Below are 57,671 nucleotides of genomic sequence, written 5' to 3'. Positions count from 1 at the left end.
CGATATCTTTTTTCAATTGTGCATTTTCTGTAATTGGCAGCATATTATCGATAGATACCCGGGTTGATTGAATCATTTCAGAAAACGCTTCTTGTTCTCTGTGATTTTCCTTTAAAATACTAATCATATGATCACGTAATAACTTATCGAAAAAGTCGACATCATCTGATTTTTCCACCATCTGCTGTAATAATCGATTAAAGACGGGAAAATCTTTTGTGAGAATTCCCATTAAATCATCATATTTCTCATTTCCCAATTTTTCCTTTAGTCGTTTTAATCCGTTAACTGCACGGTCTAATAAGACTTCTTGGGTTTTTGAATCTGAATGGTAGACATCGTGAATCAAATAGGAAATGACGGTCCAATACATTTCAAAAGGATTAAGTAAGTCCTTTCTCGTTTGATAATAAGTCAGATAATACGTATAAGGCGTTACAGCCCCATCCCTTTTATCCTCAAACATATCGGCTAAATCATCGGCCAGCTGATTATAAATTCCATAATAAAATGTTCTTTGATTATACCCTTCATCCTCTGGTGCATTCATCAACGAGCGAACAATCTGTCGCGAAGCAGAAGATTTAAGGATTACTGGGATATATATTTCTTCATTAGAGTATGTGCTAACAGTTAATTTCTTTTTTCTGTCGACCTCTTGTGAATGAAAAAAGATATAGGATTGATTTAAAAATAGCTCCCATGTTTGATTATCATGCTGTTTTTTCATATATTCAAATGCTTCTTTTAACTCCTTATGAATGAAGGAAATAAGCTCTTTATTTTCTCCATGCCACACACCAAAATGTGGGACTATCCCTGTTTCTAAGGCGCTTCGGATTAGAGCAGAATAACGTTCTTCCTCTTCCGGTGATAAAATATGGGCATCAAGTAAATCATCAATTAAAGGATAGGTCAATCCATAATAGAAGCCTAGTTTAATAGCTTTTTCTAGTCTCAGCTGGCGCTCTTCGTCTGAAAGGTCCATGGTTCTTCTTTCTTCTAATTCGTGCATCAAGACCCCTGCAAAAATCTTCAAGATTTTTCGCTGGGCATGCTCTACGCTCATCCCAGCAGGAATATGTGAAGTCACTCGTTTCAGTTTTTCCATAACCCAAATCATTGTATGTTCAACAGCATCTTTTTTAGCTAATTTGTATATACGGGAGACACTAATATTATCTTCCTTTGTTTCTTTCTTTAATAAATAATTTTTCACCTTTCCAACTACTTCATTAACTCTTTCTTGTGTGAAAGGAGAAGAAAGCGTCTTTCCTAAGTCGCGCATATATAGATAGGAAACACTTCTATGCAAATAGTTATCTAGTTTGCCTGCATAGTTTAACCACTCTATATAAGGGCGATATCCTTTTACTCGTGGTTTTCTTTTTTTTCGGGAAAAATAGCTAAGGATGGATGGAGAATGAATATGGTTTATTTTCCATGTTTGAAAGTCGTTCGTTAAGCGCGACACATAAGCCTTATCCACTAACTGCTTTTGAAGGGATTCGAAGTAACGAGCAGCTTTATCCTCTGCCGATCGATATTCCTCCTTTTTTTTATCTTTTACCTTTTTATCCATAAGAACATTACCTCTGCTTTTACTTAAAGTTCATTTAACTAATCTAATATAATCAGCTTTCCTCTTTATTATAACTAGAATATTCGTTATCTCCTATTAATCTTATATTTATCAATAGAAAAAACTCTCCTATTACGGAAGGAGAGTTTTAGAATAAAGATTTTGATTTTTAGATGCAGCTTTTTTATCTGCTCCGGAAAACCATGGTTCATCCCAGATATTTTGAGTACGGAAACTGTAGAAATTTGCTTCATTATTATACAGAAGTTGCTCTATGTTTGGTTACCGGAACTGTATCCCCTGATTCTGCTGCCTTTTCCATCACAGATGGCCTTGCAAGGATGAATACTGATATAATCAATAAGGCACCAGCTATTAAGAGAATCCATTGCGCAGGAACATAATCATATAACACACCAAAGATAAGTGTTCCTACCGGCATCATTCCCATTGCAAATGTCTCTAATATAGTAAAAACCCTTCCTTTATATTCATTCGCAATCTTCTTTTGCATTAATACCATCATTGGGATATTAACCAGTATATTAACAGATCCAAACAAAAACATTAGCATTAAGTAAAAGATAAATATAGAGGCTGCCGACATCGGAATGAAGATTGGAATAGCTGCAGCTGCCATTAATATTCCTAGCGCTATAATTCCCAATTTACTTACTTGGAAGGGTTGTTTAAATTCCTTTCCTAATGAAAGATAAATAGAAAGCAATAAAGTACCAACCGCAAAAGCACCTTCCACCATTCCAAATTGGACAGATGGCATATGGAGTTTTGTATTCACTACATAAGGAAAACCAATATTAAAAGCAGTAAAAATAAAATTGACGATAAGACTAATACTAATCATAGCTACTAATAGCGGTTGATTCTTAACATAAACTAATCCTGCCTTCAAACTCCTCCAAACCGTTTCCTGTTGTTCTGCCTTTTCTTTTTCCTTTTCAAACAATGTAAAATTCATTGTGGAATCAAGTACAACAGCAATCAACGAGGCAATCAGAAAAATAGTTAAAAAAACAGACATGGAGACAAGACCGAATAATATTCCACCGATAGCAGGACTGGCAATTTGCGCAATAGAAACAGCAATTTGATTCATGGAAGACGCTTTTTGAATGCGGCTTTCATCCACTAATCCTGTTAAAGAAGAAGTAAAAGCATTGCTCGCAAACATCGAGGTTATAGATAAAATACAAGATGTTGTATAAATAGCAGGTAGAGATAATCCCATCGTTACACTATAAAGCAGCAATCCACCAATAGATACGGTAGAGGCTGTCTGCGCTGTAATCGCAATATGTTTACGAGGATACCTATCAATAATAGACCCAGCAAAAGGTGCTACAACTGTCCGCGGCAAAATATTGCATAACATATTTACGGCAAAACTCATCGACGAGCCAGTTAAATGCAAAATATATAAACTAATTGCAAATGTATAAATTTGTGACCCAGCTGTGGCAATTAATTTACTACTGACGAATGTCCATAAATGGTAGGTGGCCCTCTTTTCTAACGAATATTCTTTCACCAAAACATCGTCCTTCCTTTAAAAGTTTAATTAAATTAAACAAATCATATCACACCAAAACTTTCCTTTCAAGGAAAAGTTTAATATAATTAAACTATCGAAAGAAGGAGTTGTACGATTATGTTAGGCGAACGCATTCGCACATTACGAAAACAAAAAAAAATGACCCTTGAGGCATTAGCTGGCGATAGATTAACCAAAGGCATGCTTAGTCAAATTGAGAATAATAAAGCGCGCCCTTCTATGGAGAGTTTGGAATATATTGCGGGAAGACTAGGCGTTGATATATCAGAGTTATTAGAAAAGGTAAGTATTGTTGAATTAAGAAAAGTATTAGAGGAAGCAGAAAAGATACATGAAGAATTTCGTATTTATTTTAAACACTCTGAGGAAACCATAGAACAATGCTCCAAACTGACCGCCTTAATTGAGCCCTATATCTCTAATTTGAATGAAAGCTATGAATCAGCTCGCTTATTGGAAATTTATAGCCGCAGTCTATTTTGTCTGAATAAAAAGGAATGGGCATTATATTGTGATAAAGCAGCATTAATTTATGATTCGCTTAATCTTACTGCTAATCGGGCAAACATTGCATTCTTCAGAGGAATAAACTTTTATTTGGAACACCGCTATCAAGACGCTTTACAATGTTATTTGGAAGAACGACATCATATTGAAACAACTCATATAAAGATAGATCCTATGACTAAAGTCACTATGGATTATCATATCGCTGCCTTATATTCAGCAATCGGAGACATAAAAGCAACTTCAGAAGCAGTGGAAAGCGCATTGGAATACTCGAGAAAAGAAAAACTCTACTACAAAATAGACGATATCTATAAGCTTGCTACAGTGGTTGCCTTGCTAGTGGGAGATGAAGAAAAATTTCATTACTACTTAAAAAAACTAAAGCAATATGGTGAATTTGTAGAAGATAAAATTTTTGAAGAACTCTGTGATGTAATTTATGTGGAATACTTACTGCATGTAAAGGGAGAATACCATCAAGCAATGCCTATCATTGATCAATATTTAACTTTTGACGAAAACACTCAAAAAGGAAGCGGTGATAATTGGAATATGCTTCAAAAGGGAAAAGCGATGTACTATGTAAAAGTATATAAAGAAGCACTCGACATTTTAAGAACAATTTATATACCTAAACATATTAACCATCCTGTTGACCAAGCTATTTATTATACCAAAGATATATTTATTGCTCTTTGTTATAAGGAACTTAATAATATCGATAAAGCACGAGAACATGCAAAAATTGCTTATGACTGCTATTTACCGCTGCCTGACTCTATATTTAAAACTCTGTGTAACGAAACATATAAAAACATTTGTTTAAGCTAACTATGCAATATAAACAGGGAAAATGGACGTGAATTAATTCTTCACCCCCATTTTTCCCTGTTTATATTGCTAAAATCTCTTTCGTAAAATGAATAAAGTCGGTGAAATAGCCATCCACTCCAAATTCGTGAACTCGTTCTTGTTCCACTTTTTGCGTTTTCTTATTCGTAAAATAGACATGTACCTCTTTTTCCTTTTTATGTAATTCGTCTACCACCTCTTTTGTAATATCTGTAGACTCTATGCCGATGATAGGAAAATCAACCGTACTAGCTTTTTCTAGGGAAAAAGAGCCTTTGCGAAAAAGAAGCGCTAATTCAGTATCTGGTGCCATTTCTTTGATTTTCAATAAACTCTCCTCTGAAAAGGATTGAATCGTCACCAAATTTTTGTCTAAAAGCCCATACTCCTTTAATAGGTTAATTAGCTTTTCCTCCATTGCTAGTTTTCCATCAACCAGCCTTGTCTCAATATAGTACTTTTGTGTATCTTGAAAAGTTTCGATTATTTCCTTTAATGTGGGAATTTTTTCCTTTATTTCTTTCCTATTATCCGATTCGATTGTTTGAAACGCTCTTAGTTCTTCTAATGTGTAATCAGAAACCTTCCCTTTGCCATTTGTAGTCCGATCGATTGTGTCATCATGCATGGCAACTAACTCGCCATCCTTTGTCATTCTTAAATCCATTTCTAATGAATCCACACCAGATTGAGCTGCTATTTGATAGGCAGTAATGGTGCTCTCGTTGTACCATTCATTTGCCCCTCTATGTGCGATCACCCTTGGAGTTTCTTCGTGTTCTGTCACAGATGGACTGACCATCGTTTGAACTGACTGATTATTTCCGCAGGCAGAAAGGAAGACAATTAAAATCAGCAAAAGGATGCTTCTATTTAAAAATTTACTCAACAGAAACAGCCCTTTCTTGTCTAATCGCTATGGCCACTTCTGGATAATCAGTAATAATAGATTCTACTTCGGCTTCGATAAGATTAGTTAACTCTTCCTTTTTATTTACAGTCCATACTCTTACATGCTTTCTTAATTCCTGCCAATCTTTTAAGTTATCCATCACCATTTCTTTATGGAGATGCAAAGCCTCTAATTCCAAGCTTTTTATATAATCGAGAGGGTTGGAAATGACTTGATTTAATAACCACGCAATCGAAGCAGATGGATCCAGTCCTTTTATTCTTAATAAAGTCGGCAAATGAAAAGAAGAATAAACAACCTTCCGCCCATTTCCAAATTCGTTCACAAGTGCTAGAGTCTTTTCTTCAATTCCTTCATATGCAAATGTATAAGTTTTAAGTTCAATATTTAATTCGATATCGTATGGAGCAAGCAACTGTAATACCTCTTTTAATGTAGGCACTTTTTCTGCGATCCAGCTTTCTTCATAATCAGGAAGGGAGGAAAATTTACTTCCCGCACTAAATTGTTTAAGCTCTTCTAGTGTATAGGATTTTACAACCCCAGTTCCGTCAGTTGTGCGATTTAAAAATTCATCATGAATAACAACTACTTCCCCATCCTTTGTCAGGTGGATATCTAATTCAATTCCATCTACTCCTTGTAGTATCGCTTGTTGAAAACTAAGAAGCGTATTTTCAGGAAATCGGCCTTTTGCGCCTCTATGTCCGTATACTTTGGTTTGATTCATGCTTTCTCTCTCCTTTGTTAATGGCAAAGAAACAGACTAACTAGTATAAAATTAATCTGTTTCCTAAACGATCTATTATTTTCTAGCCCGATTCGCCTTTTCAATTGCTTCATTAAATTGTTTTACCATATTGCTATACGTCTCCTCGATATCGCCACCGTTATAAACTGTCTCAAGTGCTGTTTCGCTAATGCGACGTCCTTCTGGAATCATATCCATTAAAGCACCTTGTGTAGCATAAGAAGACTTAGTAGATTGCAATTGCTCCACTGTAACTTTCAATTGTGGCATTTTCTCATATGCTTCTGTTACAACTTGTTCACTATAAGCATCTGGATTAATTGCAAAATATCCTGTGCCAACATGCCATTTTGCCTGAACTTCTTTTGTTTGTAAGTACTTCATAAATTCCCAGGCTGCTTTTTTCTCCTCCTCACTCTTATCTTTCATCATCCACAGACTTGCTCCACCTATAACTACACCTTGTCTTTCTACAGCTTCTGGATGGGGAATAAAAGCCACACCTACATCAAAAGACGCATTATCAATGACGTCTCTTGCGCTAGCAGACGATTGCATAAACATTGCTACATCTCCTGCAAGGAATCCAGCTACCATGTTGTCACCATTCGTGCCATAGTTAGCAAAGGTTTTGTCATCAATCATTCGTTTAACCCATTGAAAAACCGACTTTCCTTGTTCATCCGTAAAGCCAATTTCTGTTGGTGTGTCTGTTCGTCCATTCTCATTATTCATTAATAATGCTCCTTGGTTAGCTAATAATTGCTCATATAACCAACCATACGCTTGGAGGGCAAATCCTTTCATTTTTGGATTTGCTTTTGCTATCGCTTTTCCAGCTTCTTCTACTTCCTCAAATGTTGCGGGAGCTTTCTCGGGATCTAAACCTGCTGCTTTAAAAGCATCCTTGTTGTAATACATAACTGGTGTAGAAGAGTTAAATGGCATCGAATAAAAAGTATCATTAATTTTATAGTAGTTTGTGATATTTTCTTCTAAACCGCTCATATCATAACCATCTTCATCAATGAGTGTCTGAATCGGTTCCACAAAACCACTATTGATCATCGATTTTGTGCCGATTTCAAAAACCTGCATCATCGTTGGCGCACTTTCTGTCCCTGCAACTGTATGGAATTTTGTTAATGCTTCATCATATGTACCTTGATATTCTGCCTTGATTTTCACCTTATCCTGTGAACTGTTATATTCCTCTACAATACTATTCAATGCTTCTTGAGCTGCTCCGCCCATAGAATGCCAGAATGTAACGGTAGTTGGCCCCACCTGTTTTTCACCACTAGTAGATGATTCTGCATTATTGCTGCAGCCTACCATAAATAAAACGATTGATAGCATGAATATACTGAATAACTGCTTTGTTTTCTTCATTTTCCTTTCACTCCCCAAATATCAGTTAGTTAAATACCGTAAAAAAATTATTTTAAAGCTCCTTCCGTTAATCCCTTCTGAAGCTTTTTCTGCCCTAAAAATAATAGGATTAATGTTGGCAGAACAACAATTATTGCTCCTGCCATAATAACGCCCCATTCATTTAACTGTTCCTGTGATTGAAGCTGCCTTAACCCTATTTGAACAGTACGTACACTATCATTTGTTGTCGCCAGTAGTGGCCAGAGATACATATTCCAAGATGTAACAAACCCATACACGCCTAGTGTAATCAAACTTGTTTTCGCCATTGGCAGAACAACCGTTAAATAAAATTTAAGATCCCCAATTCCCGCAATTTCACTTGCTTCCTTAAGTTCTTTGGGAATTTGTTTAAAATTTTGCCGTAAGAGAAACGTACCAAAGGCTGTTGCAAAAAACGGAATGGTTAAACCATTATAATGATCCAGCCAGTTTAGATTTCTTATCGTTTGAAAGTTTGGGATGATAGATGCTTCAAATGGCACCATCATGGTTGCAATAAAGATAAAGAAGATTAAATCTCTCCCTTTAAACTCTAAAAAAACAAATGCATAAGCAGCTAAACTAGCAAGTATTAATTGTCCGAGCATGATAACAAGGGAAACGATGAAACTGTTTAATAAATATTGCATTAAAGGAAAGCGTTCAAACACTTTTATGTAATTGTCCAATGTTAATCCGGTTGGAATTATTTTTCCCGTCATAATATCCTGTGAAGACATAAAGCTCATTAGAAAAGCGATTATAGCTGGCGAAAAAATGAGCAGTGCCGAAACGATTAAGAGAATGTAAAAGATAGTTTTTTTATGAATTGGCAATGTCACTGATAATGGACCTTCCTTTCCCCAAGCTTAAATTGAATAATGGTAAGAACCAAAATGATGACAAAAAGAATAATTGCTTGTGCACTTGCTGTTCCATACTGGTAATTCATAAATGCCTCTTGGTAGATAGAATAAACGATTAAATTCGTTTCGTTTTGCGGTCCACCTCTTGTTAACATATCTACTTGACCGAATGTTTGAAAGGCATTTATTAATGTTACAGTCAGGACAAAAAATAAAGTGGGAGAAAGCATCGGAATCGTAATCCGTCTTAATTTATAAAAGTAGCCGGCTCCGTCTATATCAGCACTTTCATAGAGATAAGAATCAATCGATTGAAGTCCTCCTAATAAAATTAAGAAGGTAAATCCGACATTCATCCAAATGGTAGAAACAGATACAGAAAAAAGTGCCCAATTAGGATCGGTCAGCCAGCCAATTGGCTCTATTCCAAATGTTGTTATAATACGGTTCAGCCACCCAATTGTCGGATGAAATAAGAACATCCAAAATACAGATGCTGCCGCAACTGAAATCCCCATGGAAGAGGAAAACACGGTTCGGAAAACACCAATTCCACGTAACTTTTCATTGGCAAGAATCGCTAGAAATAAGCTGACGATAATCGTTCCTGGAACTGTGTATAAAGCAAAAAACAAGGTTGACTTTAAACTTTGCAGGAAAATAGCAGATTTGAAAATTTCCAAGTAATTTTCCAGCCCTACAAAGACTGTTGGGTCACCTCGATTATCCGTTAAGAAAAAACTTAAAAAGATAGTTCTTCCTAATGGATAAAATAAGAAAACACTAAATAAGAGAATAGAAGGTAATAGAAATAGCATTCCTTTCAGCCAATACTGTAAATGTTGCTTCTTTTTTTCTTTTATAAAATCAATGGAAGGTTCCACTTCCTGCCGATATACAACCTCACTCATAGTCCAACAACCTCTTGTTCTTTGACTGCAATTGCTGGTCTAATCAATGCTCCTGATTCAGAATCAAAAAAGCAAATATTTTTAGAGGACAACTGAACTGGTACATGATCTCCTGCCTGAATCCGCCATTGCCCTAACCATTTAGCCGTCCAAAGCTCATTACCCACTTCAAAGGTTAACAGTGTTTCATTTCCTAGCTGCTCTACATTGAGTACCTCTAAAGTGTGCGTCTTCTCTTCTGGAGCTGCTGGCAAAATATGTTCCGCTCTTATCCCCATCGTTAAATTTGGATAGGATAATAGTGGTAGAATTTCTTCTTTATCCATGCTAATTTGCAAACCACTCTCCAACACTAATTTATAATCAATTAAATTCCCTTTACTTAAATTAATCTTCGGAGAACCAATAAAAGACGCAACAAACAAATTGGCTGGTTGATTATATAAAGTAATCGGTTCGCCTACCTGTTGGATTTTCCCATCATTTAAAACCATGATTCGATCCCCCATTGTCATTGCTTCTACTTGATCATGGGTTACATAAATCATCGTTAAGCCGAGCTTCTTTTGTAAACGGCGGATTTCTATTCTCATGTGGGCGCGGAGCTTTGCATCTAAATTTGAAAGTGGCTCATCCATTAAACAAATTGGCGCTTCACTGACAACAGATCTAGCAAGAGCTACCCGCTGCCTTTGACCGCCAGATAATTCCTTCGGCTTACGTTTTAATAGATCCGTTAATCCCATCATCTCAGCTGTTTCCTGTAGTCTTTTTTGCTGTTCTAACTTGTCTATTTTTTTGGCACGTAAACCAAAAAGAATATTTTGTTCAACCGTTAAGTGTGGGTATAAGGCATAATTTTGAAAGACCATAGATAAATTACGTTCCTTTGGAGGCAGGTGATTGACAATCTTATTATTCATCTTCAATACGCCCCCAGAAATTTCTTCAAGACCCGCAATCATTCGTAATAATGTACTTTTCCCGGATCCTGATGGACCAACTAGCACAAAAAATTCCCCTTCTTCTATGGAAAGACTTATCTGATCAATTACCGATTTTTGTCTATCGTATGATTTTGAAATGTCCTTCAATTCTACTGCAATCACTAACAAACCCCTCCCCAATTGAATTACATCCCTATTTAACCATATAAATTTAACGAAATAGCCAAATTTACCAATCATTAACAAACACCTAATAGTCCTTTGACAAACTTCAAGTTCGCTTTACACTCTTCATATTTTTTTAATTTTCTCTCCTAATTAACTCTTTGGAAATACTCTTGATTTCTATTTACCTCTCATCAGAACAGGCCCCTAATTTTCTCCACATAAAAAAAGCTCAGAAGTTCTCTGAGCTTTTTGAATTCTTATAATTCAATTGTTTCGTTAATGTCTGTGTTTTCCGCTTCTTTGCCTGCTAGTCTTTTATAAAAATAGACAATGTTTTTTGTAAAGCTAGTATCCCAATATTCTGCTGCTTCTGCCTTTATTTTAATCAAAACAACATTCGGATCGTCGTAAGACGTTTTCATGATTTTTTCGTAGGCCTTACTCCATAATTCTTTTTTCTTGGCGATGTCCTCTACAATTTCCGCTCTACCTCTTATCGAGACATAGGATTTACCTGCATAAGAGATATTCACTTCATTTTCATGTAAAATTTCTTCATACTTATCGGTGTCTTTCTTTGTTATAAACCATAAATCACCATCAAACTCTACTTCTTGCGTTTTCATTGGACGGGAGACTAGCCCTTCTTCTGAAATAGTTGTCAACATGGCTGTATCGACATCTTTAATCAGATCTCTTAACGTTTCAAGTTCTTCTTGTTTCATTGTATTATCCATCGTAATCACCTCTTTAACTGTTTTAAAAGTATATTACCCTTATTAAAAACTTTTAATCAAAAGTGATTAGACATAAGTTCCTTGTTTAAAAGAGCTTTAGAATTATAAACCAAATTGCTGGTATGAACAGAGCCGGCAATAGATTTAATGTCTTGAAATTTTTAACTCCTAGTATGCTAAGTCCTGAACTTAGGATAAGAATTCCACCAATAATCGATATTTCTGCTAATAAATCTGGCGTTAAAAAGTTTGCCAGCAAGCCTGCTGTTACGTAAAAAAAGCCTTGCCACACAAATAAAACGAGAGCTGAAACAGCAATTCCTAATCCAAAGGTCGATGCTAGAACAATCGATGTTACTCCATCTAAAATAGCATTTGTAAATAGATAGGTATGATTCCCCCTTAATGCACTCTCAATTGGTCCTAAAATGGATAAAGTCCCTGCACAAAAAAGTAAAATCGCAGTCGATAATCCCTCTGCCAAATTTCCCTTTGAGAATTTGCCTACAACTCGTTTAAAAGCATTTTCAATATCTAACCTTTCGCCAATCAAACCACCAATAGCTAGACTGACTATAAACAGAACAGGATATTTACTGTCTGGCATGTATTGAACAATGGAATGGATTCCCAGTGCAGTTGCAGCAAGTCCCATTGCCTGCATTAAAATATCCTGATACTCCTCTTTAATTCCCTTTTTCAAAAAACTGCCTATCATGCACCCTGCTAAAATCATAAAACAGTTAAATAATGTTCCAATCAATTTCTTTTTCTCCTTGGCTTAAATTTAATGAATAGCATACGGTCACTCACTATATAAGCCATTTTATCTTATCTTGCCTACATTTTGGTCATTTTTTTATCGTACATCACTCTTTTCTTGCCGGTTAGTTCTCTCTTGTGCCATCCGCTAAATAATCCAGTTAAAACAAGGATAATGACTAATGCAATAATGGATGACCGTAAAAGCAATATGGCAAACAAGATACTTAACATTATAGCCATTCCTTTTAACAATGGTTTTTTCAATAACTTAATTGCTGCACAAAGACCAATTAGAGCATTAGCAATGAAAAAGGCATTTGCAAGGCTAACAAGTTGTTCTACTGTCACTAATTTTAATAAGACTAAAAAGGCAAACAGAAGATGGATAAATACAAGCAAACCAATTGCTTTATATGGTGCTCCATTAGAGAACTTTTTAGTTAGAAAATGGAGAGAGGAAATAGGTTTTGATAACGATGCTATTAGTCTTGCTACTCCACCAACAACCATTAAATGTGTTGTTATACAAAGTCCTGTTGCGACGATTGCCAATAAGCCAATAGACAGCTGTCCAAACAATGGATACATAATCCCCGTTAAACGAATAGTAAACGTGCCTGTATATGTTGTCCACTGAACAGCAGCAGAAAGGACTAAATTAACAACCAAAATGACAGCCGCACTAAAAAAGATCGCTCTCCGAATGGTTGTTTTTGGATTTTTCACCTCACTAGAATAATTCCCAACAATCTCCCAGCCGACTATTGTCCAAAAAAGCAATAAGAGACTATAACCAAAGGAAGAAAAATGAAATACAGGAAAATCCCAAGTATCAGAAGGATGGTTTATTAAAGAAAATACACTTCCACTGACTAATATCAATACGGCAAATGTGGAGATGATAAAAGACAATTTCCCAAGAAAATTAAGACGAAATAACAGTATCAACCCGTTCATGATGAGTAAAATAAACGCAATCCATTCTACTTTGATCTTGCCTGGAAATAGCCAAGTTTGAATATATTCAGCTGCTGTCATCATCACTGCAACTGGTCCCATCAAAGCAGCAATCATAAGAAAAACAGATGAAAGATTTTTTATTCTTGCTCCAAATGCCTTTTCCATGGCATTACCAAGCCCTTCTTCCCCTGGAAACTGTATCATTAACTCTCCGCAGACATAAGCAAAACATATGCCAATGATGGACATAATGAACCATGCAAAGATCGCATAGTTTCCGATATTTTCATAAATAATAGTTGGCAATAAAATAATTCCTGATCCTAGGAGTGGTCCAATAATTAACCCACTTAAAGTCAAGGAACCAATTTTTCTTTGATTCATTCTTTTTTCCCCATTCCTGATGTTTTTTAATTATTTCTCCTTTCCTATTGTATTTGCCTTTTATCATTCAGTAAAATAGATATATACGATAAATAATATCGATTATACCGATAACAGGAGGATACTATATGGAAATACGCCATTTACAAACGTTTAAAGCCATTGTGGAAGCTGGTGGTTTTGCTAAGGCGGCTACTCAGCTTGGCTATGCACAATCCTCGATTACTTCCCATATACAAGCATTAGAGATGGAACTAGAAGGCCCACTTTTTGATCGTCTCGGCAAATCCATTGCGTTAACAGAGCTGGGCAAATCATTTCTTCCTTATGCAAATGAAATGCTGCGCCTGCATAAGGGAGCAAAAGAACTACATCAATCTTCAAGTATGAAAAAAGGAAAAATAACGATTGGGGCTTCAGAATCATTAACTGTTTACCGTCTTCCTACTATCATTCAGGCATATAAAGAGAAATTTCCAGATGTTCATTTATCTGTTCGAATGGGGACATGTGAGGAACTGCAGCATTTAGTAGAGATTGGCGATTTAGATATCGCCTTACTTCTTAATCTAGAATTCAAGAAGAATCCGTCCTTAGAAACCATTAAAATGTTAGACGAAAATATGAGTATCATTTCTTCCCCTAGTCATATGCAGCCTAATTCTATTCTTTATTCGGAAAGCAACTGCCCCTATCGGACCATTTTTGATAAATTTATAGCGGAAGAAAATATTACACCAACTTCTTTTCATGAGTTTTGGAGCATTGAGGCAATTAAGCAATGTGTACAATGTGGGTTGGGACTTGCGCTTGTGCCGGAAATTACCATTCAAAATGAATTAAAGGATGGACGATTATCTGCACGGCGTTTAGATAAGAAACATGGGCAAGTCGCTTCCTTTCTTTTTTACCATAAAAGCAGATGGGTTTCTCCAATCGTCCATTATTTTATCGAAGAAGCAAAAGCTTATTTTAAACAAGAAGAAGAAAAAAGAACTGCATATGTAAAAGAAGCCAGCTACTAATTGTAACTGGCTTCCCTTTTTTAAACTTCTTAAGCAACGGCTGCTTCTTTTTTATGTTTATTTTTTCTATTATTTATTTGATTTTTGATATATGGCATTGCATAGCGGTCAAGACCAAATTTACCAGCGTTAGCCCCTGCCACGATTACGAAAATGGCTAGTAAGATCATTTGTCCGTTTGTGCTTACTGTTCCACTAAACAAGAATGCGAAGTTCATGACCATTCCCATTAAAGTTGCAAAGCTTGTGAATAAACCGAGAATTAATGCAATTCCTACTAATAATTCTCCCCATTGAACTAAGAAAGTGAATATATCTGCATTCGGCAGTGCTACATGTTCTAGAAATGTTGCCCACCATCCTTGTACCGCTGGGTGTTCACCTGTGCTGCTTGCGATCGCCCCTTGTAAAAATCCACTTGCGTCAAAGGCACCACTTGTTAATTTTTCATATCCTGCATGGATAAATTGATAACCAAGATAAATTCGGATGAAAGCCAATATTCCTGCGACTACTTTATTATTTCTTAATAAATCTAACATTTTCTCCATCTCCTTAAAATGATTAATTATTAGTTTGTTCATTGATTCACATTTACTTCTACAAGATCTTGTTTGTTTCTTACTACACTTATATAATAACACTATTTCCACTATCGAAAAGTATATTGTGATGTATTTCACATTTAGTTCACAAAGTTATGGCAAAGTTGTGAACTAAGTTCATAAATATCACTATCTATGGGGAAAAATAATTAATTATACCTTTTCCTATCACATCAAGATGAGGGTGGGACAAAAGAATTTTACATAAAGAAAAAGCCAAACTATAATACAATAAAACATCGTAATAGTTTGGGTTTTTCTTTTCGCTGATTTATCCTTTTTATAGCTAAAAAACAAGTTCGTTCCATTGCGCTCCAGTTACTCGCTTTCCGCGGGGAGGAAGCTGAGCCTCCTCACTGCGCTGCGGGGTCTCAGCCTTTCCTCTATTTCCCGCAGGAGTCGAGTGTCTTCCGCTCCATTTCACTAATCTTATAAAATGGGGCAAGAAACAAAAATAGATTCTTTTTATCATTCGTCTAATTCAACAAATGATTATTCAGCTTTAAGCATAGCCTTTTTAGTTTTGTCTCAGCCCCATCTTGTGATATTCAGTTTTACAACTCATCATACTTAAAGTATGAAAAATAACTTGGTTTCTTTTGCCCGCTTAAATCTTGTGTACATATCCCAACAAAGGTCCCAGTGAAGCGTATATAATCTGCATCATCGTCTGATAAATGACTAATATCGATTTTACTGCCAATATTCTTCCATTCATCTTCTTCTGCATAAGCAAATTGTAGCCATTGCTGATCAACTTGTGCTTTTACCTTAACCTCCCCTTTAGATTTTAAAGGTATATCTTGATCGAGTAATTCATCATAAACTCCATGCTTGGATTCAATGATTCCGATACATTTTCCTAACGTTTCATGTGTTGTAATTCGGAGGTACACATAATCATCTGTATCATAATAAAAAATTAATCCCGCCATTTGTTGAAAGTTTTCGGGTGTATATTCAACTGCTGTTTCTACTTCCACCGTGAAACTTTCTAGTCTGCGTGCTAACAGGCTTTGATGATGGAGGGAGCTCATCGATTCTCCACCCTTTAATGTCAAATAACCTGGTCGTTCTGTTAGTGAAATCCAATCCTCCGTGAATATTCCTCTTAATGAGTTCCAGTATTTTTTTAAGGAATGACCTTGGAAATCATCAAAGTTGCTCTCTTGTTCAAATGGATGTAATTGTAAGTCCGGTCCCTCTACAATAGTTGATGGATTTGGTCCTCCTTCAACACGCAGCCAATCATCTTCTGTCCAATAGCATTTTTGGATAGCAGTTTCTCTCCCTAATATACATTTTTTATCGACAACCGGTCTTCCACATAAATGTGCCATATACCACTCACCATTTTGAGTTTCCACCAAGCTTCCATGCCCCGCCTTTTGCAGCTGGTCTTTTTTGCTCTCATCTGATGTCAAGATTGGATTGGTTGGATCTATTTCATATGGACCAAATAAAGAAGTTGACCTTGCTACTGTAACCGCATGGGTATACCAAGTTCCTCCTTCTGCTGTTACTAAATAATAATAGCCATTCCGCTTATATATATGAGGTGCCTCTGTTAACCCTATCTCTGAGCCCTTAAAAATATTTTGTACCGGTCCCACTAGCCTTTTTTCTTCTACAGAATATTCTTGCAGGGCGATTCCTGCAAAAGAATTAGTTCCTTTACGAAAATCCCAAATCATATTGACTAACCATTTTCTCCCATCCTCATCATGAAACAAGGAAGGATCAAATCCACTACTATTAAGATAAATCGGCTCAGACCAAGGCCCTTCAATATTTTCAGCTGTCACTAAATAGTTATGTGTATCCTTAAAAGCTCCCATTCTACTTTTTACATCTGTATAGATTAAAAAAAACATCCCTTCTGAATAACTTAAACAGGGCGCCCAAACCCCTCCTGAATTGACATTTCCAATCATATTTAATTGAGATTCTCTTGTTAATGGATATGTTAGCAATCTCCAATTAATCATGTCTTTAGAATGATATATTTGTACGCCTGGAAACCATTCAAAAGTAGAGACCGCTATATAATAGTCATCTCCAACTCGTAAAATAGAAGGATCAGGATGATAGCCTGGCAAGACTGGATTGATTATTTTACTCATTTCATAACCCCTTTTCTTAACATTGGTAAATTCTAAGGTAATTTAGGAAAGGAACCTACAAAACTAGTACATTCCCACTAGCTTCAACTATTGCTATAACATAAATTGTTAGAAATTAGTTTGCGCTTCTAGCTTTTAGATCACTAATAATACGAGGATAGATTTTATCTAAACGATAGAATAGCATGAGGATAATTAAGAAAACAGTAATTGCCATTGGAATGTAAATAAACAAGGATTGAATAGAAAGCAATGCTGCACTCGATTGCGTGCCTCCGCCGCCAACATATCCACCAATGAATAATACCCATCCTATAATAGCAGTGCCTAATCCACTACCGATTTTGATACCCATGCTTCCGCCGCTATATACCATACCTTCATTTCGAATACCTGTTTTCCACTCCCCATACTCGATCGTGTCACCTAGCATCGCAAACATACTTCCATTGATCGGCGCCTTACCGATTCCTCGAATTATCGTACCGGCTACAATTAATGCTATATTAGTGATGTCAATTAACATAATTAGATAACCGATTAACGTAATTACTTCCCCAACAATAATGGCATTTCTTTTACCAAACCTTTTCGTAATTGGTGCTACAATTACCATTCCTAAAAGGATAAATACTGTATAAGCTGTTGTTACAAGTCCAACTAGAAGGGTGTCATCTAAAATATACTGAGCAAAATAAATGACTGCTCCAGAATTTAAGGCATTAAAAATATAGGTCATAAAGATAAATGTCGTCACAAGTGCCCAATACTTATTTTTCCCAAGCGTTCTTATACTATCTTTTAGCTTTACGGGATTTTGCTGTTGTTCCTTGCTAGCAGGCTTAACTCTTTCAGTGGTTGATTTGAAACAAAAGTAGAAAAGACTACTACCAATCGATCCAAAAATAAGGAAAGTTATAATCCATCCAAATTGGCCTCCTCCAAAGATATTTGCAAGTGGAAGGGTCAAATTACTGACTATAAGTGATCCTATTAACGCAAAACTCATACGAAATACATTTAAAATAGATCTTTGGTATTGATTTTGTGTAATTAAGGAGTTTAAGGTTCCATATGGTACATTTAAGCCAGTATAGACCAAACAAACTAAATTATAGGTAATTGTAATATAAACAACTTGCCAAACAGTGCTTACATCCGGAACGGTAAACAGTAATACAGCTGAGATTGCAAAAGGAATCGCAAGCCATAATAGCCAAGGTCTTGCCTTACCATGCTTTGATTTCGTCTTATCTATGACGTAACCCATCAATATATCTGTTATCCCATCAAAAATCCGGGAAAACAACATGATGGATCCTATAATCCCTGCTGCAATGCCAATGATATCTGTAAAATAATACACAATAAAAATGCTCATTGCTTGCCAGATAAAATTACTAGCTAAGTCACCCGAACCATACCCTAATCTTTCCATTAAACTTATCTTTTCACCAGCTGGTGCACTTTGTGCCGGAGTAACCTCTTCCCTTTGTAAATTGGTCGACATCTTAATCCTCCATCCATAACTTTGTTTACGCTTACAATTAATTCAAACTTACAACGACAATCAGAGCTATCTTCTACTAAGATACTGTGTCACTATCTTATGAAAGAACCTTCTTCTTTCGCTAACGCCTTCTTCCCTGCTTCCAATACTTCAATAATTCGGTCAACATCATACACACTGCCTCTCCATGTCCCGCCACTAACCGCTTGCAGTGCCGCCCAAAGCCTTGTATCATCTGGCAAATTAGGATCTGGTTTAAGGTCTGGATGCGCTTCTCTTGCTTTTAAAACGGATGTTGCCTCTTCTTTTGACAATCGCTGATCTTCTGTGCCAATAAAATCAACTGTTCCTATCAAGTTTTCACAATCAACCATAATATCGATTAAATCTCCATTTCGCAGCCTTCCAATCGGTCCATCGCTCAATGCTTCCGGACCGATATGACCGATGCAGGCTCCAGTTGAGACACCTGAAAAACGTGCGTCCGTAATTAAGGATACATATTTGCCAAAAGGTAAATATTTCAAAGCAGACGTTAATTGATAGGTTTCTTCCATTCCGGTTCCAGATGGACCTCCTCCCATTACAACCATTACATCTCCTGCTTTTATTCCCCCAGTTTTTATTGCAGTAATAGCCGCTTTCTCCGATGTAAATACCTTCGCTGTTCCTGTATGTCTATAGATTCCATCTTCTCCTACTACAGTGCGATCAATTGAAGTTGATTTAATAACAGATCCTTCTGGTGCAATATTCCCTTTTGGAAAGGTGATCGTGGAAGTAAGCCCTCTTGCTTTTGCTGTAGCAGGATCCATAATTACTTGCTCAGGGTTGACACCATCTGCTTCTAATAAACGTTTCCTTAATTGCGTTCTTCTTTCGGATTTTTCCCACCAATCTAAGTTCTCTCCTAAAGTATGACCAGTAACAGTTAGGACATCTTCATGTAAAAGCCCTAATTTTCGTAAATGAAGCATTACTTCTGGTACACCACCAGCAAGAAAAACACGAACTGTTGGATGATGATCTGGTCCGTTAGGTAAAACACTTACTAGACGTGGAGTTTTGCGATTTATTCTTGCCCAATCATCTACTGTGGGTATTTTACATTTGGCAGCATGTGCAAGAGCTGGAATATGTAATAAAAGATTGGTTGAACCACCAAAAGCCGCATGAAGAACCATTGCATTCTCGATAGCTTTATCTGTAATAATGTCCTTTGTTTTAATTTGATTCTTTTCCATTTCTAAAACAGCTCTTGCTGACTGCCTTGCCATTTCTGCCCAAATCTTTTGTCCAGAAGGAGCAAGTGCTGAATGAGTGACTGCTATGCCTAGTGCTTCCGCAATTACTTGCGATGTTGCAGCAGTACCAAGGAATTGACAGCCTCCTCCTGGTGTAGCACATGCCACACAGCCAAGCTCTGCCGCTTCCTTCAAACTAATCTCTTTATTGGCAAATCGTGCGCCAATTGTTTGGATTTTCCCTGCATCCTCCCCAATTGCTGGAGGCAGCGTAACACCACCAGGCACAATAATAGTTGGCAAATCATGCATAGAACTAAGCGCAATCATCATGGCAGGTAATCCTTTATCACATGTTGCAACGCCTATTACTGCTTCTCTAGTAGGCAATGAACGAATTAAACGCCGATAAACAATTGCAGCATCATTTCGATAAGGAAAAGAATCAAACATTCCTAATGTTCCTTGCGAACGACCGTCACAAGGATCACTAACAAAACCCGCAAAGGGAACACCTTTATGGTTTCGAATTTCTTCTGCTGCCTCTGCCATGAGGATATCAACTTCCCAATGTCCTGTGTGGTACCCTAGCGCGATTGGCTCACCATTATGATCTCTTATACCACCTTTTGTACCTAGAATCAGGACTTCTGTTCCTAATAAATCTTTCGGTTTCCATCCCATCCCTACATTTTGGCTAAGTCCGAATAAATCCCCGCTCGGCGAATCCTCCAGCATTTGTGCAGTAAGTGGTAGCGTTCCAGTTGGCCCCTTTGCATTCGTTTTTATTTCATAAAGAGATTTATTCTCGTTTTCAAATATAAATGGTAATGTCATCCTATCACCCTCCAATATCTGTTTGTTTAGTAAACAAATAATCATTTCAAAAAAAGGAATATATCTTCTTCTCTTATAATAAATTTGCCTGTTTTAAAATTTCCTTAACTTGCTGCTTCTTCTCTTCATTAAGGGCTTTAGCAGGAGGCAACACCTCTGTTGTAATATTCAAACCACATAATTTCGTTGCTTCCTTCACTACATTTACAAACGGACTATCTATTTTATATAGTTGTGGCAATATAGCTAATTGTTTCTGCAAAGAAACTGCTTTTTCTATATCTCCTGCTAAGAAGAAGTTATACAGACCAACTGATAGTTGTGGTGCAAAATTTGCACTAGCTGATATTGCGCCATCTCCTCCAAGCAGTAGCGTATTAAATAAATGGTCATCAAACCCACAAAAAACAGAAAAATCAGGGTTAATCATTTTTACCTTATCATTCATTTCACGAATATGTCCGATCGAATCAATCGTTTCTTTAATACCAACTATATTTTGATGATTTAGAACAAGCTCTATCACGAAATCAGGTGTTAAATCCTGCCCTGTAAGAGTTGGAAAATTATAGAGTAAAACTGGCAGCTTAACAGACTTTGCTATGTTACTAAAGTAAGTATATAAATTCTCTTTGGTTAAATTCCAATAATAGGGATTAATAGCAACAATTCCATCTGCGCCTATTTGTTCCGCATGCTGACCAAGCAGAATTGCCTCCCTTGTATTCGTGCTGCCAATTCCAATTAAGACAGGAACTCTTTTTGCAACATACTTAACAGCAAATTCAGCAATCCTCTTTCTCTCCTTTACAAACATTTGCGAAAATTCTCCACCAGTACCTAAAAAGAATAAGCCATTTACTTTTTCCTCAATTAGTTTATCAATTAATAACGCCATTTCGCCTTCTTTCAGATTACCATCTTTATCAAGAATGCTTGACACTGGCGGAATAATACCTCTAAAGCGATTCAGCTCGGTCATTTCTTCTTATCTCTCCTTTTAGTTTTACATTATAAAACTCAATGCTATTATTTAGTCTGTGTGAATTGATTATAACATACAACCTCTAAAAGTAAACACTTACATTTTGTTAATTTTGAATATTTTCTAATTTGCAAATATAGATTGCTATTTTGAAATGGCTGTATTAATGTAAAAGTACACTATAATGTTTGTTATCCTAGGAAATAGTTAAATATTATAAAACAAAAATGGAGAAGATATTATGCCAATCATTCAATCTGTGGAACGTGCACTTCAAATATTAGATTTATTTAACGATCACACCGTAGAATTAAAGATTACGGAAATCAGCGAACAAATGGGGCTTCATAAAAGTACAGTACATTCTTTATTAAAGACTTTGCAGCAATCTCGCTATATTGATCAAAATTCAGAAAATGGAAAATATCGATTAGGCTTAAAGCTCGTTGAAAGAGGGAATTTAGTTATCAATACTTTAAACATCAGGCAAATAGCTAATAAATATCTCGTTGAGTTAGCACTAAAGACGGGCCAAACATGCCATCTAGGTATTCTTGATGGGAATGCAGGTGTATACATTGACAAGGAAGAAGGGGCTAATTCTGTTATACGGTACTCTCGGATTGGGAGAAGAATTCCCCTCCATTGTACAGCAATCGGAAAATTATTGTTATCGTATCAACCTCCAGATATAATTCATTCACTACTAGATAACTATCTGTTTACACAAGCAACAAACCGGACTATCACCAAGAAAGAAGATTTCCTTATGGAATTAGAAAAAGTGCGTTATAACGAGTATGCTGTGGATAATCAAGAAAATGAACTAGGTGTCCGCTGTATCGCGGTACCAATTTTAAATCAACATGGACAAATACTAGCAGCGCTTAGTATCTCAACATTAGTTTCTTCCGTAAGTGATGATCTCCTTAATGACTATTTACAGCTATTGAAAACAACAGGAAAAGAATTATCGGAAAAAATGCGATATGGAATTACAATGAAATAAGAGACAGGCATTTTTGCCTGTCTCTTCAGACTGTAGACAAACTCCCGTTTTTTGAAATAGAAGTTTTAAGTAAAGTATATTTATTAATCACTTTGAATCGGGTGTTACTTTCCGTGGAGCTTCGGCATTCTGAACTGCACCCGAATAATTACATCTCTTTTTCAAACGCTATCTTTATCCACTTCTTCGTTAACATAGCAGATTTTACTTTCTCTTATCAATTGATCCCCATAAATCATTTACACGGATAAACATTCTTTCAATTTTATAATCAGCATTTACATTCGCTTGCCCAGTTACTTGTTTTACTTTTGGCTCATCCATGCCCTTTTTATGATATGCTAATGATATAGAAAAGTTATAAATCTTTCCTTTCGAATCAGTTCTTTCGAATTCAATATTTTTAACCTTAAGACTATAATCCTTTTTATACGACTCCATCATTAAGATCGTCCCATATCTTGTAATGAAATCATTATAGGATTTTTGATTAGAAAAATAATCTTTAAAGACTGCTTCTTCATATTCTCCTAGAGCAGCCTGCTTTTCTTCTCCATTTGCTTTGCTTTCCTTTTGCTTGTTCCATATTTCTATTAATTCATCCTTGGGTCCATTTAAGGCATTTTGTAAAACAGCTTCTACTGGTTGTATGTATGGATCTGTATCTTTAACTGTTTTCTCGGTACATCCAGCTAATAATATAAGAAGAAAAGGAAATAATGCGATTATGATTATACGATGATTACTTTTCTTCAACACATCGCCTCCTCAATAAAAACTATACGAACAGTACATTGAAAAAGTTTCAAATATTTTCCTTTTCCCGTATTAGCAATAAATAATAAAGAATAAAAAAATGGAGAAATTCTATTCGAAAATCTCCTCAACTACTACTAATATATGAAATAAGGGCAAAATAATTAACTAATTAATGCTTCTTAAATAGAAAATGCATGATTTCCTATATGCTTAATCACTTGTCTTGTAAAAATCCAATCACTTGTTGCTGTATCTGGATTATAGAAATAAAGAAGCTCTTTATTCTCTTTTCCATTATTTAATGCTTCTTCTACTGCTTCCATGGACTCTTTATCCGGTGCTTTATCGATGGAACCGTTCTGAACAGGCTGAAAAGCATTTTTCTCATAGATGACAGACTCTACTGTATCAGGAAACTGCTTATCATCTAGACGATTTAGTACTACATCAGCTACTGCTACTTTACCGGCAAACGGCTCACCCTTCGCTTCTGCATGAACAAGACGGGCCAGTAATTTTTTTTCATTATTCGTTATGTCTGCTGATTCATCAGAAGCTTTTACATTTTCCTTTTTATCAACAGCAAATTTTCTTGTTGCTACAGTTGTTGTTTCTTCCTTACTAATTGTTTCTGCTTTTGCAATAGATGGTATATATATATAAGAACCACTAATAAAAGTGAATATAATTGCAATAAATAATAACTGTTTCATTTTTTGTATACCTCCTGTTTTAACAGGCCCATATACAAGGCTAACAGGTTTGCAAGCAAAACTCATTGCATAATTGTTGGAAGAACTGTAAGATTCGCCGGGATATTTGGGAGAAATAACTAGATATTTACAATTCCTCTTTCTCCAATTGCTCATATTTTCCCTACATAGGGGATAATTTTTTTTAAAATGGAGATTCTACAATACTAATACAACTCCATTTTCTATCTATAACAATAAAAAAGCTGATAGCAGAAAAAATCTGAAATCAGCTTATCAAATATTAATTATTTCTTACTAATAATGCACAGCATTCAACGTGAACGGTATGCGGGAATAAGTCGACTGGCTGAACCACTTTCAATGTATATCCAAATGGCTCCAGTTGCTTAATATCAGTAGCAAAGGTATCTGGATTACATGATACATATACAATTCTTTCTGGTTGAGAACGTCCGATACGTCTCATTACCTTTCCACCTGCACCAGAGCGAGGAGGATCTAGCAGCAATAACTCAGGGCTGCCAAATGTTTCTAATACTTGTGCTAATCCAGTTCGGGCATCTTGTGCTAGGAAAGTAGTATTATCAATACCATTATCTCCTGCATTTCGTTTTGCTGATTCAATCGAACTTTCGACAATTTCAATCCCGACAAGCTTGCCAACCCTGCTCGCGAATGGAAGAGAAAATGTACCGACACCACAGAATAGATCAATCATATTCTCTGATTTCTTTGGTTCCGCCATTTCTACAGCTAAATCGACTAATTTTTGTGCTTGCGTCGGATTCGTTTGGAAGAAAGTATCAAACCAGACGCGGAATCGATATCCATCCATTTCATCGTAAATGAAATCTCTCCCAGCTAATGTATGACTTTTTTCTGATTGCGTACGATCTGCCCAATCGGTATTCTCTAACCACATAAAGCTTTTAACTTGTGGGAACTTTTCGGTAATACGAGCAACTATTGTATCCACTGCATCTTTCAAAGAACCGTCTGGAGCTTCTGTCGCAAATAGCGCCAACATCATTTCCCCTGTAGCAAAAGACTGTCTCACCATTAAATGACGAAGAAGTCCTTCATGTGTATCTTTATTATAACCTTTTAATGCATGTTCCTTTACCCAATTGGCTATTTCAAGTGCCGCTTCCACCATTTCTTTTCCAGCGATCAGGCAAGTTTCTAAGGAAATAATTTTTCTAAAATTCCCTTGCTCATGTAGACCAAGAGAACCATCCGCAGCAAAGGTAAATTCCATTTTATTGCGGTATCTCCAAGGCTCATCCATGCCGATTGTATCTTTTACTAAGCTAGGATCAAATCCTTGTTCTTCAATCACCCGTTTTACATGATTGGTTTTTTGTTGTAATTGCCCATTATAATCCCAATGCTGCCATACACATCCGCCGCATTTTTCAAAATGTGGACAAGCTGGTCCAATTCTTTCCGCATGTGCATCTATGATTTCTTCTGGCATCGCTTTTCGATGTCTTCTATGCGGCTGATCAACTGTTACCTTTACCTTTTCACCTGGTAAAGTTTGCGGGATTGTTAGTTTTAGCTTCTTTTTGTTGCCTAATTCATTTTCGCGCCAAACAACTGCTTGTCCAGCACCTTTTTCATCAACATTCTTAATATCAACAATCATTGTTTCTTTTTCAATAGTGGTCAAACGACATTTCCTCCTTACAAAAATTCACTAGCTAATTTATTTGAAAAGAATCATTTCTTTGAGGGATCTAGCTACTCTATTTTTAACATACTTCCCTAGTATAAAGGACAATCATACAATATGAAAATAATAATTTTTATTTTGCAGATATTAGTAAATTTAAAAGGACGTTGCTTTATTTACAACGTCCTTCCTTAAGCCTCTTTATCCCTCTGATATTCTACTCTAACACAAGTACATCATAACCCTTCAATTGTATCTTCTGATGTACCTTCTCTCCTGTTAAAATATTGGTCATTCCCTCCTTGACTTCCAGTTCCTGCGTCTCATGGGAATAATTTAATAAGAAAACAAATTCCTTCCCTTCTTTCTTGCGTATGGACAACTCTACACTTTCAGGTAAATCAAATTTGTTATTATTATTTATTTGTATTTCTTCAAGTAAATTTTCAACAAGCTCGATAGTAAACACGCCTCCAAAATAATAACAAGCTCCCTCTCCATATTGGTGCTTAACCAGGCCGGGCTTTCCTTCAAAATAGCAGTCAGAAAACCTCCCTATTACTTTCGTATCTTTTGATTCGATTTTTAAAGTCTCATAAAATCCTCTAGTCTTAATCTCTGTTTTTTCTTTGTAGATTACGATTGGAGTAGTTTCAAACGGTGCTTCCCTTGTAAAATCCTCTACCGTTATTCCCGTAAGGTCTGCTAGATAACCTGGGAATGCCTTCATATAGACTTGACCTGTTTCATCCTTATATCCAGTGCGACAGCCTAGTATCAATTTACCACCTTGCTTTACATACTTTTTCAGCAAATTCGCTGTTTGTTCTGATACAATCGCTGCATGAGGATACACCAGTACTTTATATTTTTTCAACTCATCTAGATTAGAGTTACTATTTAGATTATAGGCATCTACAGGTATATGATTGTACTGCAGCACCTTAAACCATGCCTCTTTGCTAAGGGAAGCAAAAGGTCCTGACCACTTATCAAATTCCGCATCCCACTCATTATCATAATTAGTGACGATTGCTATCTCTGCCTGGTAAGTCGCTCCTGCTATCTTCTCTCCGATTAGTTGAATCTCCTTGCTTACTTGCTCTACTTCTTTTATACGGCGGTTAGGCAGATTATGATAGTCATTAATGCCATGCCAGTAAATTTCTGTTCCTTTCGTTGCTGTTCGCCAGCGGAAATACATAACTAAATCTGCACCATGTGCAATCGATTGATAGGTCCATAGGCGAAGCTGTCCTGGATTAGGCGACGGCTGTTCTAGTCGTGTCACCCATCCGCCGGGACCGGACTGCTGTTCAAAAATAGCAAAATTAGGGGAAATGCTGCGGACTACACTTAAGTTCCAGCTCCATTTCCGGTCTCGCAAAGGCTTATCGCTCTTATCTTCTAATACTCTGCCGAAATTAGGATAAGAATCATAAGCATAGAAGTCTAGCACTTCATTTGTCAGCTTATGATTATCGAGATGCTTAAACATCCCATTTGTGGTAACCCACTGATTGCTTGTATATTTCCGAATAATGTCTGCTTGCATTTTTGCATAAGAAATAGCACTATCAGAAATGAACCGCTTTTCATCTAACATATGATGAGGGTTGGGAGAATTGGGAACCGTTGTGCGAGTTAAATAAACTTGATCCCAGCAGGTATATGTCTGATTCCAAAAAACAGTTCCCCATGCCTCATTTAATTGATCTAACGTTTGATATTTTTCCATTGCCCATCTTCTAAAAGCTAGATGATCGGCGTCCGAATAAAAAACATCTATTTCACAATTTAATTCATTATCAATCTGCCAGCCGACAACGCCTGGATTATGGCTATAATGTTTTGCCATTTCTGTCACGATAGCGGAACTTAGTCTTCGATAGTTTTCCGAATTATAGTTATAATGTCTTCGAGCGCCATGCTGGAACGGTATGCCTGTTTGGGATACATTCAATACATCAGGATATTTATGGGTCAGCCATGCTGGCGGTGTAGCTGTTGGGGTTCCGAGCACTATCTTCAGGCCGAATTTATGGGCTTTTTCAATCGCTCGATCAAATAAAGCAAAAGAATATACCCCTTCTTCTGGCTCCAATATCGTCCAGGAAAATTCCCCCATGCGAACATAGGTAAATCCTAGCTCCTTCATTCTTTGAAAATCATCTTCCCACAGCTCCTCTGACCAGTGTTCTGGATAATAGCAAACACCTAGTGTTAATTTTTCCTCCGTCCATTTTTTCGTCATTATTTGCACTCCTATCTATATTCTTTATTCTTTTATCGAACCACCTAAAATACCGGAAATAAAGTGCTTTTGCAGGATAAGAAAGACGGCCATTACTGGGATTACCGAAATAGCTGTCCCTAACATCAATTGTCCATAATCAATAGAATTAAGACCAGCTAAAGTGGACAAAGCCACTGGCAAAGTATAATTTTCCTGTGTTGTCATCACTATTAATGGCCACATAAAATTATTCCATTGATGAGTAAAAAGGAAAATCCCAACAGCCGCTAAAGCAGGCTTCATTGTTGGCAAAGCAATTTTGAAAAAGATAAAGAACTCTCCAGCCCCATCTATTCTTGCTGCTTCTATTAAGGAATCTGGTATTCCCTGCATATTTTGCCTAATCAAAAAGATAGCAAAGGGATAGCATATTTGCGGCAATATAATCGCTTGATACGTATTGATCCAGTCTAACGATCCAAAGATTTGAAATAGTGGAATAATCGTAGCCTGATATGGGATCATCATCGCCAATAAAAAGGATGCAAAAATCAGATTGCTGCCCTTAAATTTAAACTTCGCAAAAGCATAGCCTGCTGCGGAACAAATGAATAAACTTACTATGACAAAAACAATCGCAATGATTGATGAATTAGTTACCGCTTTGACAATATCGATAGAATTGCTTAAATTTCGTAGGTTCTCCAGCAAATAATCACCAGGAATCAATTTTGGAGGAAAGGCCAGCACATTGCCTGAAGGATTTGTTGCCCCTACAAGCATCCAATAAAATGGACCAATCGAAATGACCACACCAATAAGTAAAAATAGGTGCATAAATATTTTTTGAATGCGTTTCTGTTTTGTCATCAGTCATTTCTCACCACCTTAAATTGAATCCATGATAGAACCGCGATAAAGAGCACAATTACATAAGCAATGGCCGATGCATAACCAAAATTAAAGAAACTGAAGCCCTGATTATAAAGATAGTAAGTAATCGTTATGGTCGCATTATTTGGACCGCCATTTGTTAAGTTGTACGGCTCATCAAATAATTGAAAGGAGCCAATTGTTGACATTACAAAAGTAAATAACAGAACGGGCTTAAGCTGTGGAATCGTGATATAAAAGAATTTCTTGATTGTACTGGCACCATCTATACTAGCTGCTTCATACAAACTATTCGGGATATTTTGCAAGCCAGCTAATAAGATAACCATGTTATAGCCAGTCCATCTCCAAGTTGTTACAAGAATAAGGGAGACCTTCGCCCAGAAAGGATCTGTCAGCCAATGAACCTTCTCAAGACCGATTGAAGTGAATAAATAATTGATTAAACCGTAGTCTGTATTTAACAGCAATACAAAAATGATGGAAGCTGCGACTAATGAAGTAACAGCAGGAGTAAAAAAAGCGACCCGGTAAAAACCTTTCATTCTTAATAAACTAGAATTCAATACACTCGCTAATAAGACGGCTAGGAATAACATAATCGGAACCTGCACTAGCAAAATAATAAATGTATTGCCAAGCGCTTTGTAAAAGAGTGGATCACTGAAAAGCCGTGTATAGTTCGCAAGCCCAGAAAAAGTATACACACCTGCCACCTTTGTTTGAAAACTTAATAGAAAAGAAGCAATTATAGGATAAACCGTAAAAGCAATAAACAATAGCAAGGCTGGACCAACAAATAGATAAGGAACGGTCTTAGGCGTGATAAATTGTTTTTTCTTTTTTATAGTTAATGAATTTGTTCCTGTTTCTAGCATTTTATTATCCGACATCCTTCTCCCCCTCCTTTTTTAGAGGCTGCATTCAAAAATAGGTTCAAATGCTATTCTCAAAGTCAGCCTCTAATCCTTTAGCAAAAATGGTTTTTAATTGCTCGATTCCAATCCAGTTTGCTGCTCAGCTTGTTTCTTTCCATCCTCCAATATTTGTGCTGCTGGTTTATTCTCAAGTAAAAACGCTTCCATTTGACTTGTCATAATGGATCTGAGTTCTAGCTCTGCACTACTGTGATTAACAGAGGGAATATCTGTTACTGTATCAGCAAAATCTTTAAAGAATGTTTGATTATTAAAATATTCTTGTTCTTCACTGAAAACCGGCTCTTCATATGCTGCTAATAACGCTGGGAATAATCCTCTATTCGTAAGTGCCTTAATTTGTGATTCTACATCTGTTGATGCAAATTCAGCAAACACATATGCTGCTACTTTATTATCCGATTTACTTGGAATCGCTAAGGCAGATCCTCCATCATTAGAAGCTCTCCCTCCCCCTTCTTCAAAAGCAGGCAGTTGGAACATGCCCCATTTACCTGACAACTCAGGCATTTGTTCAATCATCGTTCCACTCCACCAGACAGCACCAGGCTGTGTTGCGACCTCTCCATTTTTCATTGCTGCTACTTGCCCATCCCAGTTATTTGTGTAGATAATTAATTCTACATCCTTCATTTTTTGCAAAATATCAATGGCCTTTTTGGCTGCGTCTGAAGTAAGATCTAATTTATTATCCTCTGTAAAATAATAGCTTCCTTGCTGCTGCAGCATAATTCTAAGCAATCCATCTCCATCTGTTCCTAGAAATGCCTTCCCCGTATGTTCAACAACCTTTTTCCCCGCTTTGATATAGTCATCCCATGTTTTGATAGTCGCTGGGTCAACTCCTGCCTCCTCAAAAATATCTGTCCGATAGATAACACCCACTGGTCCTAAATCTCTTGGTGCTGCAATGATATTTCCATCCTTATCCTTTAACCCATCTATTTTCGACTTAGAAAATTCATTTTCATGTTTGTCAAAGCCAAGTGAACTTAAATTTGTAAATGCATCAGGAAAATCATCTGTAAATGAATGAATACGATTATTTTCTACCTGTACTACATCTGGTAATCCGCTTCCCCCTGATGAAAGACCCGCACTAACCTTTTGATATACTTGATCAACACCAATATGCTCAACCTTCACGTTTACATTAGGATATTTCTTATTAAAAGCAGGAAGTACATCCTTTTCTAAATAATTTGCTTCCAATGCCCAGGCCCAGACGGTGACATCCCCTTTTATATCCTCTGGATTATCTGGAATGGTTAGATCTTCTGTACTCGTTGAGGAGCTATTGCTACATGCCCCTAACACAATCATAAATAGAAATAATAAAACAAAACCATAGATTTTCCTCATAAAGTTCCACTCCTTTTAAAAGAGATTTTTTCTGCTTTCTATAAATCTAAAAAGAAAACAAAATGAATAGAAAACGCTTACCTGAGTAGTCCAAGTATATACTGTTATCAAAGATGGTTATGGTATAATTTCTATTATTTTGGTATTTCAACTACCTTATCACTCTCTAAATTTTGACAACATTCAATTTAATGGAGGAGAATCTAGTGGGAAATCGTCTAAATATGAAGAATTTGGAGTATATATGTAATTTAATGACAGATATATTAAATATCTCTATTACTTTACTTAATAATGAAGGAACTATAATGGCAGAAAAAACAGCGAACGAACTAATTAATCCTCTTTATCCTTCTAAACAATCCTTTTATAGACAGGTCATTCCTAGAAATGGAAAGAATTCTCTGTCTCCCGCCATAATAGGTACACCTTTTTTTGAAAACGTATCCATCATTCCGATTGCCAACTTAGGTACCATTATTTTAGGCCCCGTTTTATCTAAACGACCAAGTAGACTGCTGATAGATAACTTGATTACTGCCTATCGGAAAAAAGGTTTGGAAGAAGCCTTAAGCGACTATTATTATTCTCTTCCCGTCATAAGCAATGCGAAATTAGGACAAATCTGCAAACTTATCTATTTTTTATACAATAACAAGATTTATGACAAAGACATTATCATTCCAAAAATGCAATCGCCCAATCATTTAACCGATGACAAGACTGCAAATAAATACATATTAGAAACACACCAAAATTCCTCCTTTCACCATGATCCTATCGCTGAGAAAAAACTCTATCAATTTATTATAGATGGACAAAAAGAACATCTGCTTGCATATTGGAAAGCCTTTAAAGAAAATACTTCCTTTCATTTTGGAAAACTTTCTAAAAAAAATGAAGTAAGAAATCAAAAAAATTTAACTATTGCAACCATTACCCTTGCAACCCGTGCGGCCATTACAGGCGGTCTTCATCCTGAAATCGCCTATTCTTTAGGAGACCGCTACATTCAAGACTTAGAGGAATTACAAGATATAAAGGACATTCATTTCTTCACAGAAAATATCTTGTATGAATTTGCAGATAAAGTAGCTAAAACAAATAGGGAAAATTATTCGCGACCGATTTTTCAGTGCAGAAACTATATTTACAAGCATATCTATGAACCATTAACCTTACAGTCCATTGCAGAGCATTTATCTATCAGCCCCAAATACCTATCCAACTTATTTAAAAAAGAAGTGGGAATTCCTATTAGTGAATACATACAGCAAATGAAAATTGAGGAAGCAAAAAAACTGATGACTTTTGCAGAACATTCCTTATCTGATATTCATGCCCTTTTACATTTTACCGATCAAAGCTATTTCACGAAAGTATTTAAAAAGTATACCGGAATTACTCCTAAACAATTTAGAAAGAATACGGTTAATTTTTTATAGAGAATAGAATTAGGGCTTATCCAATAGTTATTTACTTGTGTTAGGATAACCCCTGTCCGTATTAAATATTTCTTATAAATACATATTTGGTAACAAATAGCTAGTCAGATAATTCGTTCTAGGATTCTCCAAAATATAATTACATTATTATTCTCCTTTATCTTTTCATTGAAAATTCTAATTATAATTCCCTTAAATATTCCTTTTTGGTCTTATTTTTCTAAAAATAATGATATAATAGTAAATGTCTTTCATAAATAGTTTAAAAAAGGCGGTTAGTTAGTTAGCAAAAACGGGTAATTAGTTTTAAAGAAAGGTCTGGAGGTGTTCGTAGAAATTGATTCATTTTAAAGAAGTAACCAAAACGTTTCAAGATGGATTTAAAGCGCTGAAGAATATTACATTCGAGGTAAAGGAAGGAGAATTACTTGTTCTAATTGGTCCAAGTGGTTCTGGCAAGACAACTACGATGAGAATGATCAATCGACTTATAGAACCATCTAGTGGTTCCATTACAATCGAAGGAAAGGATATTTCCACAGAGGATCCTGTAAAACTCCGCAGAACTATTGGCTACGTCATTCAGCAAATAGGTTTATTACCCCATATGACGATTAAAGAAAACGTATCGCTCGTTCCTAGACTCCAAAAATGGAAAAAAGAACAATATGTAGACAAAATTAATGATTTAATGAAAATGGTCGGGTTAGATCCTGATACATTTGGTGATCGTTACCCTTCTGAATTAAGCGGTGGACAGCAGCAAAGAATCGGGGTTATTAGAGCACTTGCGGCAGATCCGAAAATAATTTTGATGGATGAACCGTTTAGTGCCTTGGATCCTCTCAGCCGCGAACAATTGCAAGATGAATTAGTCCGCTTGCAGCAGGATATCAAAAAAACAATTGTCTTTGTTACACATGATATGGATGAAGCTCTTAAAATAGCGGATCGAATTTGTATTATGCAAGACGGAGAAATTGTGCAATTAGATCGGCCAGAAAATATATTACGTCACCCAGCAAATGAATTTGTCCGCAATTTTATTGGAGAAGATCGTTTGCAAGAAAATATTTCTTTACCTAAATTAGCAAAATTAATGGTCCCTCCTGTAACAGCCGGTGAGTCTCGCGGTCTTGCAGAATCATTGAAATTAATGAGAAGAAAGCGTGTGGATAGTCTAGTGGTCGTCGACAAATCTAATACCTTTCTCGGAATAGCGAATGTGTGGGAGGTACAAAAACGATATAGAGAAGAAGAATTAACCTTGAAAGATATAATGGATACGAATATAAAAACGCTTCATCTTGAAGAAACAACGGAAAAAGCTTTTCAACTTGTTAGTGAATCCCAATATGGCTTTATTCCAGTAATTGACCAGCATTCTAAAATTATTGGTATTGTCAACCGTGCAGGTCTTGTGGAATATATTGCTGACCAAATTGGAGAATAAAAAGGAGGGATGAGCCATTCCTAATATAATCACAGACACAATAGATGTCTTCATCAACCGTTGGCCGACAATATGGAATTTAATTTTAGAGCATATGTATCTTTCTCTTATCTCTATTGCCATTGCAATCGTGATTTCCGTTCCACTAGGAATCTATTTAACTCGCCACAGAAAAATTGCAGACTCCATCATTGGAGTAGCCGGCGTATTTCAAACCATACCAAGTTTGGCATTACTAGTATTTCTAGTACCATTCATCGGTACTGGGAAACTTCCAGCCATTATTGCTTTAACCGTTTATGGTCTATTACCTATTTTGCGCAATACATATCTAGGAATTGTCGGAGTAGAAAAATCTGCAATCGAAGCTGGCGTAGGTATGGGTATGACCAATCGCCAAGTGTTATGGATGGTTGAATTGCCACTATCTTTAAGCGTTATTATGGGAGGAATTCGGACTGCAACAGTATTAATAATCGGGGTGGCAACAATCGCTGGATTAATCGGCGCAGGCGGACTGGGAGATTTAATCTTCCGTGGTTTACAAACCTATAATACTGGCCTTATCCTTGCTGGAGCCATCCCATCTGCCCTTTTGGCTATTATATTTGATTACTTATTAAAACTATTAGAAACAGATGTGACCCCTCAAGGTCTTCAAAATAAAAAAGTGAAAAAAAGCAAAATACGAATCTGGATTGTTGCAGGTTTAATTGTAATCCTTCCACTTTCGACTGTCATTGCCAATTTCAGCAGTGGAAAAAGCGGAAAGGATAGCATCACTATTACTGGAAAAAATTTCACAGAACAAGAAATTATGGTGTACATCATGGGGCATCTCATTGAAGAGCACACAGACTTAAAAGTAAATTATGAATCTTTTCTTGGCGGAACCGCCCCAGCCTTTGAGGGGGTTAATACCGGAAATTATGATATGTATATGGAATATACAGGTACTGGATTATTAAGTATCTTAAAGGAAGATATGGTTAGTGATCCTGACGAAGCCTATGAAATAGTGAAAAAAAGATTTAAAGAAGACTATAATTTAGTTTGGCTAGAGCCATTTGGATTTAACAACACATACACATTAACCATGCGCAAAGAAGATGCGGAAAAGTACCAAATAAAGACTATTTCAGACTTTAAAAAGATCGCACCGGACCTAACCTTAGGATCTGAACCGGAATTCTTAGAAAGAGAAGATGGCTATCCAGGTCTTATCGATACCTATGGAATACAATTTAAAAATACGCAAGCAATGGACTCTGGTATTATGTACAGTGCGATTAAAAACGGTGATGTCGATGTTATTGACGCCTTTTCAACAGACGGCCGTATCCCAGCATTTGATTTACAAGTTCTAGAAGATGATCAGAACTTCTTCCCACCATACTATGCAACACCAGTAATTAGAGCGGAAACATTAGAGAAATATCCAGAATTAGAAGAAGTATTAAGCATGCTTGTCGGAAAAATTGATAATGAAAAAATGCAAGAATTAAATGCAAAAGTAGATATTGATAAAGAGCAATATGAAGATGTTGCGGTCGAATTTTTGAAAGAAGAAGGGCTTATTGATTAGTTTATAAGGCTGATATGTTGGGGTTATAGATTTTCTATAACCCCTTTGTGGTCTTTCAATTCAAACTATCTATCATTCTGCCAATTTAAGAATTTCTTCTAAATCATGCTGCTCCACAAATGCTTTCGTATCGTTTAGCAAATCAATAACTCATCACTTGTAAGCAGACTCATTTTAAAAAGCAACGATTTATATTACATTCATGTATTTTTTTTGTAAATTTTCGTTTTACTTTCACGCTATTTGCTAAAATTAATATCTAGTGGAATCTCCAAAGGGGTGAGAAAATGTTTAGAAAAATTATGAAGAAGATACAGCAATTTTCAGGAAGCTATAGTAATAGTCGTCGTCATAAGAACTATAAAAGATATAGCAGCAGTGATAGAAGAGGTTATCGAAAATCCAAAAGCTATAGTAGTTCGGACCATCGGAAACGGAATCCATACGGCGGTAGTCATTATTATAAACGCCGAAAGCATAGTAGCTAATACAAAAAAACTCTTGTAGCAAGTTACAAGAGTTTTTCTAGTTTGCTTCTTTTAAAATAGCTAGGGCATTATCTAAATCCTTTTCTATTTCTACTCCGCTGCTATAATGTATGGAAATTCCTAATAATCTTTTGAGCAGCTGGACTGTTGCCGGATGCAAGGTTAATTCTTCTAACCATGTGCGCTTCTTGCCTTTCTTCCCTTTAAAATTTGAATATAGTAAAAACAAAAGCATCTGTCCAAAATCATAATAATCATCTTGGCGAGAATTACTTACTTCTTTTAAATTGTCTATATCGACTCGTTTCGCTAATCCAAAGTCAATCAAATACACCTTTTTTTGTTTAAGAATTACATTAGGTGGTCTAATATCCGTGTGATAGATATGATGGTCATGTAGATAATTTATAATAGAAAGAAGCTGTTTCATCATGCGTAAGGATTCAAATTCTGTAAACTTTTGCTTTTGAAAAAACAATAAATCCTCTATATTTTCCCCATTTATATATTCCATGACATAATAATGGTGTTTTTCTATTGTAAATACATCAAGAAGAGACGGGATTGCATGACAATCTATTTTTCTCAACAATTCCCCTTCATCCTTAAATCGCATACGTTCACGCTGTTTTTTTCCTTTGCTTGGCCGTAATTGTTTAACTACATATTTCTTCCCCATTCTATCTTTACACAAGTAAATAATTCCATATGCTCCCAATCCAAGGCATTTTTCAACTTCATATGTATACAGAGTGGTGCCCTTCTTATGCGGCCTATCAAAAATCCAACGTGTTAAATAACTCCATTTCAAAATGCTTTACTCCTTCTATTTGATGTTCTATGGTTCATTGTAACAAAAAGAGTCTACACTTTAAAAATCTGAAGGCACCAATCTTAAGACCGGTGCCCCTTTACTATTTATCTAGCAAAACGATGGTTTCCAATAGTAACCGTTGCTTCTCGTGAGAAAACCCAGTCACTTGTAGCTGTTTTTGGATTAAAGAAATACAGAGAACCATTTCCTTTTCCATCTAATGCAATTGCTTCATTAACGGCTCTTTTTGACTCCGCATCAGCTGCCTTATTAATTTCCCCATTTTGAACAGGGGTAAAAGCATAATATCCATTCGATTTTTCATAGATGACATCACGAATAGTATTCGGAAATTGATTACTTTTTACTCTATTCAAAACAACCACTGCTACTGCAACTTTTCCTGCATATGGTTCACCAACAGCCTCAGCGCGAACTAATCTCGCCATTAAATCTTTATCGGCTGGTGAAACAGTGGCATTTGGTAGAATAATATTTTGACCTGTAATTAAGGCTTTGCTATTATTTGCCTTCATTAAATCACCGATTGGAATCCCAAAGCCCTTGGCCACTTTCCAATAAGTATCCCCAGATTGAATCGTTCGATTCGTTGCTGCATCTGCTTTATCGATTAACATAAATGCTGAAATAGATAGCACTAATCCAGCGGCTACTATTAATTTTTTCAAATCTCTTACCTCCTAGTAGTCGTTGTTTCTGATGTCTTCTATTAGGCTAGCAGATGTAATATTTCGATTCATTGTCCAAAAAGTGGTAAACGAAAGATTGCTAGGTTGATAGCTTACTAAAAAAGGGATTTACAACATGGTGGAAGTATTAACCAATCGAGTTAGTTAGCAAATAACATCTAATTTTAGGAAATTTTAGGCAGGATTGTTACAAACCATTTTTATCTGTAACCAAAAATAAAAAGGTACTAAAAAAATTTAAAGACTCATTTAATGATAAGAAAACTGCTTTTTAAGAAATCAAGTGCTGGTCCAATTTCTTCTGCAAAATTCCTCCAATTACATTCAATGGAGATTCTGCCATCATAGTTTGCTTTATGAATGTTTCGCACAAACTCAGGATAGGGATACATTCCTGTACCAGGAGCCAGCCTATTCGTATCAGCAACATGGATATGTTGGATAAAATTTTTATATTCATAGAGATTCGTAAGTGGTTCCTTTTCTTCTTCCATATGATAGAAATCAGCCAATGTTTTTAACGATTTTTGATTAAATTCCTTTGACCATGCAACAGCTTCTGAAATACTATTAATAATATTCGATTCTTTTTTGTTGAGCGGTTCTATTACAATCGTTAAGCTTAATTGGTCCGCCATATCCGATACTGTTGATAAAAAGGCTGCCATTTGTTCTCTGCCCTTTTCTTTCGACAGTCCTTTCGGAAAACTTCTTGCACCACCACAACCGAATACAATTGTATCCGCACCTATTCGGCAAACACGTTCTAATGCAGATTTTAAATAATCTTTCACTCGCTGATTATCTACCTTATCGCCCACTATTTTTAAGTCACTTGGCAAAAGAATATTAAAAGCTTCAATAGGTAAAGGCGAAGCTTGATATTTTTCTAATATTGGTTTAAATACCTCTGCCTTTTCTTCTGGCATTAAGGAAATAACCGTACATTCGATAAAATCATACCCCGCTTTATCCAATGCCTCTGCCTGATCAATAGCAGCGCAGCATCCGAACCTCATAGGATTTCCCCCCTACACAAGAATATTTTTCATATACTTACTAAACTGCTTAAAGGCTATTTCCGGCTCCTCCAATTCAGGACACCACTTTTTTTCCCATTCTAATGTATAGTAGCCATCATACCCGTTCCTTTTTAATAAAGTGTATATGTCTTGTAATGGTATATCCCCATCTCCTAAAAAACAAAGCTGATAGCCTCTTTCTGCTTCCTTTTTTAGATAAGAATCCTTCCAATGGGTGTAGGCAACCCATTCCCCAAGATTCTCCCAAGTAACATCAGGCTTTTCACCAATTGTTCGAAAGGGATGATGGATATCCCATAATACTTGCAAATAATCAGAGGAAACTCGCTGAACCAGCTCTTTCACATATCTGCTATCTGTCCAATCATCATGTGTTTCTAGGAGAAGTTTGACATTGATATCCTCTACAATCGCCAAATAATCATGGATATTTTTCTCAGCGATTTCCATTGCTTCTTCTCTCTTCCACTTTCCGATTGCCCCACCAAATACACGAATATATGGAGTGTTGAATTCCTTACAGAGCAATGCGTACTCTCTTAATTCCTCTACATACTTCTCATATTCTTCTTGCGATTGAGTTACCAATTTGACTGAACTGGAAAAACACGGAATTTCTAAAGAAGCTTCCTTAAAGAGACGTACCGTTTCTTTTACATTTGCTGAAAATTCACGAAGCTTATATAGATCAAGTTCTCCTAGCAGCCCACGAAAATCAACGCCTGAATAGCCATTTTCCACTGCATGTTGGATAATTGTTTCTAAATTCCAATGAGGACATCCAAGAGTAGTAAAAGCTAATTTCATCTTCTGTACCTCCCACATTTTTCTTATTCTTGAAAAAAAGGACAGACTAATCTGCCCCTGTCTTTAATGAGAACCTTTCACATCTAATGTAATCGATGCATGCTTGTTCTTTTTAAAAGTAGATGTCTTTATTCTTTCTTGTAATTTAGCATAAAAAAGATCTTCGTTAATAGGGAGTTCAACCCAATCATCGATCCATGCCGATAAATGCATGGCATTCGAGATTTCCAATCCCTTTATGCCTTCTACACCAGGTCCAAGCAGCTCTGTCCCATTGCGGATAGCATTTACCCAATTTGCTGTGATCCCCTTATGCTGTGTAGCTTCTCCTTTAATAGGAATATCAATTTTCCAGCATTCCGGTTCGCCGAACCCCCCTTTATATTCTTTATTGAATTCCCTTTCCGATTGTCTTAGTCGCCAGAAGGTTAACTTTCCATCCTCTATCACTACTTTTCCGCGATCACCCGATATTTCATAGCGATTCGTGCCAGGAGAATCACCTGTAGATGTTACAAAGACGCCTGTTGCTCCATTCTCATATTCCACATATGCGGTCACATCATCTTCTACTTCAATATCATGAAACTTCCCAAATCCACAAAATGCGCGGACTCGTTTAGGCATTAATCCACTTGTCCATTGCCATAAATCCAGCTGATGCGGATCTTGATTTAGAAGAACTCCGCCTCCTTCCCCCGCCCATGTCGCTCTCCAGCCACCTGAATCATAATAACTTTGTGAACGATACCAATCGGTGATAATCCAGTTTGTTCGTTTAATTTCTCCCACTTCGCCACTTTGCACAAGCTCTCTCAGCTTTTGATATAAGGGATTGGTTCGCTGATTAAACATAATCCCAAATACCTTATCGCTTTTGCTTGCAGCCTCGTTTAATTCCCTTACTTTTTTTGTATATACACCTACAGGCTTTTCAACTAAAACATGAAACCCTTGTTCTAGTGATTGAATTGCCAATGGCGGATGATCATAATGAGGCGTTGCAATAATAACTCCATCCATATCCGCATATTCAAAAAAGCGGTCAACATGATCGAATTGCTGAATATGCTCTCCTAATGTTTCCTTTGCCCATTTCAATCTTTCTGGATTGCTGTCACATACAGCAACTAATTCCGCTCCCGCAATTTCACCATTATTTAAATACATGGCGTGCGAACTTCCCATATTACCAATACCGATAATGCCTATTTTGACTTTAGCCAATCTTCTCCGTCTCCTTCCTAACCTCGCTTTTTCATTTCTAAAGCTTTACTGCAAAAGTCTTGTTAAACGTTTAAGATTTTCTAAACTTATTCGGAGACTATCCAGCGGATCTCCTGGACAAATATCTTGTTCGACTGCATACCACTCGACTCCAGCTTTTTTACACCAATTTAAAATAGGGGGAAAGTCGATCAGCCCTGTACCAACCTCTGCAAAAGTTTGTCTTTCATCATTTGTCATATCTTTTAAATGAATGATTGGCATTCTATTTGCATAGGGTTTAAGAAATTGCAGCGGATCTTTTCCAGCCTTTTTCACCCAAAAAACATCAATTTCTGCAAAGATCTTATTATCGGAAGTAGGCTCCAATAAATATTCCAGCGCTGATTTCCCATCCATGTCTGTATCAAATTCAAAGGCATGATTATGATAGCTGATGCGAAATTCTGGTGCCTTTTCCGCCACTTCATTCAAAAGCGCCTTTACCCGCTCATACCCGTCTTGATTTCTTACATCCTCTGGTAAAAATGGGCAGACAATGTCTTTTGTGTTATATAGCTTTACTTCCTCCACTACTTGGTCTAAATCGTTTTCTAACCGATCAAGCGGGATATGTATTCCAGCTGTGCCTAGATTATTTTCCTGTAAGGCCTTTGCTACTTCATGCGGATCATAGCCAGCAGGTAATGCAGATAGCTGAACCCCGTCCCACCCCATCTCTTTCAACTCTTTAAATACAGGGGTAATTCCTCTCTTTAATTCTTCTCTTACTGTAAACAATTGGGCAGCAAACTGATTATGCATCGAACTCGCTCCTTTTTTTGTAAAATAAAAAGTCGATACCTCTATCTTAATCGCTAAAATGAGAAACGCATCAGCTAATCTTGTTCATTATTGGCAATTATTTTACCCCTATTGCTTTTTCAATGTCTTAACGCAGACGATTTGCTCAATCGTGCACAAAAATAAAGAAGGTATCATTCTTAAATAAATATAATCTCCTAAAGACTACATATCTCCTAAACATCGATTGGAAACAAGGACTTCATCGATTCTGATTTCCCTCCTCAGCTTGGATGATTGGATGATCGCATCAATCATTTGTAAGGAAGGCAAGGCATCTTTGACATGTATATAGTCCTGTCTATTCTCTAAAATAGAAGCATAAAAGCCATCGATCAGTTTTTTATGACTTGCTCCATAATAGAACTTAGAGCCATAAAGCTTAGTATCTTCTTCTATCACTATCTTTTTGCCATTTTCATCTAGAATCGTTAACATATTGTCCTTAATGGTCAACTTTTGATTTTCGCAGACGATTTGAAGCTCTACACTTGAGTTATTTCCATTCGCGTTTGTAGCAAAAAAGAACCCGTTAATCCCATTTTTGAAAATTATTCTGGCTGCTGCCGTATCTTCTGTTTCAATGCCATAATCAAGAAGTTGGTCAACAGTTCCTCTTATTGTCGCTATTTCCCCTCCCAAAAGCTGCATTAAATCTAAAGTGTGAATCGCTTGATTAATCATGACTCCCCCACCTGCTAAGTCTAATTTCCCGCGCCACGGCTTATTGTCATAATAGGATTTTGACCTTGCCCAAGTGACGATCCCTTTGATCCCTACAATTTTTCCATACTTATTTTCTGCGATAATCTGCCGTAGTCTTTCAACCGTTTCATTCAAGCGATTTTGAAAACAAATAGCGATTTTCACTTGTTTGTTGTCCTCTTCTAGTTTTAGTAGTTCAAGACCTTCTTCTGTGTGTAAAGCCAGTGGCTTTTCTTGCAAGACATGAACACCTTTATCCACACAAGCTTTTGTCACTGGATAATGAAGATAATGTGGTAAACAAATGTGTACACAATCTAACGTTTCCTTCTCCAGCATTTCTTGGTAATCTGTATAAAAATTTACCCCCTGCACACTCTCCCTTCGTGTTTCATCGATATCACTTACTGCTACTAACTCAGCTGTTGGGTTTGCTTGAATAGCAGAGAGGTGAATACTTGATATATCGCCGAGACCAATCACAGCTATTTTTAACATTAGACATGCTCCTCCTTTTATAAAAAACAGGCAGACTGGATACACTTTTTTTCTTTTTTTTAGTTTCTAGTATCCCATCTGCCTCATTCCTGCAAATTAGCGTCTATCTTCTAGCGGTTCTTAACCCACTCCGTACTTTCCTTTTGCGCTTTTTCCAGCGCATCTTCTGCACTTCTTTTTCCTGTTAAAGCGGCTTCAATTTCAGATGTTAGAATATAGCGTGGCTGTGAAGAGCCCCAAGGATATCTTGGTGTCATTGGAGTAGACATTGCTTCAAACACAGGGAGCATCAAAGGTTGATCTTTCACACTATCCCATTCTGTTGCTGATTTCACAGATGGTACTAAACCAAGTTCTTCATAGACATATTTTTGAACAAAATCACTTGTGGCAAATTTAAGCCACTCCCAAGCTAATTCTTTGTTCTTGCTGTCTTTGGCAATAGTGATTGGACTTCCTGCAAATAATCCGCCTTGCCCATCATCATTCTTGAACTCTTGCGAAATGGCAATTCGATCCCCAAGTCCTTGGGCATAGGCTGATTTTACCGTATCGCCAGGTCCCTGGTTTAGCATAATCGCAATATTATTTTCTTTTGTTAACCATTTTTCATTGCCTTGGTTACTCACAATGCCCTTAGGAGCATAATTTTGCATATCTAGTAGCCAATTTAAGCCATTCAGCATTTCTTTTGAATTAAAAGTAAATTCAACCTCATCCCAGGCAAATCCAGTTCCCCACTGTCCGTTTTGTCCTTCCGCCAGATCGACTAAAGTGAAGGCTGATGACCAGTCACCCCGGAACCAAATCCCATAGTTTTGCTCCCCTGTTTTCGGATTTTTCCCAGTCATTTGTTTCGCCTTTTCTGCGACTTCCTCCATTGTTGGATACTCAGACAAATATTCTACTCCCCATTCATCAAATAACTGTTTATCATAGCTGATAAAACGTGCATCTCCTAAAAATGGAAGCCCGAAAATATCTAACTCCTTACTATCTGGACCTAAAGCTTTCCAACCTTCTACTTGATTATCGATAAAAATATCTAAATCAAATTCTGGATCTTTATCAATCCATGGCTGCAATGGTTCTAACACACCTTGTGGAGCAAAATCAGCAACACCTGGCATTTGATACACATCTGCTTCCCCCGACGTAATCATTGCTTGGGTTTTCTCCGTGTATCCTTCCCAAGGCATCAGAACAAATTTCACAGTAGCACCAGGATGTTGCTTTTCAAATTCTTCTTTCAGCACTTTTACCCCTTTGACTGAATCACCCGTAATCGGATCTGTCTTGTCTTCCATCGCAAAATCACCAATCATCATAACAGTTATTTGCTGTCCCGCCCATTCTCCATCCTTATCGGAGCCTGAGGAACCTCCTGATTTAGAACTACACCCAGCAAGCACAGCACTTATTACCATCATCAATGCCAAAGCAAATGCTGCCGTCTTAGAAAATAACCTCTTTTTCATTTTCCAACCCCCATTTTTTTGAATCTTCTATTCCCCTTTGACACCACTTAAGGCAATACTCTGGATAATATATTTTTGTAAAAATAAATACACAATGACAATTGGTAATACACTTACTGTTGCTAGAGCCATCGTTAACCCGCCGAGACTAGACCCATTTTCCAGCGAGAAACTCGCTAAATAAAGCGGAATCGTCTGCAAATTCAAATCATTAATAACAACTAATGGCCACATAAAATCATTCCAGCTCCAAATGAACGATAAAATGACCATTGTTGCTGCTATCGGACCTGCCAGCGGCAAGTAGACACGAAAGAAAATTTTAAATTCTCCCGCCCCGTCAATTTGTGCCGCTTCCCTTAATGTATCTGGCAGTTGATCGAAAAACTGTTTACATAGAAAAATAAGCATTCCACTAATAACAGATGGAAGAATTAAGGGCCAAAAAGTATTTAATAAGCCAAGTTGATTAAAAAAAGTATATAAAGGGATTAACCGTGGTTCCATTGGGATCATTAATGTACAAAGGACAATGATAAACAAGACTCTTTTTCCTTTGAATTTCCCTTTCGAGAATGCATACCCCGCTAATAAAGAAGCAGATACACTTAAAAAGACAGAACTTACAGTTACAATAGCGGAATTAACATATGCCTGGATAAGTCTTCCATTCTCAAAAACGATCCCATAATTGAAGGATGAAATAGCTTCTGGTATTAGCCTCGGTGGAAAAGGCATAACAATATTAGCTGTTCGATCAAACCCTACGCTGATCATCCAAACAAATGGCGCCATCAAAACAATGCCAAACACGAACAGAACAATATACTTTATAATGGCTGTCATTCTTTCCAGCTTTTTCATGGAGATTGTATTTTTCATCGTCTCCCTCCCCATTAAATTAGATTTTCATTTTCGATATTTTTAAGTTGATAAACGTAAAAATTAAAATAATAATGAACATAATATATGTGGCAGCTGAGGCGATCCCGAATTCAAAACCGGTAAACCCACGCTCGTAAATAAAGGCTCCCATTGTTTGAATGGAACGAGCAGGGCTTCCATTTGGTCCACCGATTACATACACCTCATTAAAACGTTGCAGAGCTCCAATCCAGCCCGTTATTAATAAGAATGCAAATGTCCCCGTCATATTAGGAATCGTAATGAATAGCCACTGCTGCACCCCACTTGCTCCATCAATTTTTGCAGCTTCATACATTTCTGATGGAATTGCTTGAAGATTAGCAAGACATATAATGATAACAAAGCCAATCCAATGCCAAACAGCTAGCAGTATAACGCCCCATTTAGAAGTACTAGGTTCAGAAAACCACCCTGGAGTCGGCAGACCCATAGAGTCTAACGCAAAATTAACAATTCCCATTTCTGGATGTAAAACAAATTGAAAGATCATGGCCGCAGCAACAATTGAAGTAACATTGGGCAAGAAGTAGATGACTTTAAAGAAATTCTTTCCCTTTCCAACAGAGTTAATTAAGGTAGCAAAAATGAAGCCTAAGGGAATGGTGATTAGGACTTGAAATATTCCGATAAAAAAAGTGTTCCATACAGCATTCCAAAATGGTCCTGATGTTAAGACTGTGCGGAAATTATCTAAACCAGTAAAGCTTTCTATTGTCCCATTTGATTTAAAAAAACTTAATCTAAATGATTCGATAACTGGATAAACCATAAACAGCAAAATCCCTAAAAAACTAGGAATTAAGAAAATATACCATGTCCATTGTGTCGTTCTTCTTTTCTTTTTCTTCTTCGCAGCCTCCATGTACATACTGGTTTCCGTAGCCGTAACATGATTGTCTTCCATAAAATCTCCTTTCCTTAATGAATCGATTTTACTTTTACCACAATATGACAACGCTTTCAATTTTGTAGAAATAAACACGAGATACTAACTATATCTCGCATGCTCATTTCTATAAACAATACTATTACTTTTATCGAGGTTACGTGTTTATGTTCCCTTCTGATTCCATTGTATGAAAGTTATCTATTTTTAACGTGGATAGAATTGTGTAATCTGATGAAGAAATTGTTTTTTATTGCTCTTTTAAATAATCATATTTAAAAATCGTTGCTGTAGAGACATGGTGGGAGAATTTAGCTTAATTCGTGTTTTTCATACGAATTGCTTTGCTATTACGGTATTCTGTAGGAGTTAGTTTCATTTGTTTTCGAAAAAAACGACTGAAATGAGAGGAATCTTCAAATCCTGATTCAAGAGATACTTCAAGAATCGATTTGTCTGGATGGATCTCCAGTAAATATTTGGCGCGGTTTATTCGACAGCTCATGATATATTGCATAATTGTATATCCTGTTACATCTTTAAAAATTCTCGACATATAATACTTGCTAATATTTAAATGATGGGCAATATCATCTAACGTGATTGGTTCACAGAAATGCGTATCAATCCATTCAATCATTTTTTTGACATGAAGATTTTTATCAGATTCAGCATGAATATTATGTTCAAGCTGCTGCTTACTTAACTCATAAACCTTAAATAAAAGCTGCATCAGCATCGCTGTTAACTCTCCCACTTGGAAGCGAACGTCGCCTGCGTTTTCTTCCTTGGATCTTTTCACTTTCTCTGCCAATTTCTTTATTAATGCTTTTACTTCAGCAGACTGTTCTTTATCTTTTATATGAAATAAAGTATTGCTCAATTGATTAAATGGCGATAGCAGTTCCGGGACATTTAAATTGTTTAAAAGTGGCCGCAGCCATTCGGAAGAAAATTCAATCACACTGCGCTCATAATAAGCCCCAGGCTCAGGATAGGCTCGATGTAATGTTAGGCCATTCATAATAATTAAGTCATCCTCCTGTAAACGATAAATACGATCACCAATTAAATATTTACATTCTCCCCCATGAAAGTAGTATATTTCATATCTATCATGAGAGTGGTAACTAAAATCTTCATAAGTTTCCACCTTATCCATTAAACGATAGAGTGCGATTATTTTTTCCGTCATCCTTAACCCTCCTATTTAAAGCGTTTTCAATTCATTTAAAAATAAACTTGCCACCATCCCCAACTAATATCTTTACTGAAAATTTTACTCTTATTTATTCTCTATTCTTATGATAGTCACCTTTTAAAATTACAAAATTATATTTAATTTTATTGGTTATTCCTTACAAAATAACTATTTTCAAGAGCAGTAATAGAATTTTCAAAATCTTCCTACTCTCAAAAAGATGGATAAATAGTAGGTGAATTTATCTCGATAAAACATTGTTAGTATAACATCGATATAGGCAAACAAATCCACGAGTGCATGAGTTCGCAGATAGTGCGACTTCGTAGAGCTTGTTTGATAATGTCTTTAGTAGCTGGGTAATATACATCTTTATATGTAATCGTTTTGCTTTCTACACATTCTCCATTAATATAATTTTTTAGTTTTTCAAATACATTTCCCAAAACACTCAATTATTAGTTATTCATATCAACTGTATTTAACTATTCCACTATCAACTTTTGGTTAAGTCTTGATAAATCTCATATGCCCAAGAAAACAACATCGAAATCGTTGTAGCCAGCCAAGAGCACATCACCCAATAAGGTAATCCGGTGGACCGTTCTACGGTGTACCTATGTTCCATTCAGAAATTCAATAAGGCAGGGCACCTTCTCTTCATCGGTGCCTTGCCTTCCTTGTTTTACTAGCACTCATCCCTTATTATGGCACTAGCTTTATATTATTTTCTTCCTGGTAGCATATATAATCAAAAACCTCTTCAGAAGTATTACTTGTTTTTAAGATATGATAAAATTCCTCTTTTTCCAGCAATTGTACTAACTGTGAAAGTGCATTCAAATGAAATTCCTGATTAATCGCTGCCAAACAGAAGACAAATTGAACCGGTTTATTAGTATGTTTATCAAAGTATACTGGCTCATTCAATACAGCTATACTTATGGATAATTGATTTACGCCATCTGCTGGTCTTGCATGGGGAAGCGCGACATTTGGCATGATGACCATATAAGGACCATCTTTCCTAGCATTTTCGATCATTTTTTGAATATAATTTTCTGTTATTCTTCTTTCTTGTAATAATGGTAAGGCAGATAAAGAAATGGCATCTTGCCAATTCTTTGCCAATACATGTAATTGAATAAGATTTGGGGAGATAATTTCACTTAAATTTGGTCCCTGCTCTTTTTTTAGCTCTACTTTTTCATTTACTGCAAAGTACTCGTATAATTCTCGCTTCATTTGCTCTTTTTCTTTCACTACAGCATACTTCTCCACAATTTGCGTAATTAATTCTACACTGGGCAATTTAAAAAAGGAATTCCCCAGCTCTGTATAAACATCTCTTATTAACCGATATTTTTCTGCTATATCCATAACAGGACTTACAATAAAAACAGGTTTTTTCGTATAAAACAAGCGAATATCTGGTACGGTAGAAAATAACAAATCATAATCAACGTCTATTTTATCCAGCTGTTGTGTTTCGATAGGAGCTAAAAAAGTGAACTCGGGAAAAATAGACTTTAAAACGGTATGCGTAATAGAGGAACTCCCCACTCCATTTGGACAAACAATCACACCTACTTTTTTATTTACCTTTCCCTCTTTTTCATTCCTGGATAAGGATGCAAAATGAATCGTCAAATAGGCTACTTCTTCGGCGGGAATAGGATGTTTAAATAGCACGCTAAGCGGCTTCATCGTTTCATTCACGATAGTAAATAGATGATTGTATTCCTCTATAATCTTCTCATACAGTGGATTAACGATTGGCAAATGAAAAAGCAATCTATAATAGGCAGATCGGAAATGCCGGAAAATTTGCTTAGATACTTCTCTTGGATGTTCAAAGCGAATGCCGGAAAAAGATTCAAAACGCATGCGGATATGTTCAACCAAGTCCATAATAAGTGGAAAATCTTCGCGATATTCATCGGCCTCCCCTAATGTTAGACCTAGTACCCAGGCTGTTAAGTAGCAAATATTATCTTCCTTCTGCAAATGATAAAATGATAATAGCTCTTCTGCAAACTGATATTCTTTTGTAGATTTAACCGATTTCCATTCATAGATGAAGTTAACAGATTCCTTCGTTTTTAATCTTGTCTTTAAAAATAAAAAGGAATAAATAAATTCTGTTAACCTGTTCTCGATAAAATGAATCTTATGTTTATTCGAATAAAATAATACAATTTGCTTCATTTGCTCGTAGCTTTCAAGATGATTTTCTCGTAAAAAATAGCCAAATAATTTGGTGTTATTATTTGTATTTAATTCTTTTACTATTAACTTTAATCCTAAATAGCGTATCTCGCTCTCGGTTCCTACCAAATGATATCCCTGTTTCCGATTGTATCCCAAAGAAATTCCCCTATGCTGTAATTTTGCAGCTAAAGCTTTTAAATCTCCCATTATTGTTGTTTTGCCAACCTTTAAAGCATCAATGAAATGGTTTATCGACAGATACTCTATGTTTATGAAAAGATAAAGAAACATATATTGTATCCGTTCCTCACTACTTAACACATACTCATCAACTGGAATAGTATTTGATACCTCATTTATTAATAATTCCCTCGTTTCATAGTCAACAGAAATTTGGTTGTAGCTATTTATTTCGATTGGTTTTTTATGATGGGATGCTAACCAGCTATTTATTTTCTCTAGGCTATAATCAATTTGTCTTTGCGTTAATTTCGTTTGTTCTTGTAAGTTTTGCTTTTCTATAAATGGGCGTTCCATAATTTTTTGGATAATGAGGTATGATCGTTCATCTAGCAAATGACTTCACTCCATTTATTGATACATTTAATAATAGAAGAGAAATAGACTAATGATTGCTGCCTTATTTCTCATTAACTATTTCTCTTGCTTTATTCTCTATGTTTCACTTCTTGTTTCGATATTCCCTTAATTTTTCTACAAGTTCTCTAGCATTTTGTTCAATTTGTGATGATGTTCCTTTTGTTAACAAACTACCGATTCCTACACAGTCAATTCCATTTTCAAACCACTCTATGATATTATCAATCGTTACACCTCCAGAAGCCATTATAGGCATATAAGGAATCGGTGTTTTAAAAACTGTTCCAAGCTGGGATCCGTAATAATTAGAAATCGGGAATGCTTTAATCATGGAAGCACCTGATTCCATCGCATCCACCATCTCCGAAATGGTTGTACAGCCTGGAGCATAAGGTACTTGGTATCGATTGCATATTCTACTAACTTCTTCTTTGTAATTTGGTGCAATGATAAATTTCGCTCCAGCTAATATCGCTAATCTTGCTGTTTCTGTATCTAAGACTGTACCAGCCCCTACTAGTAAACGAGCACCATATTTCTCATTTAACCCCTTTATAATTTCCCCCGCATTTGGTAATGTGTAGCTAATTTCTAATACATCTACTCCTCCAGCTAAGCATCCATCTGCAATTTCATAGGCACGTTCTAATGTTTCTACCCTTACAATTGCCATAATTGCTGTATTTTCGATTCTATTAAGAATGTTATTTTTGTACATGAATAGCAGCCCCTTCATACGATAATTGATGATATTTTTGTAGATATGCTGCTATTACCGAGTTAATTTCTTCGATTACATCACTTTTTGGTTCTAAGATTGGATACCTAGCTGGCCCAACTGGAATCTGCGCAAGCTCCATTGCCTTTTTTAAGATAGAAGGGGTGGAACCGAGTTTTAATACTCGACGCAGCTCCTCTAAACTTTGCTGTGCTTCTTCCGCTTCCTGTCTTTCTCCCTTTTGCCAATGCTTATAAATAGAAACATCTATATATGTTAATAAGTTCGAAGTTGCGGCAATTGCTCCTGTCGCTCCTTCATCTAAAGCTTTTAAAATTAAAGAATCAGACCCAGATAAAACAGAAAAAGCCTCTTCTTTTGTCACGCTAATATAGTTTTTAATATTTTCAATGTCCCCGCTGCTATCTTTAATTCCTACTATATTATCCACCTTAGCCAGTCGTGCTACTAATGGCGGGCTTAAGTGAATACCAGTATTTTTCGGAATATTATAAAGTAATATTGGAGTACTTACCGATTCAGCAATTTTTTTATAATGATGATATAATTCATCTTCTGTTAACGACAGAAAATATGGCGTAATGACAGAAAGTGCATCTGCTCCCAGCTTCTCCATTTCTTTTGATAGAGAAATGACTTCTGCTGTGTTATTCCCCCCAGTTCCTACAAAAATGGGAACGCGTTTATTTGTTTCATTAATGACAAGTGAGGCAAATTCGACTTTTTCCTCTCTTGATAAAACATGAAATTCTCCATTCGTACCTAAAATAAATAATCCAGCCACCTTTGAACGGATTAAGCGATTTACTAGATTACGTGTTGCTTGTATATCTATCTTTTGCTCCTGATCGAAAGGGGTAACCATTGCCGTGATGATTCCACTAGGCCTCATTATCTTCACCTCTGTTAAAGTATTTATTTTGCTGGCTATAGAAAAAGTTTCTTCCTCTATAGCCTTTTAAAATTCCCTATTATTTAATGGATTGTCCAAGGGTTCCACCTGGATGCCACTTTACATAAGTTTGTGCATCCAAGCCTATCTCATTTTGAAGTAATACTGATAAGGTTTGCAGTACAAGCAGTTCAGCAACAACAGAAGCTCTAGGAGGCTTATTAAGACCATCCCCCTCCTTTGATACACCTGCAAAAATTGCAAAGTCGCTTTGCCGAGCAATCGAGGACTGCAGATTCCCTGTAAGGGAAATGATAATTGCCCCATTTTCTCTTAAAGTGTGAATCGTCTTTTTTAATTCCTCTGTCTCTCCACTATTGGAAATGGCAATTACGACATCTCCTTCCACTACTTGACCCGACGAGCCATGAATTGCTTCTGTTCCATCTAAAAAGTAGGCTGGAGTTCCGGTAGAGGATAATAAAGATGCACTATAACGGGCAACATAGCTAGGTTTTCCAATACCAGTGAGATGTAATCGTTTTCCTTTTTTTCCAGCATTAATAATACAGGACTTTGCTTCTTCTAGATTAGCTATGGAAATATGATTGATTAATTGATTCATCTCTGCTTGTATCGCTTCTAAATAGTTCTTCGCCTCACTCATTTCTTCTTTTCCTTTCCTCTTGATTTCTTTTTCCCCATAACTTAACTAAAACTTAGTGGAAAAAGCTTAAGAATTTATTGAGAAGCATACCAGTAATATTGTAGTCAATATTTGGAAAAGTTGACCCTTCAATGTTCATACCAGCAAATACCGGATAAAGAACTGTTGGTAAGAGGGCTAGTAATAAGCCAACAACAAATGATCCTGCAACTGCTCCTCTCCAGCCCCCTGTTGAGTTACCAAAAACCGCAGCCGTTCCTCCTGAGAAGAAAGCAATATGAGCAGCAGGTATAATAACAACTGGGAAATCAAAAAACACCATAATAAATACTGCCAAAAGTCCAGCTACATACGCAGACAGGAAACCAACAATTACTGCTGTTGGCGCAAATGGGAAGACAGTTGGAACATCTAGAGCCGGACGCGAATTTGGGATAAATTTCTCCGAGATAGACACAAAAGCTGCTGTAATTTCGGCCAAAAACATACGTACTCCTGTCATTAAAATCGACATCCCTGCTGTGAACATAAATGCTTGGATTAAAGGGAAGACTAGCCAGTGGGTTGTACCAGCTAATTCTTGTGTAACATCTTTTCCCGCCTTTAGAGCAGAGACATAGAAAAGAATCAACATGATAACAGCCATTCCCATCAGAAAATCTCTAAAAAAGGATAACCAAGCAGGAAATTTAATTGATTCCGTGCTTTTCTCTTGATGTTTGCTGAATAACATTCCAATACTGCCTGATAAAGCATAGCCTAACATATTAAAATGCCCTATAGCAGTAGCATTGCTGCCTGTAATTTTCCGCATAAAAGGCTGACATAATTGCGGTAAAGCGGCTGAACAAAAACCTAAAATAACCCCGCCAACAAGGATTGAAATAGTATTTGAATACCCATACGATTTAATAATGAGCGACAGTACACATGCAAAGAATAAACTATGCCCTCCTGTAAAAAAAATATTCTTCATAGGAGTTATTCTTGCAAAAACTAGATTCATTACAAACCCTAAAATCAATGTGCAGGATACAACAAACCCATACTCAGATTGTGCAAGGGCTGTTGCGGCTTCTGGAGATGCGACAACTCCAGTTAAATCAAAACCATCTTGGAATAAGACATTAAAGTTTTTCAATGCAGCTGTCATCGTACTAGCACCTATTCCAAAGATCAAAAACCCAATCAGTGTTTTAAAGGTGCCAGTCATTACTTCTGTCATTGCCTTTTTTTGTGCCAGCAATCCAATCAATGCAACTAATGCTAGAATAATTGCAGGATTACTAAATAAACTAATTATGAATTGCATCATTTACTAACAGCTCCTTCTATTCAAATTTCCGTTTGCTGTAAAAATGCATTTAATTTTTCAAGAATTTCTTTTTTATCTACAATATTTGCAATACCAATAATATGCTGCTTTATTCCTTTATTACTCAATTCCTGTGCAACATCGACAAGTGTGATTAATATTTCGCCATCAAACCCAGCCACTCCATCCAATGAGGAGTGTTCGACTTGGATAGGCAGTTTATTTTCTTTCACAACCTCATTTACCTTTATCTTTAGCATCAAACTTGAACCTACACCTGCTCGACACGCTACTAATGCTTTATACATAGAAATCTCTCCCTTTTAAATTTTACTAATATATGAAAATATCTCTTTCGGACTACTGCTTGTATCTAACAGCTGAAAAAACTCCTCATTTTCCAAGAGTTTTACCAATTCTGCCAATGCTTCCAAATGACTATTACTATCTGTAGCACTTAAGCAGAACAAGTACTTAACAGGATCATTTGCTTCATTTCCAAACCTAACAGGATATTCTAAAGTAGTAATCCCAATTGCTGTTTCCTTTGCCCCAAATTCTGCAGGAGCATGTGGTAAAGCTACATGCTTAGTAATGACAATATATGGTCCTATTGTTTTAGCAATTTCGATTATTTTATTGACATATTCTTTTGTTATTTTGTTTTTCATTACGAGAGGTAGTGTACCTTTTCTAATTGCTTCCTCCCAATTATCCACCCTCACATTTAATTGGATAAATTCTTCTTCTAAGATATTGCTTAACAATATCACTACCTCCTTTAAAGCAGCTTCCTTTTTTCATTTTCAGCCTTTTTGTATTAACTCTCTTTTAAGATATACATCCTCCATGTCTTTATTTTTTAAGGTGATCACCTTTAATTAAATTGTAGTTTGTAGCGCTTTCTTCTTCAACGATCATTGAGTTCTTATTTTGTTGGCAACTGAAACAAATCATGAACCTAAATAAAATGGCTCCTGTAAGTGTACTATTGTTTATCCCTTATTTTTAAAGTGTGATTTCCATCACATTTTTGTTTTGGTTATTTTGTTATACTTCCATTGAGAATTATTATCAGCAAAAGAGGTGTTATCGATTGGCTAAAGTATTAGATTTAAATCTAACCATCTTGGAACTAACCACTACTTATCCAGAATTAGTCAGCGTTTTAAAAGATCTTGGCTTTGAAAAGATTACAGATCCTCGGATGATGCAAACTGCCGGACGAATAATGACGATTCCAAAAGGGTGTCGCATGAGAAAAATATCAATGAACACAGTAAAGCAAACTTGTATAGATCATGGATTTACAATTATAGAAGAGAGAAGGGACACATATGAGTGAATTAATTAACAATCGAACAGAATTAAAAAAAGCTGCATCTGAGCGCCAGCAGCTTTTAAAAGAAATTATGAAAGATTTACATGCTGGCAGGTCCGTGGAAGAAGTAAAAGCTCAATTTGAAAAAGCAGTTGGTAATATATCGGTATCGGAAATATCACAGCTTGAACAAGCATTAATGGAAGAGGAAGGTATCCCAGTTGAAGAGGTACAACGATTATGTTCTGTGCACACAGCAGTATTCAAAGGATCTATTGATGATATTCATGCCTCCACTTCACAAAAAGCAGAAGAAGAAGCAGGACATCCCATCCATACTTTTAAACTGGAAAATAAGGAAATTGATTTGTTGGTGAATTTCAAGCTTCAGCTTCATTATGAACGATTTGAAAAAGAAGATTCTCCCAAAAATCTCCAAAAACTTTCAGAAGATATACAATTATTAGTAGAAATCGATAAACACTATAGCCGCAAAGAAAATTTACTATTCCCCTTTCTTGAAAAATACGGTATATATGGACCAACCCAGGTAATGTGGGGAGTAGATGATCGAATTCGTGCAGCTATCAAATTAGCCAAGCAACAATTGGAAGACTATCATGGGGAAAAACAAGACATTCTGAATAATATTTACTTTATCATTCAAGAAGCTACTGAAATGATTTTTAAAGAAGAGAATATTCTCTTTCCAATGGCCCTAAGCACATTAACCGAAGATGAATGGATAAAAATTGCAGCGGAAAGCGAGGAAATTGGCTATTGTTTGATCAAACCGGTCGAAAAGTGGATTCCAAAGCGAGTATCTATGCAAGAGAGCTCTGCTTTAGATAAGATCGAAAGTGGATTGATTCATTTTGAAACTGGAATTTTATCTGTCAAACAGCTTGAGCTGATGCTGAATCATTTGCCAGTGGATATTACCTTTATTGATAAAGATGATGTGGTGCGTTATTTTTCTCATGGAAAAGAAAGAATTTTTGCCCGAACAAAAGCTGTCATTGGACGAACTGTCCAAAACTGTCATCCACCTAAAAGCGTGCATGTAGTAGAAAAGTTATTAAATGACTTTAAATCAGGAAAAAAAGATAGTGAAGACTTTTGGATTAAATTCAAAGATAAATATGTATATATACGGTACTTTGCTGTAAGAAATGAACAAAGCGAATATATGGGAACACTGGAGTTCACGCAGAATATACAACCTATCCAAGCGATAGACGGAGAAAAAAGAATTCTTGATTAATCATATAAAGGCTCTGATAAACAGTATCAGAGCCTTTCCATTTAAAATTTCTTTTTCTCATCTTCTAATATTCGGTTTTTCCTTATTAAAACGGCATTACAATTAAAAATGTTTCTGTTATTTCTTGACGGTGGAAGCTTCGTAAATAGAGGTTACGGCTTCTTTTAAGCTTTGATTGAATTCTTCCTCTGATTGATTGACGTTTAGTTCTTCGCTTAGAGCTCTAGAGAAGCTTGCGATTATATTGTCATTTTCTTTTAATTTTTGATTTGCTTCTTCTCTGCTATATCCTCCTGAAAGGGCAACTACTCGAACTACTCGTGGATGGGTGGTTAATTCTTTATAAGTATTCGCAATAGCAGGAATCGATAGCTTTAACATGACATTTTCATTTTCGTTTAGGTCATCGAGATGCTTTAACAATTCTTCTTTCAAAATAGCCTCAGACTGTTCTCTATCCTGGCTATAAATATCTACTTCCGGTTCGATAATTGGTACTAAGCCTGCTGCTATTATTTGTTTTCCTATTTCAAACTGTTGTTCCACAACTTCTTTAATTCCATCTCGATTAGCTTCCTTAATAACAGAACGCATTTTTGTTCCAAAAATATTGCGTTCATTGGCACGTCGCAAAATTTCATCCAAATCTGGAATTGGCTTCATTAGCTGAACTCCATTTGCTTGATCTGCTAATCCTTTATCAATTTTTAAAAAGGGAAGGATGTCTTTTTTCTGTGCTAAATAATCCGCCGTATACATACCTTCAATCTTGCTATCCATCGTTTGTTCAAATAAGATTGCTCCAAGAATATATTCAGAATTAAATGCTGGGGAAGTAATAATCCTTGTCCGCATTTTGTGTACCAAATCAAACATTTCCTCGTCATTCGTATAAGCACTTTCTGGCACTCCGTAATGAAGCAGCGCTTTTGGCGTACTGCCACCACTTTGGTCTAATGCAGCAATGAACCCTTTTTTCGTTTTCATTCTCTCTAATTGGCTGTTCATATTTTTATCCTCCTTTTCAATTGCACGTTCTACTTAAATTATTCACATTCGCAAGGGAGTTAAAACATTTCATTAGAAAAGAAAACGAAAAACACACCTCTTTTATTATGACTTTTTTTGTTTATATTTTTCATAAAAGCGTTCCACTCTACCACCACGATCGGAGAATTTTTGACGTCCAGTATAAAAAGGATGTGTATCAGAACTGATTTCTACTTTTAGAAGCGGGTAGGTTTTTCCATCTTTCCAAACAATTTCTTCTTTTGATTGTTTAGTGGATCCAGATAAAAA

General features: G+C 36.3%; 52 protein-coding genes and 1 pseudogene (2 of these 53 cut by a window edge). 9 read left to right on the top strand and 44 right to left on the bottom strand.

The window, feature by feature from the left end; translation table 11 throughout:
• Nucleotides 1-1,582 carry the 5' portion of a polyprenyl synthetase family protein gene (locus C2I06_RS01800; RefSeq protein ID WP_123257354.1) on the bottom strand. Its footprint begins 785 nt before the window's first position, so 1,582 of the gene's 2,367 nt are visible here — the first part of the coding sequence; it begins with the start codon at nt 1,580-1,582; the stop codon falls past the left edge of the window.
• Between the two features lie 256 nt (nt 1,583-1,838).
• Entirely contained in the window at nt 1,839-3,131 is a 1,293-nt protein-coding gene (locus tag C2I06_RS01795; protein ID WP_095334083.1) for an MFS transporter, read from the bottom strand.
• Nucleotides 3,132-3,251: 120 nt separating this feature from the next.
• Here C2I06_RS01795 and C2I06_RS01790 point away from each other — a divergent pair, with 120 nt between their 5' ends.
• A complete protein-coding gene (locus C2I06_RS01790) occupies nt 3,252-4,496 on the top strand; it encodes a helix-turn-helix domain-containing protein (protein WP_095334062.1) in 1,245 nt (414 codons plus the stop codon).
• Nucleotides 4,497-4,557: 61 nt separating this feature from the next.
• Here C2I06_RS01790 and C2I06_RS01785 read toward each other — a convergent pair whose 3' ends face one another.
• The 9 genes from C2I06_RS01785 to C2I06_RS01745 form a co-directional block, all read right to left on the bottom strand.
• Nucleotides 4,558-5,406: a glycerophosphodiester phosphodiesterase gene (locus C2I06_RS01785; protein WP_123257353.1), complete on the bottom strand. Its 849-nt coding sequence runs from the start codon at nt 5,404-5,406 to the stop codon at nt 4,558-4,560.
• Nucleotides 5,399-6,160, bottom strand: a complete 762-nt coding sequence (locus C2I06_RS01780) for a glycerophosphodiester phosphodiesterase (RefSeq protein WP_095334066.1) — start codon at nt 6,158-6,160, stop codon at nt 5,399-5,401. Before C2I06_RS01780 ends, C2I06_RS01785 begins: the two co-directional genes overlap by 8 nt.
• 75 nt (nt 6,161-6,235) lie before the next feature.
• Nucleotides 6,236-7,573: an ABC transporter substrate-binding protein gene (locus C2I06_RS01775; protein WP_123257352.1), complete on the bottom strand. Its 1,338-nt coding sequence runs from the start codon at nt 7,571-7,573 to the stop codon at nt 6,236-6,238.
• 47 nt (nt 7,574-7,620) lie between these two features.
• Nucleotides 7,621-8,439, bottom strand: coding sequence for a carbohydrate ABC transporter permease (locus C2I06_RS01770; protein WP_095334070.1), 819 nt, complete (start codon nt 8,437-8,439; stop codon nt 7,621-7,623).
• A complete protein-coding gene (locus C2I06_RS01765) occupies nt 8,436-9,374 on the bottom strand; it encodes a carbohydrate ABC transporter permease (protein WP_095334072.1) in 939 nt (312 codons plus the stop codon). Before C2I06_RS01765 ends, C2I06_RS01770 begins: the two co-directional genes overlap by 4 nt.
• Nucleotides 9,371-10,483 (bottom strand): ABC transporter ATP-binding protein, encoded by a 1,113-nt coding sequence (locus tag C2I06_RS01760; RefSeq protein WP_095334085.1) that lies wholly within the window; start codon nt 10,481-10,483, stop codon nt 9,371-9,373. Before C2I06_RS01760 ends, C2I06_RS01765 begins: the two co-directional genes overlap by 4 nt.
• 263 nt (nt 10,484-10,746) lie before the next feature.
• Nucleotides 10,747-11,226: a pyridoxamine 5'-phosphate oxidase family protein gene (locus C2I06_RS01755; RefSeq protein ID WP_095334074.1), complete on the bottom strand. Its 480-nt coding sequence runs from the start codon at nt 11,224-11,226 to the stop codon at nt 10,747-10,749.
• Nucleotides 11,227-11,311: 85 nt separating this feature from the next.
• Entirely contained in the window at nt 11,312-11,989 is a 678-nt protein-coding gene (locus C2I06_RS01750) for a DUF554 domain-containing protein (RefSeq protein WP_123257351.1), read from the bottom strand.
• A 77-nt stretch (nt 11,990-12,066) separates the two neighbouring features.
• Nucleotides 12,067-13,335 (bottom strand): APC family permease, encoded by a 1,269-nt coding sequence (locus tag C2I06_RS01745; protein ID WP_095334078.1) that lies wholly within the window; start codon nt 13,333-13,335, stop codon nt 12,067-12,069.
• Between the two features lie 128 nt (nt 13,336-13,463).
• Between C2I06_RS01745 and C2I06_RS01740 the strand changes: the two genes are divergently transcribed.
• A complete protein-coding gene (locus tag C2I06_RS01740) occupies nt 13,464-14,360 on the top strand; it encodes a LysR family transcriptional regulator (protein ID WP_095334080.1) in 897 nt (298 codons plus the stop codon).
• 29 nt (nt 14,361-14,389) lie between these two features.
• On the opposite strand, the gene C2I06_RS01735 is transcribed toward C2I06_RS01740, so the two are convergent.
• The 5 genes from C2I06_RS01735 to C2I06_RS01715 all read right to left on the bottom strand — a co-directional run bounded on the left by C2I06_RS01735 (nt 14,390) and on the right by C2I06_RS01715 (nt 21,661).
• The gene (locus C2I06_RS01735) at nt 14,390-14,902 is read right to left on the bottom strand and encodes a DoxX family protein (RefSeq protein WP_095334082.1); all 513 of its coding nucleotides are present in this window, start codon (nt 14,900-14,902) and stop codon (nt 14,390-14,392) included.
• Nucleotides 14,903-15,519: 617 nt separating this feature from the next.
• Nucleotides 15,520-17,088, bottom strand: a complete 1,569-nt coding sequence (locus tag C2I06_RS01730) for a glycoside hydrolase family 43 protein (protein WP_123257350.1) — start codon at nt 17,086-17,088, stop codon at nt 15,520-15,522.
• A 115-nt stretch (nt 17,089-17,203) separates the two neighbouring features.
• Nucleotides 17,204-18,598, bottom strand: a complete 1,395-nt coding sequence (locus C2I06_RS01725) for an MFS transporter (RefSeq protein WP_123257349.1) — start codon at nt 18,596-18,598, stop codon at nt 17,204-17,206.
• A 92-nt stretch (nt 18,599-18,690) separates the two neighbouring features.
• Nucleotides 18,691-20,679: a YjhG/YagF family D-xylonate dehydratase gene (locus C2I06_RS01720; protein ID WP_123257348.1), complete on the bottom strand. Its 1,989-nt coding sequence runs from the start codon at nt 20,677-20,679 to the stop codon at nt 18,691-18,693.
• A gap of 73 nt (nt 20,680-20,752) precedes the next feature.
• Nucleotides 20,753-21,661 (bottom strand): dihydrodipicolinate synthase family protein, encoded by a 909-nt coding sequence (locus C2I06_RS01715; protein ID WP_123257347.1) that lies wholly within the window; start codon nt 21,659-21,661, stop codon nt 20,753-20,755.
• A 244-nt stretch (nt 21,662-21,905) separates the two neighbouring features.
• Between C2I06_RS01715 and C2I06_RS01710 the strand changes: the two genes are divergently transcribed.
• Nucleotides 21,906-22,673, top strand: coding sequence for an IclR family transcriptional regulator (locus tag C2I06_RS01710; RefSeq protein WP_095332317.1), 768 nt, complete (start codon nt 21,906-21,908; stop codon nt 22,671-22,673).
• 204 nt (nt 22,674-22,877) lie between these two features.
• Here the strand turns inward: C2I06_RS01710 and C2I06_RS01705 are convergent, their stop codons facing one another.
• From C2I06_RS01705 to C2I06_RS01675, 7 genes are all read right to left on the bottom strand, one after another.
• Nucleotides 22,878-23,429 (bottom strand): hypothetical protein, encoded by a 552-nt coding sequence (locus tag C2I06_RS01705; RefSeq protein WP_095332315.1) that lies wholly within the window; start codon nt 23,427-23,429, stop codon nt 22,878-22,880.
• Between the two features lie 182 nt (nt 23,430-23,611).
• Nucleotides 23,612-24,145 carry a cell wall hydrolase gene (locus C2I06_RS01700; protein WP_095332313.1) on the bottom strand — a complete coding sequence of 178 codons (534 nt, stop codon included), beginning with the start codon at nt 24,143-24,145 and terminating at the stop codon, nt 23,612-23,614.
• 283 nt (nt 24,146-24,428) lie between these two features.
• A complete protein-coding gene (gene rlmD / locus C2I06_RS01695) occupies nt 24,429-25,796 on the bottom strand; it encodes a 23S rRNA (uracil(1939)-C(5))-methyltransferase RlmD (RefSeq protein ID WP_371471869.1) in 1,368 nt (455 codons plus the stop codon).
• A gap of 244 nt (nt 25,797-26,040) precedes the next feature.
• Nucleotides 26,041-28,077 carry a beta-galactosidase gene (locus tag C2I06_RS01690; RefSeq protein ID WP_123257346.1) on the bottom strand — a complete coding sequence of 679 codons (2,037 nt, stop codon included), beginning with the start codon at nt 28,075-28,077 and terminating at the stop codon, nt 26,041-26,043.
• A gap of 24 nt (nt 28,078-28,101) precedes the next feature.
• Nucleotides 28,102-28,929 carry a carbohydrate ABC transporter permease gene (locus C2I06_RS01685; protein WP_206427982.1) on the bottom strand — a complete coding sequence of 276 codons (828 nt, stop codon included), beginning with the start codon at nt 28,927-28,929 and terminating at the stop codon, nt 28,102-28,104.
• Entirely contained in the window at nt 28,929-29,846 is a 918-nt protein-coding gene (locus tag C2I06_RS01680; protein ID WP_082138282.1) for a carbohydrate ABC transporter permease, read from the bottom strand. Before C2I06_RS01680 ends, C2I06_RS01685 begins: the two co-directional genes overlap by 1 nt.
• Nucleotides 29,847-29,939: 93 nt before the next feature.
• Nucleotides 29,940-31,253 (bottom strand): ABC transporter substrate-binding protein, encoded by a 1,314-nt coding sequence (locus tag C2I06_RS01675; RefSeq protein WP_123257345.1) that lies wholly within the window; start codon nt 31,251-31,253, stop codon nt 29,940-29,942.
• Nucleotides 31,254-31,459: 206 nt separating this feature from the next.
• Between C2I06_RS01675 and C2I06_RS01670 the strand changes: the two genes are divergently transcribed.
• From C2I06_RS01670 to C2I06_RS01655, 4 genes are all read left to right on the top strand, one after another.
• A complete protein-coding gene (locus C2I06_RS01670; RefSeq protein WP_163186681.1) occupies nt 31,460-32,698 on the top strand; it encodes a helix-turn-helix domain-containing protein in 1,239 nt (412 codons plus the stop codon).
• 337 nt (nt 32,699-33,035) lie between these two features.
• Nucleotides 33,036-34,151: an ABC transporter ATP-binding protein gene (locus C2I06_RS01665; protein WP_095332303.1), complete on the top strand. Its 1,116-nt coding sequence runs from the start codon at nt 33,036-33,038 to the stop codon at nt 34,149-34,151.
• Between the two features lie 94 nt (nt 34,152-34,245).
• Nucleotides 34,246-35,736: a glycine betaine ABC transporter substrate-binding protein gene (locus C2I06_RS25720; RefSeq protein WP_123257344.1), complete on the top strand. Its 1,491-nt coding sequence runs from the start codon at nt 34,246-34,248 to the stop codon at nt 35,734-35,736.
• A 287-nt stretch (nt 35,737-36,023) separates the two neighbouring features.
• A complete protein-coding gene (locus tag C2I06_RS01655; protein ID WP_370999853.1) occupies nt 36,024-36,224 on the top strand; it encodes a hypothetical protein in 201 nt (66 codons plus the stop codon).
• A gap of 37 nt (nt 36,225-36,261) precedes the next feature.
• Here C2I06_RS01655 and C2I06_RS01650 read toward each other — a convergent pair whose 3' ends face one another.
• The 19 genes and pseudogenes from C2I06_RS01650 to C2I06_RS01565 all read right to left on the bottom strand — a co-directional run bounded on the left by C2I06_RS01650 (nt 36,262) and on the right by C2I06_RS01565 (nt 54,560).
• A complete protein-coding gene (locus C2I06_RS01650; RefSeq protein WP_095332299.1) occupies nt 36,262-37,035 on the bottom strand; it encodes a serine/threonine protein kinase in 774 nt (257 codons plus the stop codon).
• Nucleotides 37,036-37,142: 107 nt separating this feature from the next.
• Complete coding sequence (locus C2I06_RS01645) at nt 37,143-37,676, bottom strand: cell wall hydrolase (RefSeq protein WP_047941620.1); 534 nt, start codon at nt 37,674-37,676, stop codon at nt 37,143-37,145.
• A 317-nt stretch (nt 37,677-37,993) separates the two neighbouring features.
• Nucleotides 37,994-38,767 carry a sugar phosphate isomerase/epimerase family protein gene (locus tag C2I06_RS01640; protein ID WP_123257343.1) on the bottom strand — a complete coding sequence of 258 codons (774 nt, stop codon included), beginning with the start codon at nt 38,765-38,767 and terminating at the stop codon, nt 37,994-37,996.
• A 12-nt stretch (nt 38,768-38,779) separates the two neighbouring features.
• Nucleotides 38,780-39,598 carry a sugar phosphate isomerase/epimerase family protein gene (locus C2I06_RS01635; protein WP_123257342.1) on the bottom strand — a complete coding sequence of 273 codons (819 nt, stop codon included), beginning with the start codon at nt 39,596-39,598 and terminating at the stop codon, nt 38,780-38,782.
• Nucleotides 39,599-39,661: 63 nt separating this feature from the next.
• A complete protein-coding gene (locus C2I06_RS01630; RefSeq protein ID WP_095332293.1) occupies nt 39,662-40,825 on the bottom strand; it encodes a Gfo/Idh/MocA family protein in 1,164 nt (387 codons plus the stop codon).
• Between the two features lie 45 nt (nt 40,826-40,870).
• Nucleotides 40,871-41,629 carry a sugar phosphate isomerase/epimerase family protein gene (locus C2I06_RS01625; protein ID WP_095332291.1) on the bottom strand — a complete coding sequence of 253 codons (759 nt, stop codon included), beginning with the start codon at nt 41,627-41,629 and terminating at the stop codon, nt 40,871-40,873.
• A 204-nt stretch (nt 41,630-41,833) separates the two neighbouring features.
• A complete protein-coding gene (locus tag C2I06_RS01620) occupies nt 41,834-42,871 on the bottom strand; it encodes a Gfo/Idh/MocA family protein (RefSeq protein ID WP_123257341.1) in 1,038 nt (345 codons plus the stop codon).
• 110 nt (nt 42,872-42,981) lie between these two features.
• Nucleotides 42,982-44,349, bottom strand: a complete 1,368-nt coding sequence (locus C2I06_RS01615) for an extracellular solute-binding protein (RefSeq protein WP_123257340.1) — start codon at nt 44,347-44,349, stop codon at nt 42,982-42,984.
• Between the two features lie 27 nt (nt 44,350-44,376).
• Nucleotides 44,377-45,231 carry a carbohydrate ABC transporter permease gene (locus tag C2I06_RS01610; RefSeq protein ID WP_095332285.1) on the bottom strand — a complete coding sequence of 285 codons (855 nt, stop codon included), beginning with the start codon at nt 45,229-45,231 and terminating at the stop codon, nt 44,377-44,379.
• A gap of 19 nt (nt 45,232-45,250) precedes the next feature.
• Nucleotides 45,251-46,180 carry a carbohydrate ABC transporter permease gene (locus tag C2I06_RS01605; RefSeq protein ID WP_217279861.1) on the bottom strand — a complete coding sequence of 310 codons (930 nt, stop codon included), beginning with the start codon at nt 46,178-46,180 and terminating at the stop codon, nt 45,251-45,253.
• A 298-nt stretch (nt 46,181-46,478) separates the two neighbouring features.
• Nucleotides 46,479-47,357 carry an AraC family transcriptional regulator gene (locus tag C2I06_RS01600; RefSeq protein WP_235850320.1) on the bottom strand — a complete coding sequence of 293 codons (879 nt, stop codon included), beginning with the start codon at nt 47,355-47,357 and terminating at the stop codon, nt 46,479-46,481.
• A 338-nt stretch (nt 47,358-47,695) separates the two neighbouring features.
• Nucleotides 47,696-47,809: pseudogene (locus C2I06_RS25400) on the bottom strand (hypothetical protein); the annotation flags it as partial.
• Between the two features lie 259 nt (nt 47,810-48,068).
• Entirely contained in the window at nt 48,069-50,150 is a 2,082-nt protein-coding gene (locus C2I06_RS01595) for a BglG family transcription antiterminator (protein ID WP_123257339.1), read from the bottom strand.
• A gap of 106 nt (nt 50,151-50,256) precedes the next feature.
• Nucleotides 50,257-50,892, bottom strand: coding sequence for a beta/alpha barrel domain-containing protein (locus C2I06_RS01590; RefSeq protein WP_095332281.1), 636 nt, complete (start codon nt 50,890-50,892; stop codon nt 50,257-50,259).
• A complete protein-coding gene (gene dapA, locus C2I06_RS01585; RefSeq protein ID WP_095332279.1) occupies nt 50,879-51,805 on the bottom strand; it encodes a 4-hydroxy-tetrahydrodipicolinate synthase in 927 nt (308 codons plus the stop codon). The genes C2I06_RS01590 and dapA overlap by 14 nt, the downstream gene beginning before the upstream one ends.
• 79 nt (nt 51,806-51,884) lie before the next feature.
• Entirely contained in the window at nt 51,885-52,472 is a 588-nt protein-coding gene (locus C2I06_RS01580; protein ID WP_123257338.1) for an SIS domain-containing protein, read from the bottom strand.
• Nucleotides 52,473-52,524: 52 nt separating this feature from the next.
• Complete coding sequence (locus C2I06_RS01575) at nt 52,525-53,787, bottom strand: PTS ascorbate transporter subunit IIC (protein WP_235844517.1); 1,263 nt, start codon at nt 53,785-53,787, stop codon at nt 52,525-52,527.
• A gap of 20 nt (nt 53,788-53,807) precedes the next feature.
• Complete coding sequence (locus C2I06_RS01570; RefSeq protein WP_095332275.1) at nt 53,808-54,095, bottom strand: PTS sugar transporter subunit IIB; 288 nt, start codon at nt 54,093-54,095, stop codon at nt 53,808-53,810.
• A gap of 15 nt (nt 54,096-54,110) precedes the next feature.
• Complete coding sequence (locus C2I06_RS01565) at nt 54,111-54,560, bottom strand: PTS sugar transporter subunit IIA (RefSeq protein ID WP_249928268.1); 450 nt, start codon at nt 54,558-54,560, stop codon at nt 54,111-54,113.
• A 323-nt stretch (nt 54,561-54,883) separates the two neighbouring features.
• On the opposite strand from C2I06_RS01565, the gene C2I06_RS01560 reads away from it, so the two are divergent.
• On the top strand, nt 54,884-55,132 hold the full coding sequence (locus C2I06_RS01560; protein WP_123257336.1) for a DUF1858 domain-containing protein: 249 nt from the start codon (nt 54,884-54,886) through the stop codon (nt 55,130-55,132).
• Nucleotides 55,125-56,372 (top strand): DUF438 domain-containing protein, encoded by a 1,248-nt coding sequence (locus C2I06_RS01555; protein WP_123257335.1) that lies wholly within the window; start codon nt 55,125-55,127, stop codon nt 56,370-56,372. Before C2I06_RS01560 ends, C2I06_RS01555 begins: the two co-directional genes overlap by 8 nt.
• 117 nt (nt 56,373-56,489) lie before the next feature.
• Here the strand turns inward: C2I06_RS01555 and C2I06_RS01550 are convergent, their stop codons facing one another.
• Both C2I06_RS01550 and C2I06_RS01545 read right to left on the bottom strand, forming a co-directional pair.
• A complete protein-coding gene (locus C2I06_RS01550; protein WP_123257334.1) occupies nt 56,490-57,380 on the bottom strand; it encodes a fructose bisphosphate aldolase in 891 nt (296 codons plus the stop codon).
• A gap of 105 nt (nt 57,381-57,485) precedes the next feature.
• Nucleotides 57,486-57,671: the 3' portion of a type B 50S ribosomal protein L31 gene (locus tag C2I06_RS01545; RefSeq protein ID WP_047941460.1), read on the bottom strand. Its footprint extends 66 nt past the window's final position; the window shows 186 of its 252 coding nt (coding positions 67-252); the start codon falls outside the window, past its right edge — the gene reads right to left on this strand; it ends in the stop codon at nt 57,486-57,488.

The sequence above is a fragment of the Niallia circulans genome (genome assembly GCF_003726095.1).
Classification (GTDB): Bacteria; Bacillota; Bacilli; order Bacillales; family Cytobacillaceae; genus Niallia; species Niallia circulans_A.
Note: the sequence above shows the minus strand (reverse complement) of the source record. Positions and strands in the feature narration are given on the sequence as shown.

Excerpts from the sequence above, each read along its gene's own strand:
- C2I06_RS01790 (WP_095334062.1), top strand. The coding sequence starts at position 3,252 with ATGTTAGGCGAACGCATTCGCACATTACGAAAACAAAAAAAAATGACC.
- C2I06_RS01780 (WP_095334066.1), bottom strand. The coding sequence starts at position 6,160 with ATGAATCAAACCAAAGTATACGGACATAGAGGCGCAAAAGGCCGATTT.
- C2I06_RS01775 (WP_123257352.1), bottom strand. The coding sequence starts at position 7,573 with ATGAAGAAAACAAAGCAGTTATTCAGTATATTCATGCTATCAATCGTT.
- C2I06_RS01765 (WP_095334072.1), bottom strand. The coding sequence starts at position 9,374 with ATGAGTGAGGTTGTATATCGGCAGGAAGTGGAACCTTCCATTGATTTT.
- C2I06_RS01755 (WP_095334074.1), bottom strand. The coding sequence starts at position 11,226 with ATGGATAATACAATGAAACAAGAAGAACTTGAAACGTTAAGAGATCTG.
- C2I06_RS01745 (WP_095334078.1), bottom strand. The coding sequence starts at position 13,335 with ATGAATCAAAGAAAAATTGGTTCCTTGACTTTAAGTGGGTTAATTATT.
- C2I06_RS01740 (WP_095334080.1), top strand. The coding sequence starts at position 13,464 with ATGGAAATACGCCATTTACAAACGTTTAAAGCCATTGTGGAAGCTGGT.
- C2I06_RS01735 (WP_095334082.1), bottom strand. The coding sequence starts at position 14,902 with ATGTTAGATTTATTAAGAAATAATAAAGTAGTCGCAGGAATATTGGCT.
- C2I06_RS01730 (WP_123257350.1), bottom strand. The coding sequence starts at position 17,088 with ATGAGTAAAATAATCAATCCAGTCTTGCCAGGCTATCATCCTGATCCT.
- C2I06_RS01725 (WP_123257349.1), bottom strand. The coding sequence starts at position 18,598 with ATGTCGACCAATTTACAAAGGGAAGAGGTTACTCCGGCACAAAGTGCA.
- C2I06_RS01720 (WP_123257348.1), bottom strand. The coding sequence starts at position 20,679 with ATGACATTACCATTTATATTTGAAAACGAGAATAAATCTCTTTATGAA.
- C2I06_RS01715 (WP_123257347.1), bottom strand. The coding sequence starts at position 21,661 with ATGACCGAGCTGAATCGCTTTAGAGGTATTATTCCGCCAGTGTCAAGC.
- C2I06_RS01710 (WP_095332317.1), top strand. The coding sequence starts at position 21,906 with ATGCCAATCATTCAATCTGTGGAACGTGCACTTCAAATATTAGATTTA.
- C2I06_RS01700 (WP_095332313.1), bottom strand. The coding sequence starts at position 24,145 with ATGAAACAGTTATTATTTATTGCAATTATATTCACTTTTATTAGTGGT.
- rlmD (WP_371471869.1), bottom strand. The coding sequence starts at position 25,796 with ATGATTGTTGATATTAAGAATGTTGATGAAAAAGGTGCTGGACAAGCA.
- C2I06_RS01690 (WP_123257346.1), bottom strand. The coding sequence starts at position 28,077 with ATGACGAAAAAATGGACGGAGGAAAAATTAACACTAGGTGTTTGCTAT.
- C2I06_RS01685 (WP_206427982.1), bottom strand. The coding sequence starts at position 28,929 with ATGACAAAACAGAAACGCATTCAAAAAATATTTATGCACCTATTTTTA.
- C2I06_RS01680 (WP_082138282.1), bottom strand. The coding sequence starts at position 29,846 with ATGTCGGATAATAAAATGCTAGAAACAGGAACAAATTCATTAACTATA.
- C2I06_RS01675 (WP_123257345.1), bottom strand. The coding sequence starts at position 31,253 with ATGAGGAAAATCTATGGTTTTGTTTTATTATTTCTATTTATGATTGTG.
- C2I06_RS25720 (WP_123257344.1), top strand. The coding sequence starts at position 34,246 with ATGTATCTTTCTCTTATCTCTATTGCCATTGCAATCGTGATTTCCGTT.
- C2I06_RS01655 (WP_370999853.1), top strand. The coding sequence starts at position 36,024 with ATGTTTAGAAAAATTATGAAGAAGATACAGCAATTTTCAGGAAGCTAT.
- C2I06_RS01645 (WP_047941620.1), bottom strand. The coding sequence starts at position 37,676 with ATGTTAATCGATAAAGCAGATGCAGCAACGAATCGAACGATTCAATCT.
- C2I06_RS01640 (WP_123257343.1), bottom strand. The coding sequence starts at position 38,767 with ATGAGGTTCGGATGCTGCGCTGCTATTGATCAGGCAGAGGCATTGGAT.
- C2I06_RS01635 (WP_123257342.1), bottom strand. The coding sequence starts at position 39,598 with ATGAAATTAGCTTTTACTACTCTTGGATGTCCTCATTGGAATTTAGAA.
- C2I06_RS01625 (WP_095332291.1), bottom strand. The coding sequence starts at position 41,629 with ATGCATAATCAGTTTGCTGCCCAATTGTTTACAGTAAGAGAAGAATTA.
- C2I06_RS01620 (WP_123257341.1), bottom strand. The coding sequence starts at position 42,871 with ATGTTAAAAATAGCTGTGATTGGTCTCGGCGATATATCAAGTATTCAC.
- C2I06_RS01615 (WP_123257340.1), bottom strand. The coding sequence starts at position 44,349 with ATGAAAAAGAGGTTATTTTCTAAGACGGCAGCATTTGCTTTGGCATTG.
- C2I06_RS01610 (WP_095332285.1), bottom strand. The coding sequence starts at position 45,231 with ATGAAAAATACAATCTCCATGAAAAAGCTGGAAAGAATGACAGCCATT.
- C2I06_RS01605 (WP_217279861.1), bottom strand. The coding sequence starts at position 46,180 with ATGGAAGACAATCATGTTACGGCTACGGAAACCAGTATGTACATGGAG.
- C2I06_RS01600 (WP_235850320.1), bottom strand. The coding sequence starts at position 47,357 with ATGACGGAAAAAATAATCGCACTCTATCGTTTAATGGATAAGGTGGAA.
- C2I06_RS01590 (WP_095332281.1), bottom strand. The coding sequence starts at position 50,892 with ATGTACAAAAATAACATTCTTAATAGAATCGAAAATACAGCAATTATG.
- dapA (WP_095332279.1), bottom strand. The coding sequence starts at position 51,805 with ATGAGGCCTAGTGGAATCATCACGGCAATGGTTACCCCTTTCGATCAG.
- C2I06_RS01580 (WP_123257338.1), bottom strand. The coding sequence starts at position 52,472 with ATGAGTGAGGCGAAGAACTATTTAGAAGCGATACAAGCAGAGATGAAT.
- C2I06_RS01575 (WP_235844517.1), bottom strand. The coding sequence starts at position 53,787 with ATGATGCAATTCATAATTAGTTTATTTAGTAATCCTGCAATTATTCTA.
- C2I06_RS01570 (WP_095332275.1), bottom strand. The coding sequence starts at position 54,095 with ATGTATAAAGCATTAGTAGCGTGTCGAGCAGGTGTAGGTTCAAGTTTG.
- C2I06_RS01555 (WP_123257335.1), top strand. The coding sequence starts at position 55,125 with ATGAGTGAATTAATTAACAATCGAACAGAATTAAAAAAAGCTGCATCT.
- C2I06_RS01550 (WP_123257334.1), bottom strand. The coding sequence starts at position 57,380 with ATGAACAGCCAATTAGAGAGAATGAAAACGAAAAAAGGGTTCATTGCT.